We start from the raw sequence: 55,971 nt of genomic DNA on the forward strand, positions 1-55,971 counted from the left end.
CCCCCACCCCCACCCCCGCCCCGCGCGGTGATCAAGAGGTTTGCGTCAGGATTCGTGCCGAGGATGACGCAAACCTCTTGATCAACAGTGGAGTGGCATGCTGGGGGAACCCCTAAGCACTGCTTTCGTCACAGTGAGGTGACCCCTTATGGCGGACCTGCCGAGTTTCGTCTCGATCCGTGAGGTCGGGCCACGGGACGGGTTGCAGAACGAGGACCCGATCCCGACCGACGCCAAGGTGCGGCTGCTCGACGCCCTCTCCGGCACCGGTGTACGCCGGATCGAGGCGGTGTCGTTCGTGCACCCCAAGGCGATCCCGCAGATGGCGGACGCCGACGAGGTGTGGCGGCGGGCGGTGAAGGCCGACGGGGTGCGCTACTCGGCGCTGGTGCCGAACACCCGGGGCGCGCAGCGGGCCCTCGCCGCCGGGTTCACCGAGATCGAGGTGGTGGTCTCGGCCAGTGACACGCACAACCGGCGCAACGTCAACAGGTCCACCGACGAGTCGCTGGACGACATCGCCGAGCTGATCGACCTGCTGCACGGTGCCTCGGCGCGGGTCGAGGTGATCGTGGCGACCAGCTTCGGCTGCCCGTACGAGGGGGACATCGACCCGCAGCGGGTGGCCGGGATCGTGGACCGGGTGGTCCGCGACGGCGCGGACCGGGTCGCGTTCGGCGACACCACCGGCATGGGCACCCCACGCCGGGTCCGCGAGCTGCTGACCGCGGTACGCGACCGCAACGCGCACGTGCCGGTCCTGCTGCACTTCCACAACACCCGGGGTACGGCGCTGGCCAACCTGTTGACCGCGTTGGAGCTGGGGGTGACCGAGTTCGACGCCAGCGTCGGTGGCCTCGGTGGCTGCCCGTACGCGCCGGGGGCGAGCGGCAACCTGGCCACCGAGGAGGCCGTGCACATGCTGCACGACATGGGCGTCGACACCGGCATCGACCTGCCGGCGCTGATCGAGGTGGCGGAGTTGGCCGAGGAGCTGCTCGGCAAGAAGCTGCCGTCCGGTGTGCTGCGGGCCGGCCCGCGTACCCGGCTGACGCCGCTGCCGAACTGAGGACGCGACGAAGGGGCCGGCGCGGTCGCCGGCCCCTTCCAGGTGCCTGGTCGCTCAGCTCACCGGGGTGAGCGTGCTCGGCCAGCTGTCGCGGAAGATGTCCGCGCTGCGGTCGGTGGCGCTGAACGTGCCGGCGAAGAGGCTGCTGACCCGGCTCGCCTCGGCGCTGCTCGGGTACGGGTTGGTGCAGCTGGTGCCGGCGCTGCCGCCGGACATCAGCAGCGAGCAGTTCCCGTTGTAGTTGTCCGGCAGGCCGAGGATGTGCCCGATCTCGTGGGTCATGATCCGCAGCACGCTGTACTGGGCGGCCTGCTGGGTGTCGATGTAGACCCGGCCGTTGCCGAGGCTGGTCCGCACGGCGTACGAGCCGCCGCCGGTGATCCGGTAGATCCGCAGGTTCGAGCCGCAGTTCGCCGTGAGCGTCAGGTTGACGGTGGCGTTGTTCCAGATCGTGGCGGCCTGGTTGGCGACGCTGGCGTAGCTGCCCGCCTGGCTGGTGTTGTAGCAGATGGTCATGGCGGCGGACGCGGGCGCGGGGTTGGCGACCGTGAGGCCGAGGGTGGTGAGTGCCGTCGCGAGCAACGCGACAGCGAGCCGATTGAGTCGTGAGGTCATCGCTGACTCCAATCCGGGAGGAGGGGTGTCAGGAGCCTAGCGACACTCATTCATGTTATTCAATGTCTTGCTCTCGGCTCGACTGTCTGATTCGCTCGTAGGTCGCCGACAGTCGTGCTCATGCGCTAGCCTAACGATCGTTCAGGTCGTTATGGCGGAGGAGTCGGCGTGACGCTCGACGGTGAGGCACTGGAGCAGCTGCGCAAGCGCGCCCGGTCCGGCGGCGCGGACAAGTACCACGCCGCCAACGCGGCCAAGGGCAAGCTCTTCGCCCGTGAACGGGTCGCGCTCCTGGTCGACGAGGGGTCGTTCGTCGAGGACGGCCTCTACGCCAACGCGCTCGCCGACGGGCTGCCCGCCGACGGCGTGGTGACCGGCACCGCCACGATCGACGGCCGACAGGTCTGCCTGATGGCCAACGACTCCACAGTCAAGGCCGGCAGCTGGGGCGCCCGCACCGTCGAGAAGATCATCCGCATCATCGAGCGCGCGTACGGCGCCGGTGTGCCGATGGTCTACCTGGTCGACTCGGCCGGCGCCCGGATCACCGACCAGGTCGACCTCTTTCCCGGCCGGCGGGGCGCCGGCAAGATCTTCTGGAACCAGGTCCGCGCCTCGGGCTCGATCCCGCAGGTCTGCGCGCTGTTCGGTCCGAGCGCAGCCGGTGGGGCGTACATCCCGGCGTTCTGCGACGTGGTGGCGCTCGTCGACGGCAACGCCAGCATGTATCTCGGCTCCGACCGGATGGTCGAGATGGTCACCGGCGAGAAGACCACCCTGGAGGCGATGGGCGGGGCGAAGGTGCACACCGCCGAATCCGGAGTGGGGCACTTCCTCTGCAAGACCGAGGCCGACGCGCTCGACGTCGTGAAGACCTACCTGTCGTACCTGCCGGCGAACTGGACCCAGCAACCGCCGGCCGCGCCGGCGGTCGCCGCGCCCGCGAAGGCCGACCTGGCCGCGCTGGTGCCGGCCAGTGAGCGGCAGGCGTTCGACATGCGGCGGTACGTCAAGGGTCTGCTCGACGAGGGCTCGTTCTTCGAGATCCAGGCGCTCTGGGCCAAGGAGTTGACCATCGGCTTCGGTCGACTCGACGGCCAGGTCGTCGGCGTGGTCGGCAACAACTCGATGTTCAAGGGCGGCGTGCTCTTCGTCGACTCGGCCGACAAGGCCACCCGGTTCGTGCAGCTCTGCGACGCGTTCAACGTGCCGCTGCTCTTCCTCAGCGACGTACCGGGCTTCATGGTCGGCAGCGCTGTGGAGAAGCAGGGCATCATCCGGCACGGCGCCAAGATGATCACGGCGATCTCCGAGGCGACGGTGCCGAAGATCTGCGTGGTGGTCCGCAAGGCGTACGGCGCCGGCCTCTACGCGATGGCCGGCCCCGGCTTCGAGCCGGACGCGACCATCGCCCTGCCCACCGCGAAGATCGCGGTGATGGGCGCCGAAGCCGCCGTGAACGCGGTCTACGCCAACAAGATCGCCGCCATTGCGGACGAGGACGAGCGGGCCGCGTTCGTCGCCACCAAGCGCGCCGAGTACGAGCAGGACATCGACGTCGTCCGGCTCGCCAGCGAACTGGTGGTGGACGCCATCGTCGAGCCGCACGACCTGCGCACCGAGCTGGTCCGCCGGTTCGCTGCGGCACGCACCAAGGACCGGCACTTCTCCCGCCGTCGGCACGGCGTCACCCCGGTCTGATCATCGACTCGGGCCCGCACAGCGACCCGCCCTCGGCGTCACGAGCGCCGAGGCGGACCGTCCTTACAGGAGGATGAGATGGACTTCCGGCTCACCGACGAACAAGAGGCGCTGCGCGAGAGCGTGCGGGAATTCGCCCGCGAGGTGGTCGCCCCGGTCATCGCCGAGCACTACGAGCAGCACACCTTTCCGTACGAGGTGATCCGGCAGATGGGCAAGATGGGCCTGTTCGGCCTGCCCTTCGACGAGCAGCACGGCGGCATGGGCGGCGACTACTTCGCGCTCTGCCTGGCGCTGGAGGAGTTGGCCCGGGTCGACTCGAGTGTGGCCATCACGCTGGAGGCGGCGGTCTCGTTGGGCGCGATGCCGATCTACCGCTTCGGCACCGAGGAGCAGAAGGCGACCTGGTTGCCCCGGCTGCTCAGCGGTGAGGCGCTGGCCGGCTTCGGTCTCACCGAGCCGGGCACCGGCTCGGACGCCGCCGGCACGCAGACGCGGGCGGTGCTGGACGGCGACGAGTGGGTGATCAACGGGTCGAAGGCGTTCATCACGAACTCCGGGACCGACATCACGGCCATGGTCACTGTCACCGCGGTGACCGGCACGAACCCGGACGGTTCCAAGGAACTGTCGACGATCATCGTGCCGACCGGGACGCCCGGGTTCACCGTGGCCCCCGGCTACTCCAAGGTGGGGTGGACCGCCTCGGACACCCACGAGCTGACCTTCGACGACTGTCGGGTGCCGGCCGCCAACCTGCTCGGCGCTCGGGGTCGGGGGTTCGCGCAGTTCCTGCGGATCCTCGACGAGGGCCGGATCGCCATCGCCGCGCTGGCCGTCGGTCTCGCGCAGGGCTGCGTCGACGAGTCCATCAGGTACGCGAAGGAACGGCACGCCTTCGGTCAGCCGATCGGCGCCAACCAGGCCATCCAGTTCAAGATCGCCGACATGGAGTTGAAGGCGCACACCGCCCGGTTGGCCTACTACGACGCCGCCGCGCGGATGCTGGCCGGCGAGCCGTTCAAGCGGCAGGCCGCCATCGCGAAACTGCACGCCAGCACGATCGCCGTGGACAACGCCCGGGAGGCCACCCAGATCCACGGCGGGTACGGCTTCATGAACGAGTACCCGGTTGCCCGGTTCTGGCGGGACTCCAAGATCCTGGAGATCGGCGAAGGCACCAGCGAGGTGCAGCGCATGATCATCGCTCGGGATCTGGGTCTCTGAGTGGTCCAGCCGAACTGATCAGCCGGTCGTTCTGGACGGGCTGTCCGTACGGCTGTCGGGTTTCGGCGAGCGGGCGTCGGTAGCCCGACGTTCGACTGCCGATGGTCGGAGTCGATCCGTACTCTTCGAGCCCATGACTCCGGATCATGACTGGTCGCGGAGCCCGGCTGGGCGGACCACACTGCCGGAGCTGCTCCGCGGGCATCGACGCGCCGCCGGCCTGACCCAGGCCGAGCTGGCGTCCCGGGCCGGGGTGGGCGTACGGACGGTGCGTGACCTGGAGCGTGGCCGGTCGATCCGGCCGCAGCGCACCACCGTCGAGCTGCTCGCCGGGGCGTTGGCGCTGACCGGCGCCAGCCGGGCGGCGTTCCTGGCCGCGGCCCGCGGCGTCGGTGCCGAGCCGGCCCCACCGGACGTCGCGTCGACGACGTTCGCGGTCAGCGGCAACGCCGCGTCGGCCGCACCCGCCGGCCCGGCGGTCGCGCTCCCGCCGCCGGTCGCGTTGATCGGCCGGGATCGCGACCTCACCGAGCTGGCCGCAATGCTGACCGCCGAGCGAGGGCCCCGGCTGGTGAGCCTCGTCGGGCTGGCCGGCGTCGGCAAGACCGCCCTGGCGACGTCGGTGGCGCACCTGGTGGCCTCCGACCACCCGGGCGGTGTCGCCGGGGTGCTGGTCGGCGAGGGATCGGACGGTCCGGACGTGCTCGCCGCCTCGATGTCAGTACTCGGTGTGGCGCGCCTGTCCGAACTCGTGGCCCGGCTCGCCGGACGGCCGGCGCTGCTGCTGATGGACGCGGTGGAGCACGCCCCGGGACCGGTGGCCGCCACCCTGCACCGGTTGATCGGCGCACTGCCCTCACTGCGGGTCCTGGTGACCGGGCGACACCCGGTCGGGTTGCCCGGTGAGCGGGTCTGGCCGGTCGCGCCGCTCGACGTGCCACCGCCGGAGGCCGAGCACGCCGGACTCGAATCGTGGCCGGCGGTCGCGTTGTTCACCGCCCGGCTCGCTCAGGTGCGCCGGGAGCCGCCCACCCCCGCTGAGCTGCCGGCGCTCGCCGCGTTGGTGCGCCGGTTGGGCGGGCTGCCGTTGGCCATCGAGCTGATGGCCGCCCGGGGTCGGCTCCTCGACCTCACCGAACTGCTCGACCGGTACGGCGACCGGGTGCTCGACCTGGCCACTCCGGTCGACGCCTCCACCCACCCGCGCTGGGACGCACCGGAGGGGCGCACCGGTCGCACGAGCGTGCCCGACAACGGTGCGGGGGGCGCGGTAGCGGTCACCCTGCGGGACGCGGTGGCGTTCAGCTACCGCCTGTTGGCGTCGGACGAGCGGGCCGCGCTGCGGCAGCTGGCCGTCTTCGGCAACCGCTGGTCCGTGGAGTTGGCCGAGGAGATGCTCGCCGACGAGGCCGACCGGGACGGCACCGTGGCGATCGACCCGGTGCCGCTGTTGGACCGCTTCGTCGAGCTGGGGCTGCTGAGCGTACGCGGAACCGGGTCGTTCCGGTTCCGGCTGCTGGACGCGGTCCGTGACTACGCCGTCGAGCAGGCGACCGGTGAGGGCGAGCTGACCTGCATCCGGCGTCGACACGCGGAGGTCATCGCGCGCCTGGTGGCACGGACCGCCAGTGACCTGGTCGGCCCACGGCTGCCCGACGCGGTGCACCGGCTGGACGAGATGAGCAGTGACATCAGCTCGTCCTTGGCCCACGCGGCCACCGACGACCCGTTGACCGCACTGCGGCTGGCGGCCTGCCTGACCCGCTGGTGGCGGTTCCGCGGACGCGATGTCGTCGGGCGGCAGTGGCTGCGGCGGCTGTTGGCGGACCCGCGGACCGGCGACGCCGACCCTCTCCTGCGGGGCTGGGCCGCTCTCGGGGCCGCCCGGCTGGCTGCCGAGCACGGGGCGGGGGCGGAGGAGCTGTCGACGGCCCGCGCGGCGCTGGACACCTTCCGGCGGGCCGGCGACGTCACCGGGGAGTTGGAGGCGCGCAACGTGCTCGGCACCCTGCTGATCTCCGTGGGGAGGCAGGAGGAGGCTCGCGAGCAGGCCGAGGCGCTGCTGCGGTTGGCTGCCCGCAACGGCCGGACCCGGGACCTGGCGGTGGCCCAGAACAGCCTCGCCTGGCACGAGATCCGCGCCGGCGACCTGGCTGCGGCCCGCCGCCGGCTCGCTGCTGTGGACCGGCTCGCCGTCGAGAGCGGGGAGCGGCGACTGCGGGTGCTGGGCTGGGCCAACCGTGCCGAGGTCGCCCGGCTGGAGGGCTGGTACGCGGACGCTGTCGACCGGGGCCAGCGGGCCATCGAGGCCCTGTCCGAGCTGGGTGACCCCGGGCGTCGCCGTCGGGTGCTGGGGACCGTCGGGCTGGCGCTCGCCCAGGACGGGCGGGTCGCGGAGGCGACCGAGGTGCTGGCCGAGTTGCGGGCCGGGGGCGTGGAGTCGTTGCCGGCGCGGCCGACAGTGCCGCGACAACGGTCGGGCGACGCGACGCTGAGGTGGGGTGGGCCGGAGGCCGGGCTGTGCGCGCTGATCGAGGGGAACCTGGCGCTGCACCGGGGTGACCGGGAGTTGGCCGCCGAGTGGTTCGCCGCCGCCAGCGACAACGCGGGGCAGGATCGCCGCGACGTGGTGGAGGCGCTGGTGGGACTGGCCGCGAGCACTGCGGACCCGACGGTGCTCGATCGACTGGACCGGGTCTGCGTGGAGACCGGCATCCGGCTGTTGCCGCAGGAGTCGGGCCTGCTCTACGCGCTGGTCGCCGACCGGGACGGGTCGACTCGCTAGGAGCGACGAACCGGGTGTCCTCGGGAGGATCGCGACGGGAGAGTGGCGCGGGCGAAGAGCCCCCTTTGGTGCTACCCCTCGCTGATCGCCCGCGCCGTCACCCCCCGGTGATCCCCGGTGCAGGAAGCCTGCCACCGATGCGATGGCAGAAAGTCGGCTTGGACCGAATCCTCCAGCTTGGCTGGGTCAGTTCTGCCGGTCTTTCTGCCGCCGTGCAATGGCGGTGACAGTGCTTCTCACTGTCGTCGGGCGGCGCTGTCGGCGTCGGCGCGCTGCTCCGGGTCGACGTCGTCACTGCCGGCGGTGGCGCACGGATGCGCGGCGTCGCGGACCCGTCGCAACCCGTCGAGGAGGGCCGCCAGCGCCTCGGGGTCGAGTTGCCCGGTGAACCACTGTTCGATTATCTGCAGGTGGCCGGGCAGCGTCTCGTTCAGGCGTTGCATCCCGGCGGCGGTGACCACCGCGTACGAGCTGCGCCGGTCGTTCGGGCAGGCCCGGCGGGTGAGCAGCCCGTCGCGCTCCATGCGGTCCACCACCCGGGTCACTCCGCTGGTCGACAGGGAGGTCTGGGCGGCGAGGTCGGTCATCCGTAGTTGGTTGCCGGGCGAGCGGGCGAGTCGGGTGATGACCTCGAACTCGACCGCGGAGAGGCCGTGCTCCTCCAGCTGGGCGGTGAACCGGGCGGACAGCCCGGCGTGTGCCTCGAAGAGCAGGCCGACGGCGGTGATCCGGGGATCGTCGAAGACGTTGGTCACCCGTTCATCATACCAGTGCTTGACACGGGGAATATTGTTGCGGTTATAGTTGCTCACGCAGTCGTTGGGCTATTAAACAATCTCCTGGAGGACAGCAGCATGACCAGCAGCATCGATGCGGTTACCCGCGACTGGGACGGCCTCACCATCCCGGCGGCCGGCACCTACGCGCTCGACGTGGCGCACAAGCGGGTCGGCTTCGTTGCCCGGCACATGATGGTGAGCAAGGTTCGCGGTGAGTTCAACGAGGCGACCGCCACCATCACCGTTGCCGAGGACCCGCTGCAGTCGTCGGTCGTCGCCACCATTCAGGCCGCCAGCGTCGACACCACCCAGGCCGACCGGGACGCGCACCTGCGCAGCGCCGAGTTCCTGGACGCCGACAAGTTCCCGACGCTCGAGTTCCGCAGCACCGGGGTCAAGTCCCGTCGCGGCAGCGAGTTCGTGCTCACCGGTGAGCTGACCATCAAGGACGTCACCCGTCCGGTCGAGCTGGAGGTGGAGTTCGAGGGTGTCGGCCGCAGCCCGTTCGGCCAGGACATCTTCGGCTTTTCCGCGAGCACCGAGATCGACCGCGAGGAGTTCGGCCTGACCTGGAACGTCGCCCTGGAGACCGGGGGCGTGCTGGTCAGCCGCAAGATCAAGATTGAGATCGAGGGCGAGGCCGTCCGTCAGGCCTGATCCCTCGGGGATCGCCGGAGGGTCAGGGGCATCCTCCCGGGTGATCCGGCACGCAGGGCCCGCGCCGTACGTCGGCGCGGGCCCTGCGTCGTCTCCGCTCGTGGTAATTGTCACGAGTTGATCGCACCGCCACCGGGTCCTGCAGGGCGACGACGGGGTACAGATGGCGCCACGAGCGCGTCCGCGCCGGTCGACGCCGGATCACCGGCGTCGGCCTCTGGCCCCGGTCAGGTGGGCGCTCTTACCGTGGATGCTTCACAAAGCGCTTCCGGGACGGCAGGATCCCGACCGCGCCGGCCGTCGGGAGGACACATGGGCAGGGACGTCTCAGAGGGCGCCTTCACCCGGGATGATCGCGTCCGGTATCGGCAGAAGGTGCGGCGGTGCCTGGACGTCTTCGCCCTGATGCTCGACGACTTCGGCTTCGACGCGGACCGGCCGATGACCGGCCTGGAGATCGAACTCAACCTGGTCGACTCGGCCGCCGAGCCCGCGATGCGCAACGAGGAGATCCTCGCCGACATCGCCGACCCCCTCTTCCAGACCGAACTGGGGCAGTTCAACCTCGAACTCAACGCCGAACCCCGACTGATCGAGGGCACCGGCTTCGCCGACTACGAGAACGACCTGCGCGGCAGCCTCTCCCGGGCCGACGAGCGCGCCGCCAGATCCGACGCGAAGATCGTCCTGGTCGGCATCCTGCCCACCCTCACCGAGGGGCACCTGGTCGAGGACAACCTCTCCACCAACGAGCGTTACCGCGTGCTCAACGACCAGATCGTCGGCGCCCGTGGCGAGGACATCGAACTGGACATTCGCGGCGTCGAGCAGTTGCGGACGCACACCGACTCGATCGCCCCCGAGGCCGCCTGCACGAGCCTCCAGTTCCACCTCCAGGTCGCCCCGGACAGCTTCGCCGACTACTGGAACGCGTCCCAGGCCATCGCCGGTGTGCAGGTGGCGGTCGGCGCGAACAGCCCCTTCCTGTACGGCCGCCAACTGTGGGCCGAAACCCGGATCGCCCTGTTCCAGCAGGCCACCGACACGCGCCCGGACGAACTGAAGGCCCAGGGCGTACGACCCCGGGTGTGGTTCGGCGAACGGTGGATCACCTCGATCTTCGACCTCTTCGAGGAGAACGTCAGGTACTTCCCGCCGCTGCTGCCGATCTGCGAGGACGAGGACCCGGTGGAGGTGCTGCACGCCGGCGGTGTGCCACAGCTCGGCGAGTTGCGGCTGCACAACGGCACTGTCTACCGGTGGAACCGGCCGGTCTACGACATCATGAACGGCCGCCCGCACCTGCGGGTGGAGAACCGGGTGCTGCCGGCTGGTCCGACGGTGGTGGACATGCTGGCCAACGCGGCCTTCTACTTCGGGCTGGTACGCGGTCTGGCGGAGGCCGACCGGCCGATCTGGAGTCAACTCACCTTCAGCTCGGCCGAGGAGAACTTCCACGCCGCCGCCCGACGTGGCCTCGACGCCGTGCTGCACTGGCCCGGGCTCGGCGACGTGCCGGTCACCAAGCTGGTCCTGGACCAGCTGCTGCCCACCGCCGCCGCCGGCCTGGACGGGTTCGGTGTCGCCGCGGCGCAGCGGGACCGTCTGCTCGGCATCATCGAGCAGCGCTGCCGTACCGGCCGCAACGGCGCCGTCTGGCAGACCGAGGCGGTCTGGGCGGCGGAACGGCACCATGGCATGGACCGGACAGCTGCCCTGCACCACATGGTCCAGCGCTACGCCGAACTCCAGCGCACCAACCAACCCGTCCACACCTGGCCAACCCCCTAACCCCCGTGCGGGTTGATCATCAAGTTATTGCCACCTCGCCCGGCGTGTCATGGCAAAAACTTCATGATCAATGGAAGGGGTCGATGGGTGGGCTTAGGTGGGGGGTTGGCGGCGGGGTGGTCGGGAGCGGCGGGGGCTGGGGGTCGGGACTGCTGCTTCGGTGCTGGGGCGGGCCGGGTCGATGTCGTCCGGGTTGGTTCGCGGGGCGGGGACCTGCGGTACGGCGGTCGCCTCGCCGGGCAGCGAGCCTGAGCCGGGCAGCGAATCCGTGCGGGGCGTCTGCGTTGAGGTGTCGGGCTTCCGGCGCCGGGCAGCGGTTCCGGCCGTCGAACCGGAGGCCGTCGACCCGGAGGCCGTCGACCCGGAGGCCGCCGACCCGGAGGCCGCCGGGCCGGGACCGGTGTCGGTGACCACTGCCGGGTCGGCCAGCGTGCCCTGAGCGACCGGGGCCGGGTCGGTGACCGTGCCCTGAGCTGCCGGAATCCGGTCGGCCCGACTCTGTTCGGCCGGGTGGCGCCGCTCGGTCGGGTGGTGTCGCTCGGCCCGCTCGCCGAGGCGGGCGGCCAGCACCGAGCCGCCGATACCGGCGATCACCGCGTACGGGGCGATCAGCTGGGTGGAGAGCTGCGCGGGGCCGAGCGTGGACCAGTGCGGCAGTGTGGTCAGGTAGGCGAGTGCGACGAGCATCGGACCGGCCGCGCCGGAGGCCGCCGCACCCACCCGGTGCCCACCCGAGCGGGCGGACCGACGGGCGGCCAGCACCCCGATCAGCAGCGCGGGCACCAGGGCCAGCAGGGCGCCCGGCCAGTAGATCTGCCCCCCGATCCAGTACCGGGCGTGGTCCGGGTCGAACTGCCAGGTGCCGAGTTGCGCGCCGGTCAGCCCTCGTCCGACGCGTACCCCGTCGATCACCGAGATCACCGCGAGCAGCCAGAGCCAGGCTGCCGTCGCTGTCACGTTGACGGCGGCGGCTCGGGAGCGCAGCGCCCAGATCGCGACGAGGACGCCGATCAGGATGCCCAGTGTTGCCTGAACGGCGGCCGTCCGTTGCGGCGCGCCGGTGTCCGCGCCGGTCGCGACCCGCGCGGGTACGGCGATCAACAGCACCGTGACCAGCCCGCCCAACCCGGCACCGAGCGCCAGGGCCACCCGCCGCAGCAGGCCCCCGCGGTCGCGCTCCGGCGACTCGGCCACCGGCGGTGGTGTGCTCGTCACCCCGGCCGGGGCGGCCCCGGCTGTCGGTGGACGCGCGTCGACCGAGGGCTCGTGTTCCGGCTCTCGGTCACCGGGCGGCGTGCCGTCGTGGCGGTCCGCATCGTCGGTAGCGGTCTGCGCAGAGATCGCGGTCTTCGCCGGAGCGGTGCGTTGGTGGAGCCGCTGCGCGCAGACCGCGCCGAGGACCGTCGAGCTGGCGGCGAGCCAGGTCGCCCAGGCGAGCCCGTCCGCCCAGGCGGTGTCGGTAGCAGCGGCATCGGTGGGCGTCCAGGTGATGACGCCGAGCCCGTAGCCGAAGCCCAGTTGTGCGGCACCCGCGCCGGCAGCGACCCCGATCGCCGTCGCGATCGACACTCCCCAGCCCTGTCTGGCCATGCCGGGCAGCGTAACGTCCCGTCGTCGGCGCGGCGAGTCGCAACGACCCGCCGGTGTGGGACGCCGGCGCGGCGGATTGGGCGGCGGGCGGTACGGTCGCCGGTGATGAGGCGGTGGGCGTTATGACGGACACGAACCCGGGTCGGCAGAATGCCGCCGGTGGCGGTGCGGGCCGGGCCAGCGTCGTGCTCGGTGGCGGGTTGGCGGCGGTGCTGCTCGCCGCGATCGGTGCGACAGGTGGCTGGTTGCTGGCCGGCGAGGACGAGACACCCTCCGGTGATCCGCTGGCCGTTGCGACCACGTCGGGTGCGCCGACCGGCCGGACCACCGCACCGCGACCGAGCAGCGGACGGCCGACACCGTCGGCGGTCCAGACCTCCGCCACCGCGACCAAGGGTGCCGGTCTGACCGTGCCCCCGGTGATCGGCGCCGACTTCGAGCAGGCCCGGGAGACGCTGCGCAAGCAGCGGTTGGGTTGGCGGTTGGTCTTCGGTGGCGGCGTCGGTCGTACGGTCGAGAGCACCACACCGGAGGTGGGCACCGAGGTCGCCCGGGGGACGACAGTGCAACTACAGGTCGCCGGGCCGGCGCCGGCCGCCGAGGTGCCGGACGTGGTCGGCGAGAGCTGCGCGGACGCCGCCGACGAGTTGGTCGACGAGGGCCTGTACCCGCGCTACGTCACCGGACGCAGCGGGAAGGTCAGTCGGCAGGAGCCCACCGAGGATGGCTCGGCCCGGTGGAACGACCAGGTCAGCATCTGGTGTGGCGCGGACTCCGTCGAGCAACCGACCACGAAACCCACGCCCTGACGCCTGGCCGGCGGGTCCCGCTTCCCGGTGGGTGCCCGCCGCTCGGCCTCGTCGACAGCCGGCGCGGCTCGGCACGCTGATCCCCGCCGATGGCGGTGTGGACGACTAGGTTGGCGGTCGAGGGCCGTGACGCCCGTCCGGGTTCGGGAAGGGACGTGCGATGAGCGACGACCGCCAGGAGCCTCCCGTCGGTGACGACGACGACTTGACCCGTCCCCTGCCCGCCGACGCTGACCGGCCGGGCCCGCCGGCCGACCAGACGGCGCCGATACCCCCGCCGTGGTCCGGGCGGGCGGAGGTGCGCTCGCCCCGACCCGATGACTCCGCCGGAGAGTGGTACGTCGAGGAGCAGGGTGGTCGGCGGTGGTGGTCGCCGATCCTCTGGGGCGTCCTGGCGCTGCTGCTCGCCGGCCTGATCGGAGGCGCGCTCTGGTTGGTGCGTTCCCCGCAGGATGACGACCGGGACGATCCGGGGTCCACCCCGTCACTGCCGCCGACCAGCGCCACCAGCGCCCCTGCGACCAGCGCGGCCCCCACCTCGGCGGCACCCACCAGCGAGTCCCCGAGCAGCCCGGCCACCACGGACGCGCCGGACGAGGTGCCGGTGCCACCGCTCACCGGCCTGCCGCAGGCCACCGCCGAAGGGCTGTTGGATCGGCTCGGCCTGGCCCACCGGGTGGTGTTCCGCCCGTCGGAGTTGCCGGCGGGGACGGTGGTGGGCACCGAGCCGGGGGCGGGCGAGTCGGTGTCGACCGACGATGAGGTGTTGTTGATCGTCTCGCAGGCCGAGCCTCCGAGCGGGACGACCCCGACCACACCCAGCCCCACTGTGACGCGTACGCCGTGACCGCTTGTCACCACATCCGGCGGCGGGTGCCGACGAGGCCGATGCCGGCCAGCGAGATGGCCAGGCCGAAGATGCCGGACCAGAACAGCGAGCGGCGGATCTCTTCGGCGTCGTGTCCGGCCGGAGCTGCTTCGGTGAGCTCCTGACGGTTGTCGGACTGGCCGCCGGCACCCAGGCCGGATACCGCCCCGGTCGGGTCGGCACCGCCGTAGTGGTCGGCCGGCGCGTGGGTGTCGATCCAGCCCGGTTCCTCGTCGACCGACTGACCGTCGTCAGTCGGCGGGTCGGAGTCGAGCACGGTGATCTCCGGTGCGGGCACCGGTGTGGTCAGCCGGGTGGACGACATCGCCGGGTCGCGGACGAGGACCAGCAGTGTCGCCATCGCCCCGAAGAGGGCGAGGAGTCCGATGGCATAGGCGATACGGGAGCGGTGGTGCCGCCGCAGGGCGGGCTGATTGACCATGACCATCCCAGGGTCAGGGTCCTGGACGAGCGGGTGGAACGGTGCCGGGGTGGGCGTACCTGATTCTATGGCGACGGCACGCCCACCGGCGGCGGATCTGCTCGGTCAGCCCACCCGGACCGGGGTGCGCGCGACCGGGCGGCGGGTCCGCACGGTGTGCGGACGGGGTTCGGGGGCGGCGTGCAGCTGCTGCAGCCCTTCCCGCTGGACGAAGATCGACCGTCGGGTGACCGCGTCACCCGCCGCGTTCAACTCGTAGCCGTCGAGCCAGAGCCAGCCGTCATAGGTCGGCCAGTCGAGCACCCGGATCACCCGGAACTTGATCGGCCTGAGGAACTGGACACTCGCCGCGCGAGTCACGTGCAGTACGTCACCGGTGCGGGGAAGCACATGGGCTCCTGGGGAGGATCGGCCGGCGGCTGCGCCGGCGGTGCCTGAACGGGGGACGTCTCGGCCGGTGACGGGGTCGTGCCTCGTGAACCGGTGGTGCGGATGGCGGTGGTCGGGCCGTACCCCGCTGGTGACGTGCCGCCACCCGACCACCACCCGGTTGCTTCCGGGAACCGCGCCCGCCGCCGCAGCTTGCCGGCTTGCAGCGGCGGGGTCATTACCCCGGAGCAGGTCTCGTTGTCGTCGGCCGGACCCGCGTCGGGCTCGGCGCCCCCGGATCGGTGGGGTCACCACTGGGAGGGACCGAACGGGGACGCTGAGTGATCCGTGCCATACGGACAGAGTGCATCAGGGACGTGCTTCATGCAAGTTGCACGTCGACTTTTGCCGATACGTGAGCGTGTCGCGCGAAAGGCCTATTGAAGCCATCCGCATCCGGGCGGCACACTGAGGGCCGGTTTCGCCCGTCGCGGCCGGCCGAGGACCGGCACCACTCCCCTCCGTCGCGAACGCTCGCCGGTCGACGATCGCGCCCCCGGCGGGTGTCACCCAGTGGCGCGTTACCGGAGGTAGCCCGAGTGGGGTCGAGCAGCCAGCGGCGGGGACCAGTGAGTCACGGGTCGCGCGATGAGTGAGCGGCGCAGTCCCACCATCAGACGGCGGCGGCTCGGGGCCGAGCTGCGCCGCCAGCGGGAGTCCGCCGGAATCACCATCGAGGTGGTCGCCGAACAGTTGGAGTGCTCGGCGTCGAAGGTCTCCCGGATCGAGACCGGGCACACCACGGCCACCCCTCGCGACGTGCGGGACATGCTGCGGATCTACGGCGTGGTCGGCGCCGAGAGCGACGAGCTGGTGCAGATCGCCCGGGAGGCCCGCCAGAAGGGTTGGTGGCACCCGTACAGCACGGTGCTCGTCGGCGCGTACGTCGGGCTGGAGGCGGCCGCGAGTTCGATCCGGGCGTACGAACAGCAGGTCGTTCCGGGCCTTCTGGAGACCGAGGAGTACGCCGGTGCCATGATCCGCGCCGCTCGTCCGGACTTCACCGCCGATCAGGTGCACCAGAGAGTGCGTGTCCGTCTGGGCCGTCAGTCGTTATTGACCCAGGACGATCCGGTCGATCTGTGGGTGGTGCTCGATGAGGCGGTGGTAAGTCGGCCGGTGGGCGGGGACGAGGTGATGCGCGGCCAACTCAGACGGTTGGTCGAGGTGGCCGAGTTGCCGAACGTGACGCTGCAGATCCTGCCCTTCGAGGTGGGTGCGCACGCCGGCATGGACGGCACGTTCACGATCCTCAGCTTCCCTGAGCCCGGTGATCCGGATGTTGTGTACGCGGAGAACGCCACGGGTGGGCTCTTCCTCGAGAAGAGCGACGAACTACAGAAGTACAGCTTCATCTTCGATCACATCCGCGCTGCGGCCATACGTCCGGAGGAGTCCGTCGCACACATCGCAAAACTGGCAGAGGAGCCGTTGTGGAAATGGCGACCAAAAGGTTCCCGGTGGACCTGACGCAGGCAGCGTGGTTCAAGAGCTCGAAGAGCGGGCCGAACTGTGACAACTGCGTGGAGGTGGCGTACGTGACGGGGGCGGTCGGAGTGCGGGACTCGAAGGACAAGGCGGGCCCCGCCCTGGTCTTCGCGCCGGGCGACTGGCACGCCTTCGTCGCCGGCACCCGCGGTGGTGTGTTCGGCGTGGTCTGACCGAGTGGTCAGTGAAGTCCCCGTCCGGTTCGCCGGACGGGGACTTCACCGTGTCCGTCCCCGGTAGGTACGGCGGACGGTCGCGGGTCCCGACGGTGGCCGGCGAGGTTCCGTCGGGATTCCCGTCGCCACAGCGCCCCCGTCTCGTTGAACCGGTCGGTACGGCGCTGGTCGACGACCCGCCGCACCGACCCGCAACCGAGCGAGTAGGCGAGACGGATGACGACGATCGGTTCAGAAAATCTCACCAACGGCCCGGCGAAGCCGGAGCGGTTCGGTGGCAAGTACCGCGGCGCTCGTCGGGACACGGTTCTGACCGAGGTGGTCTCGACCGACCAGGAGTTGACCGGGCGGGAGGGCGCCGCCGAGACGACGGATCCCCCGCTCTCGCTGCCCTCACTGGACCCGAACCCGCTGATCGAGCCGTCGTTCCCACCGAGCGGCTGGCCGGTGGAGCCGCCCCAGTCCCTGGCTGACCACCCGTTGCTGCGTGGCCTGCTGATGGAGTTGCCGCCGAAGGGCACCGTGCCCTCGCAGGACTGGCTGGATCGCTGGTTCGAGGCGACCAGGTCGATCCTGGAGTTGCTATACGTGCAGAGCGCCAGCCGCCCGCGCTGACCGTGCGACGGCCGGCCGGGCCCGCTCGGCGAGGCGGTTGTGCCGCAGCGCGTGCCGGACCCCGATGGCGATCACCGCGACCGCGCCGACGGTGATCGCCGGTCCGGTGACCCCGGGGTCGGCGCCGAGGTCGGTGCCGGCCGCCGCGACCAACGCCGGCACGGTGGCCAGGGCGGTGACCTGTAGTGGCAGCCCGACCAGCGGGTGGGCCGCCGCGGCGCGCAGCCCGTGCGGCGCGGGGGTGGCGGGGGCGCTGGCGAACGCGCCGGCACCGGCACGCAGCCGGCGGATCCGTCGTACGGAGCAGACCGTCGCCACGAGCGCCGGGCCGGCGGCGAGGGTGAGCCCGGCGGCGGCCCGGTCGACCGGCGCGGTGCCCGCGCTGAACAGGCCGCCGCCGAGCACGGCCGCGGTGAGCGTCGCGCCGGTGAGGGCGAGCACCAGCAACCATCCGGTACGCCGGCGCAGCACGCGGGTGTTGCGCAGCCGGGGCAGGCCGTCGGCAACGATGCCGGCGGCCAGCCAGACGGCGGCGACCGGGATCAGGATGGTGAGCTGACTCTCCATGCTCGAGAGTCTTTCCCGAATCTCGGCGAGGCGAATCCGGGCCGGTCCCCCGTTCGTCCCGGACGCCGGGCCCGTAGGGGGTCATCACTCGAAGGTTATGGACGTTCCGACATGTTTAATTGCCCCGCTGCTGATCTACCCTCAGCTCAATCGGCGACTGTCGATTGATGTTGGGACCGGTGGTCACGTTCCGCCGCCGGTCAGAGGGAGGTAGGAGATGGGTCTTCCACGAAGGTCCGTGCTGATCGGGGTGGCCGCGGCGACAGTGCTGGCCGTCGGCACCCCGGCCCTGGCCGCCGAACCCGTCGGTGTGGTTCGGGCCGCCGGCGGAGCCACCGCCGTGCCGGACAGCTACATCGTCGTACTCAAGGACAGCGCCGTGGCCCGGGACCGGGTCGGCGACACCGCGAAGCGGCTCTCCGGCCGCCACGGCGGCACTGTGGCCCGCACCTACGGCGCGGCGCTGCGCGGCTTCGAGGTCACTGTGAGCGCGAACGCGGCGGCGCGGATCGCGGCCGACCCGGCGGTGGCGTACGTCGAGCAGAACCACACCGTCTCGATCTCCGGCACGCAGGCCAACCCGCCCTCCTGGGGTCTGGACCGGATCGACCAGCGCAACCTGCCGTTGGACAGCTCCTACACCTACCCCAACACGGCGAGCAACGTGCACGCCTACATCATCGACACCGGCATCCGGTTCTCCCACAACGACTTCGGCGGCCGGGCCACCTCCGGCTACGACGCCGTCGACGGCGGGTCGGCCGACGACTGCAACGGGCACGGCACGCACGTCGCCGGCACCGTCGGCGGGTCCGCGTACGGGGTGGCCAAGGCCGTCCAGCTCGTCGGCGTACGGGTGCTGAACTGCTCCGGTAGTGGCACCAACGCCGGTGTGATCGCCGGCGTCGACTGGGTCACCGCGAACGCGATCAAGCCGGCCGTGGCGAACATGAGCCTCGGCGGTGGCGCGAACAGCTCCCTGGACAACGCCGTGCGCAACTCGATCGCCTCGGGCGTCACGTACGGCCTGGCGGCCGGCAACGACAGCGGCGCGAACGCCTGCAACACCTCGCCGGCGCGCACCACGGAAGCCATCACGGTGGGCTCGACGACCAGCTCGGACGCCCGGTCGTCGTTCTCCAACGTCGGCACCTGCCTGGACATCTTCGCGCCCGGCTCGTCGATCACCTCGGCCTGGTACACCAGCAACACCGCCACCAACACGATCAGCGGCACCTCGATGGCCACCCCGCACGTGGTCGGAGCGGCGGCCCTGGTGGCCAGCGCCAACCCGAGCTGGACCCCGGCTCAGGTCCGCAACCAACTGGTGGCCAACGCGACCCCGAACGTGGTGGGCAACCCCGGCTCCGGCTCGCCGAACCTGTTGCTCTACGTGGGTACCGGCAGCACCCCGCCGCCGCCCACCGGCTGCACCGGCACCAACGGCACCGACGTGTCGATCCCGGACGCCGGCTCGGCGGTGACCAGCTCGATCACCATCTCCGGCTGCGGTCGCAACGCTTCCTCGGCCTCCACGGTGGCGGTGAACATCGTGCACACCTACCGCGGTGACCTGGTCATCGACCTGCTCGCCCCGGACGGCAGCTCGTACCGGCTGAAGAACAGCAGCACCTCGGACAGCGCGGACAACGTCAACGCCACGTACACGGTCAACGTGTCCGGTGAGGCCGCCGACGGCATCTGGCGGCTCCAGGTGCGCGACACCTACTCGGCCGACACCGGCTACATCAACACCTGGACCCTGACCGTCTGACCGGTCTCCCCACGACCGAGGCCCCACCCGGCACGCCGGGTGGGGCCTCGCGTCGTAGGGCTCAGACCGAGAAGGTCGTAGGGCTCAGACCGAGAAGCTGGCCGGCCGCTCGGTGGCCGGCGCCGGCGGGCGGGCCTTCCACAGGCCGAGCTTCTGCGCGACCAGGCGGCTCAGGTAGGCCGGGTTGAGGATGATGTAGCGGCGCCAGAGCCGCTTCGGCTCCAGACCGAGGCGCCAGAACCACTCCAGGCCGGCACGCTGCATCCACGGCGGGGGCTGGCGCAACAGCCCGGCGTGGTAGTCGAAGGCCGCGCCGACCGCCATCAGCGGCATGTCGAGCAGTGGCCGCATGGCGTACGTGAAGACCTCCTGGCGCGGGCAGCCGAGGCCGACCAGGACCAGCCGGGCACCGCTGGACCGGATTCGGTCGGCGATCTCGGCGTCCTCGCCGGGCTGGACGGCACGGAACTTGGACGGCTCCACCCCGGCGATCTTCAGCGCCGGGAACATCCGCTCCAGGGCCGGGATCAACCGGGCGAGGGTCTCCTCGGTCGAGCCGTACAGGTAGACCGGCAGCCCTTCGTCCGCGAACCGCGACAGCACGTGCAGGGTCAGGGTCGGCCCGTACACCCGGTCGCTGAGCCCGGCGTGGTGCAGCAGGTTGAGCGCCCACCGCACCGGCTGCCCGTCCGGCGTGACCACGTCGAAGGAGTTGAGCCGCGCGTTGTGCGCCGGGTCGAGCACCCCGGTCATCACACCGTGCACGGCAAGCGCGGTCAGCGCGAGGGGACGCCGTTCGTGCGCCGCGGTCACCACCGCGTCGGTCGCCGTGGCGTAGTCGGTGGCGTCGACCAGGACGCCGAGCACGTTGCGCTTGGTTCGGCTGCTCACGGCTGGGCCACCCACTTGTCCACGTTGGCCTCGTAGATTTCCCGCAGGATCATCGGCACGTCGTAAGTGATCTTCCAGTCCGGATACTGCGCCTCGAACCGCGCCATGCTGCTGACGTACCACTGGTGGTCGCCGGTGCGGTTCTGCTCGACATAGTTGATCCGCGCCTCCCGGCCGGTGATCTCCTCCGCGATGCGGAACGCCTCGATGTGGGAGGTGTTGGAGTGGCGACCGCCGCCGAGGTTGTAGACCTCCGCGGAGCGGGGGGCCCGGAAGAACGCCTCGAACGCGGTCAGCACGTCGTGGGAGTGGATCGCGTCCCGGACCATCTTGCCCTTGTAACCGAACAGGTTGTACGTCCGGCCCTCCATGACGCAGCGCATCAGATAGGCCAGGAACCCGTGCAGCTCGGCCGCGGAGTGCGCCGGGCCGGTCAGGGTGCCGCCCCGGAAGCAGGCGGTCTTCATGTCGAAGTAGCGCCCGTACTCCTGGACCATCACGTCCGCGGCGACCTTGGAGGCGCCGAAGACGGAGTGCAGTGAGTGGTCGATCGACATCTCTTCGGTGATGCCCTGGTACCAGCGGTGGTCCTCGGGCAGCTCGTACCGGGTCTCCAGCTCGACCAGCGGCAGGCTGTTGGGCCGGTCGCCGTAGACCTTGTTGGTCGAGCAGTGGATGAACGGCACGTCGATCGCGTGTCGGCGGGTGTTCTCCAGCATGTTGAGCGTGCCGCCGGCGTTCACGTCGAAGTCCGTGTACGGCTCCTTGGCGGCCCAGTCGTGGCTCGGCTGCGCGGCGCTGTGGATCACCACGGCGATGTCCGAGCTGTACTTCTTGAACACCTGCTCCAGGCCGTCCCGGTCCCGGATGTCCACCGCGAAATGGGTGTAGGCGTTACCCAGGTCACGGCTGAGCCGTTCAAGGCTCCAGGAGGTGGAACCGTCCTCGCCGAAGAAGTACCGGCGCATGTCGTTGTCGATGCCCACGACATCCAGACCGAGGCCGGCGAAATGCCGGACGGCCTCGGAGCCGATCAGACCACCCGACCCTGTCACCAACGCGACACTCACACGCCACTCCTGGTCCATCGGAGGCAGAATCCATCGGAGCATAGCGTGACGTCCGGCACGCCCCGATATGACGGAAGGGCTCCGCATATGCGGAGCCCTTCGTCGGTGGTGGGGATGGGGGGAGTTGAACCCCCACGCCCTTTCGGGCACACGGACCTGAACCGTGCGCGTCTGCCATTCCGCCACATCCCCGTGGCACAACCCGGAACACCTTAGCCGCCCTGGCCCCGCTGTCGCCAACGGGCCCCGGGAATACTACGCTGTTCCCGGCGCTCGCCACGAGCGGTTACCGTTCGTGGCGGACGAAAGATTAGCACGACAGTCCCGGCCCTTCCGAACGGGTCGAGAGCAGCCGGCCGAGCGGCGTGTGAGCTGCGCGCGCGCCGGCCGGATACCATCATGTCCTCGGGACCCGAGGAGGAGCCGGTGAGCGTGCTGCAACGCTTCGAGAAGCGTCTGGAAGGCCTGGTCGAAGGGGCCTTCGCCAAGGTCTTCAAAGGGGTGGTCCACCCCGTGGAGATCCTCAACGCCATGCAGCGGGAGGCCGAGGCGCACAAGGCGATCCTGGCCGGTGGGCGCACGTTGGTGCCCAACCGCTACGTGATCGATCTCTCGCCGTTCGACCATAGTCGGCTGGCGCCGTACGCCGCCGCGCTGGCCCAGGAGTTGGCCCAGTCGCAGGCGGAGTTCATCGGCGAGCAGGCGTGGACGGTCTACGGCGACGTGATCGTCGAGATCGAGCGAGGTGAGGGCCTCGACACGGGCATGTTCCGGGTCACGGCCGAGGTCTACACCGGCGGCGAGGTCGCCCCGGTGTCGGCACCCGGCTACGACGCCGGCCCGCCCGCCTACCCCGCGTACGACCAGGGCGGTGGCTACGGTCCGCCGCCCGGGCACGGCGGCGGTCGCAACGTGCGGCTGGTCTCCGGCGACGGTCGCACCTATCCCCTCCAGATGGGGTCGACGGTGATCGGTCGTGGCGACCAGGCCAACCTGCGGCTGCCCGACGTGGGCATCTCCCGGCGACACGCCCGGCTGGATTTCGACGGGGGCCAGGTCGTGCTGACCGACCTGGGTTCGACCAACGGCACCATGGTGAACGGGCAGCGGGTCTCCGCCGTCGCGCTCAACCCCGGTGACATGGTCCAGCTCGGTACGACGACGCTGACCTTCCGCGTGGACGGCTGAGCCGCCTTGCCGGAACTGGTCATCACCGTTGCCCGGTTCGGGTTCCTGATCCTGCTGTGGATCTTCGTGTTCACGGTGGTCGGCGTGATCCGCCGGGACCTCTTCGCGGGCGCCCGGTCCGGTCGCCTGGTGGCCGCGCCACGCGCGGTGGGCGCCTCGACGGGGCAGGCGGCCAAGCCAGCGAAGGTGAAGCGGGGTAGGGCGGCGCACCAGTTGGTGGTGACAGCCGGTCAGCTGGCCGGCACCAGGATCACTCTCGGTGAAGCTCAGATCACCATCGGTCGAGCCGAGGACTCCACCCTGGTCATCACCGACGACTACGCCTCCGCGCGACACGCCCGGCTCGTGCCGCGTGACGGGCAGTGGTACGTCGAGGACCTCGGCTCGACTAACGGCACGTACCTCGATCGCGCTAAGGTCTCCGGACCAACCCCCGTCCCCCTCGGCGTGCCGATCCGGATCGGCCGCACTTCCCTCGAATTACGGCCATGACTCTGACCCTGCGCTATGCGGCCCACAGCGACCGCGGTCTGATCCGAGACGGCAATCAAGACTCCGTCTACGCCGGGCCGCGGTTACTCGCCGTTGCCGACGGCATGGGCGGTATGGCCGCCGGTGACGTCGCCAGCAACATCGTCATCGGTGCCATGGCGCCGCTCGACGAGGACGTCCCGGGGGACGCCCTCGTCGATGCGTTGCGTTCGGCCGTGGGCACCGCCAACCAACAACTCCGCGACACGGTGGACGCCAACCCGCAGTTGGAGGGGATGGGCACCACGCTGACGGCGACCCTCTTCACCGGCAGCAAGCTGGGAATGGTCCACATCGGTGACTCGCGGGCCTATCTGCTGCGCAACGGCGAGTTCGCGCAGATCACCAAGGACGACACGTACGTCCAGATGCTCGTCGACGAAGGCCGGATCAGCGCCGAGGAGGCGAGCAGCCACCCGCAGCGGTCGCTGCTCACCCGCGCCCTCGACGGTCGGGACATCGACCCGGAATACTCGGTCCGCCAGGTCATGCCCGGCGACCGGTACCTGATCTGCAGCGACGGCCTCTCGGGTGTGGTCAGCGCCGAAACCATCGGCGAGACCATGCGGGAGTACGCCGACCCGCAGCAGTGTGTCGAGCGGCTGGTGCAGCTCGCGCTGCGCGGCGGCGGGCCGGACAACATCACGGTGATCATCGCTGATGCCACCGACCAGGACATCGTCGAGGCGACCCCGATCGTCGGCGGTGCCGCCGCCCGGGACCGGGGCATGGCGACCTCCGCCGACGACTCGACCCCGGCCGCCCGAGCCTCGGCGCTCTCCGCGCCGCGCCCGGCCGCGCCCGAGGAGCCGGCGGCCGCCGACGACGAGCCGGACCGGCCGAAACGACGCCCGGTGCGGACCGCCGCCATGGCGCTGGCCGTGCTGGTGATCGTTGGCGGGGCGGCGTTCGGCGGCTGGACGTACACCCAGCGGCAGTACTACGTGGGAGCCACCGAAGAGGGGCAGGTCGCCGTCTTCCGTGGGGTCCAGGGTCAGATCGCCGGGATGGACCTGTCCAGCGTGCACCGCCGCAGCGGCACCCGGCTGGACGACCTCACTGTCGCCGCGCAGGACACCGTCAAGGTCGGCATCCGGGCCAAGAGCGAGCCGGACGCCGAGCGTCAGCTCGCCGAGCTGACCAGCGACACCCCCAGCAACCCCAACCTGAAGCCGCTCTGCCCACTCGACCCGACCGCCGCCGGGGCCAACACGCCCACGCCCACGCCGACGCCGATCGGTTTGACGCCGACCCCGAACGGCAGCCCGAGCGTCAACGCCTCGTCGACCCCCAACGGGGTTGTCAGCGCAACCCCGACCGCCGGTGCCACCACCGCTCTCGGGGGGGCCGGCGCGACCACCACACCCGACGTCACGCCCTCAGACTCGGCCACGCCGGCGCTCGACCCGGCCAGCTGCCGGTCTCCTGAGTGAGCGTCGGCTGAGATACCGAGGACTCCACCCGTGACCGTAGCGGCCACACCGGCACCCTCGCCCGCCACCGCGGGCGAGCAATCCGGCGTACGCCTGGCGCGGTCGCGCCGCAACGCCGAGCTGTCCCTGCTGCTGCTCGCGATGGTGCTGGTGGCCGCGTACGGGGCGACCGTCGAAGCGAACCTGCTGGACACGGTCACCTCGGACTTCTGGATGCCCGCCGCCGCGCTCGGCGCGGTCTTCCTCGGCCTGCACCTGGTCATCCGGTTCCTCGCCCCGTTCGCCGACCCGGCCCTGCTGCCGGCGGTGGCCCTGCTCAACGGGCTCGGGGTGGGCTTCCTGCGCCGGATCGACCTGGGCGACGCTCCGGTGGCCGAGCGCGAGAACCTGGCCGTCTTCGCCGGGCAGGGCGGGCGCCAGCTGGCCTGGACGCTCGGTGCGGTGATCCTCGCCGCCGGACTGCTCGCCATCATGCGTGACCACCGGTCGATCTCGCGGTACGCGTACACCCTGGGGTTGGCCGGTATCGTGCTGGTGATGATCCCGGCGGTGCTGCCGTCGAGCATCTCCGAGATCAACGGCGCGAAGCTGTGGATCCGGGTGGGCAGCTTCTCCATCCAGCCGGGTGAGTTCGCCAAGCTGGCGCTGCTGGTCTTCTTCGCCTACTACCTGGTGCGCAAGCGTGAGGTGCTGTCGCTGGCCAGCCGGCGCTTCCTCGGCATCGACTTCCCCCGTGGCCGTGACCTCGGCCCGGTGGTCGGCGTCTGGCTGATCAGCGTCCTGGTGCTGGTCTTCGAGAAGGACCTGGGCACCTCGCTGCTCTACTTCGGCATGTTCGTGGTGACGCTCTACATCGCCACCGAACGGGTCAGCTGGCTGCTGATCGGCCTGGTTCTCTTCTTCGGCGGCGCGTACCTCGCCTACGTCCTCGGCTCGACGGTGGGCGGGCCGTTCGCCAACTTCTACCTGCGGGCGGAGATCTGGCTGGACCCGTTCGCCGACCCGACCGACAAGGGCTACCAGCTCGTGCAGGGACTGCTCGCCCTTGGCACGGGCGGGCTCTTCGGTGCCGGTCCGGGCGGCGGTCAGCCGGAGATCCTGCCCGAGGTGCAGAACGACTTCATCTTCGCCGGCATCGGTGAGGAGATCGGCCTCTTCGGCCTCTCCGCGCTGCTGGTGGTCTACCTGCTGATCGTGGAGCGTGGGCTGCGTGCCGCGCTCGCCGTCCGGGACTCGTTCGGCAAGCTGCTCGCCGGTGGTCTGGCGTTCACCCTCGGCCTCCAGGTCTTCGTGATCGTCGGCGGGATCAGCAAGCTCATCCCGCTGACCGGTCAGACCACCCCGTTCCTGTCCGCAGGCGGGTCGTCGCTGATGGCCAACTGGCTGCTCATCGCGGTGCTGCTGCGGGTCTCCGACGGCGCCCGCCGTCCGGTGACCGGAGGAGGCGGCGGCAAGGCCGTCCGTCCCAGCGGCAGCCCGCCGGAGCAGCTGCACGGTGCTCCCACGGAGGTGATCAAGCCGTGAACGCACCCCTGCGCCGCGTCGGCGTCGTCGTCATGGTCCTGTTCGGTCTGCTCTTCGCCAACCTCAACTGGATTCAGGCCTACAAGGCGGATGAATACCGCACCAGCGACTACAACCGTCGGGTCCAGGTCGCCGAGTACGACCGCAAGCGCGGCAACATCGAGGCCGGCGGCACAGCCCTGGCCACCAGCAAGGAAACCACCGGCAACCTGAAGTTCCTGCGCACCTACCCGGGCGGCGCCAAGTACGCCCACGTGCTCGGCTACAAGCCGGTCAACCTCGCCGACCAGGGCATCGAGCGGTCGGAGAACGACTTCCTGGCCGGCACCAGCGACCAGCTGATCGGTGACCGGTTGAAGGACATGTTCACTGGGGATGACACCGGCGGCGGCAACGTGCTGCTCTCGCTCTCCAAGAAGGCCCAGGACGTGGCGTACGACCAGCTGGGTGACAACAGGGTGGGCGCGAAGCGCGGCGCGGCGATCGCCATCGACCCGCGTACCGGGGCGGTGCAGGCGCTGGTCTCCATGCCGAGCTTCGACCCGAACCCGCTGGCCAGCCACGACAGCAACGAGGCGGCCGCGGCGTTCAACAAGCTGGAGAAGGACCCGACGGAGCCGTTGAAGAACCGCGCGCTCGCCGAGACGCTGCCGCCGGGCTCCACCTTCAAGATCGTGGTCGCCGCGGCGGCTTTGGAGAACGGCGTCACGCCGACGACCCAGATCCCGGCCGGTTCCAGTTACACCGCGCCCACGTCGGGCACGCCGATCCGCAACGCCGATCCGTCGATCTGCCCGGGACGGCAGGTGAGCCTGCTGGACGCGGTCACCTACTCGTGCAACACCGGGTTCGCCCAGCTCGGCGTGCGGCTCGGCGCTGACACTGTCAAGGAGAAGGCCCGGCAGTTCGGCTTCGAGCAGGAGGACCTGACCGTCGGCCACCTGGGTGAGGGCGGCCTGCCCACGGCGGCCAGCCGGACCGGGGACATCCAGAACCCGGACGGCAGCACCGACCAGGCCGCACTGGCCCAGTCCTCGATCGGCCAGAACAACGTCCGGATGACCCCGCTCGAAGGCGCCATGATCGCTGCGTCGATCGCGAACAACGGCAGCCAGATGCGGCCGTACCTGGTCCGGCAGTGGCTCGCACCGGACCGGACCACCAGCTACTACACCGCCAAGCCGCGGGAGCTGCGCCAGCCGGTCAGTTCCCAGGTCGCCACCGACCTGCGCGAGATGATGGTCAGCGTGGTCCGGAACGGCACCGGCAAGAGTGCCGCGATCGGCGGCTACACGGTCGGCGGCAAGACCGGCACCGCCCAGTCCGCCCCGGATCGACCGGACCACGGCTGGTTCATCGGCTTCGCGATGGACAAAGACGGCAACCCGGTGTCCGCGGTCTGCGTGATGTTGGAGCAGGCCGGTCCGGGTGGTAGCGGCGAGGCCGCCCGGATCGCCGGTCAGATCATGCGGGCCGCCATCACCGACCCGGGGGGTCGCTGACATGCTCAGCCCCGGCGTGCAGCTCGGCAACCGCTACCGTCTCGACGAGCGGATCGCCAGCGGCGGCATGGGCGACGTCTGGCGCGGCACCGACCAGGTGCTCGGCCGGACGGTCGCGGTGAAGAGCCTGCTGCCCGCGCTACTCGACGACCCGGACTTCGGCGAGCGGTTCCGCGGCGAGGCCCGCACCATGGCCACCATCAACCATCCCGGCGTGGTGGACGTCTACGACTTCGGCAACGACCAGCAGATCGCCTTCCTGGTCATGGAGTACGTCGAGGGTGACGCCCTGTCGTCCACGTTGAGCCGGGTCGGCCGGCTCACTCCGGCCCGGACGATGGCCCTCGTCGCGCAGGCCGCCGACGCGTTGCACGCCGCGCACGAGAAGGGCATCGTGCACCGCGACGTGAAGCCGGGCAACCTGCTGGTCCGGCCGAACGGCACGCTGGTGCTGACCGACTTCGGCATCGCCCGCTCCGACATGGTCGGCCAGCTCACCGCCGCCGGTTCGGTGCTCGGCACCGCCTCGTACATCTCGCCGGAGCAGGCCACCGGCGGCGTGGCCACCCCCGCTTCCGACGTGTACGCCCTCGGCGTGGTCGCCTACCAGTGCCTGGCCGGTCGGCGGCCGTTCGAGGGCGACAATCCCCTCGACATCGCGATGCGGCACGTCCGGGAGACGCCCCGGCCGCTGCCGTCCGACATCCCTCCGCAGGTGCGCGCCCTGGTGGAACGGGCGTTGGCCAAGGACCCGGCCGCCCGCTGGCCGAGCGCCGCCGCCCTCGCCGGGGTCGCCCGTCAGCTCAAGGCCGCGCTGTCCCAGCAGGCCCGGGCGGCCGGTAACTCCGGGCCGGTCTCGGCCGCGCCCGCCTCGCCCGCCGCGCCCGGCCGGGCCCAGGTGCCGCAGGCGCATCAGATGCGTCCGCCGGCTGCCCGCCCGCCGGTGGGCGGGCCCAGGCCGACAGCGATCGCGCCCGCCCAACAGCCACGCCCCACCGCCGTCGCGCCGGCCGTTCAGCCAGCCCGGCCGCAGGGCGCACCGAACGGCTACCCGCGCGGTGCCGCTGCCGTGCCCGCCGGGCCACCCCGGCAGGAACACCCGCCGGCGTACGTCCGACAGGCCGGCCCGGCAGTGCCGTCACCCCAGCCGCAGCGGTCCCGCCCCGGAATGGTGCTCCTCGCCATCCTGCTCGCCGTGCTGGTCCTGCTCTGTTCGGGCGTGATTTCCTACAACCTACGGAAGCAGTCGCAGGCCGGTGCATCGGCCGGGCTGGCGCCGCACAGCGTGGCGTCCGGTGCGCTACGACTCGACGGAGGCGACGATCCGACCCGGACGTCGTACCGTCGGGAGGTACGACTCCAGCCGGGCGACGGCGGGACGACGACGAGCGAAGGACGACAGACGCGATGACAGCGCAGGCCCGCCTGCTCGGTGGCAGGTACCAGGTCGGCGAGCTGCTCGGCTATGGCGGTATGGCCGAGGTGCACCGCGGTCGCGACCTTCGGCTCGGTCGGGACGTCGCGATCAAGATGCTCCGCACCGACCTCGCCCGGGACGCGACGTTCCAGATGCGGTTCCGTCGGGAGGCGCAGAACGCCGCTTCACTCAACCACCCGGCGATCGTGGCGGTCTACGACACCGGCGAGGAGACCGCGCCGACCGGCGAGACGCTGCCGTTCATCGTCATGGAGTTCGTCAACGGGCGGACCTTGAAGGAGGTCCTCGGCGCCGAGGGCCGGCTGCAGCCGCGCCGGGCGCTGGAGATCTGCGCCGACATGTGCGCGGCGCTGGAGTTCAGCCACCGGCACGGCATCATCCACCGGGACATCAAGCCCGGCAACGTGATGCTCACCCAGACCGGCCAGGTCAAGGTGATGGACTTCGGCATCGCCCGTGCACTGGCCAGCGGCGCGACCACCATGACGCAGACCAGCGCGGTGATCGGCACGGCCCAGTACCTGTCCCCGGAGCAGGCCCGCGGCGAGGCCGTCGACGCGCGCTCCGACGTGTACGCGGCCGGCTGCGTGCTGTTCGAGCTGGTCTGCGGCCATCCCCCGTTCGTCGGGGACAGCCCGGTCAGCGTCGCCTACCAGCACGTACGGGAGACGCCGCCGACGCCCAGCGACATCAACCCGGACGTCACGCCGGCCGTCGACGCGATCGTGCTCAAGGCGTTGTCGAAGAACCCGCTCAACCGCTACCAGAGTGCCGGCGAGATGCGGGCGGACCTGCTTCGCGCCGCCGCCGGCCGGCCCGTGCTGGCCACCCCGGTGCTGCGCGAGGCGGAGACGGTGGCGATGGCCCCGGCCGGCGGTGGGGGCGGCTACCCGGCTTCCGGCCGCGGGCCGCAGACCGGGCAGATCCCCGCCCGGGTGGGAGACCCGCGTCAGCGCAAGGCGTCCTCCTGGCTGATCGCGATGTTCAGCGCGGTCGGCGTGCTGGCGGTGATCGCCCTGGTCGCCGCCCTGCTCTGGAACATGCAGCAGGGCAAGGACCTGAAGGCGGTGCCCACCCTCACCGGCAAGAGCCAGGCTGTCGCGATCGACGAGATTCGTAACGCCGGGTTCTCCCCGAAGGTGGGTGATCCGGTGCTGGCCAGCGACTGCACCAAGGGCAACGTCGTCAACCAGGATCCGGCACCGACGAGCCGGCTGGAGCAGAACGGCACTGTCACCATTCAGGTCTGTGGCGGCGTTCCCGAGGTCCGCGTTCCGGCCGGGCTCAAGGGCAGCAAGCGGGAGAGCGCCATCGACCGGCTCACCGAGGCGAAGCTCAAGTACGAGGTCAAGACGGTGGACGCCGAGGCGAGCGAGGACGAGGTTCTCGACGTCGACCCGCCCTCGGGCGAGAGCGTCCCCGAGGGCACGAAGATCAAGCTCACGGTCTCGAAGGGCAACGTCCGCGGGGTGCCGGACGTCGTCGGGTTGAGCCAGGAGGAGGCCACCCGCGTCCTCCGCAACGACGGCTTCACTGTGGTCGTGCAGAACGGGCCGGAGGTGCCCGCCGCCGAAGCGGGGAAGGTCACCGACCAGAGCCCGAACGGCAAGGAGAAGAAGCCCACCGGCACGAAGGTGACCATCAAGGTGAGTCAGCCGGAGCCGGAGACCGACCCGACACCGACGAACACGCCGACGGCCACTCCGACGACCACGCCGACCACTCCCGGCAACGGGGGCGGCATCGGTCTGCCGTTCCCACCCCCGCCGAGCCGGCCGCAGGACTGAGCCACCAGTGGGCACCGACATGACCGAGGCGGGATCGTCCCCGGTCAAGCCGGTGCGGCGGTGGCCCCGACGCCTCCGTTGGCTGGCACTCGCGGGCCTTGTCGTGCTGGTGCTCGCCAGTTCCCCGTGGCTGTGGACGACGCTCGCCGCCCGCGGCCACGTGTACGCTGCCGCCGACGCGCCGACCGCCGACGTGGTGATCGTGCTCGGTACCGAGGTGGCCGCCGACCGACAGCGGCCCGGGGACCGTCTCGCCGGTCGCCTGGACACCGCCGCCGAGCTGGTGACCAGCGGGCGGGCCACTGTCGTTCTCGTGTCGGGCGACGGCGGTGGCGCGTCAGGTGACGAGCCGGCGGTGATGACGACGTATCTCTCCGAGCGCGGTGTGGACAGGCGTCGGGTGGTGGCCGACCCGTTCGGCCTGGACACCTACGACACCTGCGCGAGAGCGCGCGAGGTGTACGGCGTCGAGAAGGCCCTGATCGTCACCCAGTCGTACCACCTGTCCCGGGCGGTGACGCTGTGCCGCCATCTCGGCCTCGACGTCGACGGGGTGACCGCCCGCTGCGACGGTTGCGGCACCGCACTGCTCGCCGAGAAGTCGGTCCGGGACTACTTCGCCAGTGGCAAGGCGGCGTGGGACGCCGTTCGGAGCCGTCCGCCCGCGGTCCGCTCGCCGGCGGATCCGGCGGTCCAGAACGCGCTGCGGAACTGACCCGGCCGGCGTGGGTGCTCCCGCCACCTGACCGGATGACGACCGGAACGGTTCGGCCTCAGGTCGTGGCGAACGCGGCGCGGCGGCGGGTGTCGACCTCGGCGGCGAGCGCGGGCGCGCGCTCCAGCGCCTCCGCGTGACCACAACTGGCCAGCCAGTTGGCCAGCATGAGGTGGCCGCCCTCGGTGAGCACCGACTCCGGGTGGAACTGGACGCCCTCGATGGGCAGCGTTCGGTGCCGCATCGCCATCACCACACCGGAGCCGGTCCAGCCGGTGACCTCAAGCTCGTCCGGGAGCGTTTCGGGCAGAACGGCGAGGGAGTGGTACCGGGTGGCGGTGAACGGGTCGGGCAGACCGGCGAGGACGCCGACCGAATGGTGTCGCACCTCGGAGGTCTTGCCGTGCAGCAGCTCGGGGGCCCGGGTGACGGTCGCCCCGAACGCCTCGCCGATCGCCTGGTGACCGAGGCAGACACCGAAGATCGGCAGCTCGCCGGCGTACGTCCGGATGACGTCCAGGCAGATGCCGGCCCGGTCGGGGCTGCCCGGCCCGGGTGAGAGCAGGACGCCGGCGGCGCCCACCCTGCCCACCTCGGCGACGTCGATCTCGTCGTTGCGGCGGACCTCGCAGTCGACGCCGAGCTGGCCCAGATACTGCACCAGGTTGAAGACGAACGAGTCGTAGTTGTCGATCACGAGGACGCGCATGGTCACCTGCTCGGGGAGGACGGCGCTGGGTTGTTCTGGTCGGTGTCGTACGGCAGCTCGTGATCTTCCCCGGCCGGGGTCTCCCCGGTCACCGGGTCGCCGCCGCCACCGGTCTCGGCGGGAACGCCGGACTCGACCTGCACGTCGTCGAAGGGCAGCAGGGGCTCGGCCCACGGGAAGGCGACATACCAGAGCAGCGCGACGGTGGCGGCCACCAGCAGCACCGAGCCGGTCAGCTTTCCGACCAGGCCGAAGGGGAGCTTGCGCCAGATGAACGCGTACATCGGGTCAGCCTCCCAGCTCCGCCGGGCGGCCCGCCGACTTGGGTTGGGTACGGTCCAGCTCGGCGTGGATGATCAGACGCTGGTAGTTGTCGAACTTCGGGTTGCACGTGGTGAGGGTCAGCATCCGCTTGGTCGCCTTCTTGTTTGGCTCGCCGGGCACCGGTGCCACCACTTCCACCTGCGTCGGCTTGACGATCCGCGACTGCGACACCCGGTAGACGTACCAGTCGGTCTTGCTCTCGACCACTATCGCGTCGCCTTCGCTGAGCTCGTCCAGCCGCCAGAAGGTGGCCCGGTTGCGGTGGCCGGCGACGGAGAAGTTGCCCACCTGGCCGGGGAGCGCGCTGGCCGGGTAGTGGCCCGGGGCGTAGCGGATGTCGGCCTGGGTGACGCCCTCGACCACCACCCAGTTCTTGTCGAGCTTGGGGATGTAGAGGCCCGCGAGCGGCTTGCCGCGTACCGGAGGTGACGGTTTCACGCTCGGGCCGGCCGCCGACGGGGCGACAGTCGGGTCGTCGGTCGGGCCCCACGCCTGGGCCAACTCGTTGTTGAGGTCGTTCTGGTGGGCGTCGACGATGGCCGACTTGCCCCACACCTCGTACCCGGCGAAGAGCAGCACCACCAGGCCGAAGGTGATCAGGACTTCGCCGGTGACGCGGATGCCGGTGCGCAGCCGGGAGCCGAACGACGGCCGGGTGAGCTCGGAGTAGACGCTCTTGTAGCCCTCGCCGGTCTGGTGCGGCCGGAGTTGGACCACCCGCTCGCCCCGACGCGGCTGGGGAGGGTCGGCGGGGTTGCCGCCGGTCGGCTCGGCGGGGACCGCGGTGCGCGGAACGGCACCCATCAGCGCGGTCGAGTCCATGGTCGGCGGCCTGGTGGCGGGTGTTGCGGGCACGGCCGGAATCAGCGCGGTGGCGGCCGGATCCGCGCCCCGGTCACCGCCAGCGCTCGGCGGGACCCGGCCGGGCCCGGTCGACGGCGCGACGCCTTCCGGCCGGGCCGCTGCCGCGCGACCAGGGGCGGCCGGTGACACAGGCATGGCCGGGCCAGCCGGGGTGGTCGGAGGGCCGGTGGGTCGTGCGGGCCGGGCGGTGACCTGCGGAATCGGCGCGGTCGGTGAGTCGGCCAGCGGCGGGGTCGAAGGGCCGGAGGAGGCCGGCCGGCTGGGCGGGCCGGAGGTCGTCGGGCGGGTCGGCATCGGCATCGCGCTGGGCGCGGCCGGTCGGGTCGGTGCGTTGCCGGGGGCAGCGGGCCGAACCGGGCCCTGGTTGCCGGTGGTCGGCCGGCCGGGAGTGGTCGCGGGGGGAGCCCCGGCGTTGCCGTGCGGGCCCAGCCCGGGAGCCGCGGTGCCCGGCCAGGGCGGTGGGGCTTCGACACCCGGTCGGCCCGGGGTCTCGTTCGGCTCAGGTCGGTCGGCGTTCGGTCGCGTCGGTTGCCCGGCTCGCGGAGGGTGCAGCACCGGCTCGGGCCAGTTGCCGGCCGGGGCCGGCCGGTCGGCTGCCGACCTGGGCCGATCCAACGGGGGCAGGAAGGCGGTCGGCTCGTCGGTCTGGTCCCGGTGTCGCCCGTCGCGACGCTCGTCCGGGGCGCTCATCTGGGCACCGTAGCCGAGCGCAGGGCGGTGGAGTCCTCGAATGCGGGGACTCGCACCGTGGAGGCTGTCTCCGTGTAGCCGAGCTGGTAGTCGTCGACCGCGTCCTTGAACAACCGGACTCCCTGAGAGCTGGCGAGGGCCTGCTGGAGGGCAGCGGGATCGCCGATTGCTACGATCTTGAACGGTGGGGAGTACACCCGGCCATGAAGTAGCAGGGTGTTACCGACGCAGCGTACCGCGCTGGTGGTGAGCACGCGGACGTTCATGATTGACATGGCCTCGGCTCCGCCGGCCCACAGCGCGTTGACCACCGCCTGTACGTCTCCCTGATGCACCACCAGGTCGTCGTTGCTGGCGTCCGACTGGGTCTGGTCGATCTGCGGCGCGTCGTTCAGCTCGACGGTGACCCCGGGGCCCGTCAGGGCGGTGAACCCGGCGTTCTGGAGGCTGCCCTGGGCGCGGTTCTGCTGCTCCTTGATCGGGGCGTCGGAGCCGGCCAGCGTGTTGGTCCGCTGCTCGACCTCGCCGCGCAGCTCGGCGGCGCGGCGCTCGCTGGCTGCCACCTGTTCGCGGCGGTCCTCGATGAGCTGATTGAGCTGGGGCCGCCGGTCCTCCCGGAGAGCGGTGCCGCCGGCGGTGGTGGCGGTGGTGGTGAACAGCAACCCGGCCGCCGCCGCGATCAGGGGCACCCCGATCGACCAGCCCGGACGGCGCTGACGCGGTCGCCGGGGCAGCAGCCCGGCAACGGCCCGTCGGAGGACCTTCTGCCAGGAGGTTGCGCCGGATGTGTACTCCACCGAGCGTTCCTTCCGCGTGTCGGGGATCGGTCCGTGCCGGCCGGGCCGGCGATGCGAACAGTCCCGCCTCTTTCGGTCACTCCGTGCACCGGCCTGACCCCATTCGTGGTCCAGGCGGCCAATCGGGACTACGCTAGCTCTCGAACATTATTGGCCATGGACCGTCGCCCCCGCGCCCGGTTGTCAGGCCGGACGAGGTCGTCACCCCTCTGGAGAGCGCCGTGCCCAAGTCTCAGGTCCGTAAGAAGAAGGTGTACACCCCGCCGACGGACGTCCGTCCGACGACGACGGCGTCGTCGCGCAAGCCTAGCCCGGTGTGGTTGCCGGTCACCGCGGTCGCCTTGATCGTCGTCGGGATCGGCTGGCTGGTGCTCTACTACCTGTCCGAGCAGGAGTACCCGGTCATGGCGTGGGGTTACTGGAACCTCGCCGTCGGCTTCGGCGCGATGGTCGCTTCGCTGGCCTTGCTCTCCCGCTGGCGTTGATCTGGCAGGCCGTCGCGTCGGCGGTCTCACGTCACCCGTCGAGCCCCTGCCCGGCAGGATCGGGCGGGGCCCCCTATGGTGTGCGCAGGCAGCGTGGCCTACTGCGAGATGACTCACGTTACCGCTGGGTAACCTTCGCGTAGGCTGCAGTGCATGACCGAGCAGAGCGAGGTCATCAGGCAGCAGACCGGGGAGGCCAACTCGATGGGCAGCGTCCAGATCGTCACCACGATCCTCGCGGCCGCCATCACCGCCGTGGCGGTGTGGCTTGCGGTACGCGCGGTCATGAAGATGACGGCCGTCATCCGGCTCGGGCAACCCGCTCCGGAGCGGTTCTCCGACAAGGGCGCCCGTACCAGGACCATGCTGGTGGAGACCGCCGGCCACACCCGAATGCTCAAGTGGGGCGTGGTCGGTGCGGCGCACTGGTTCGTGATGGTCGGCTTCATCGTGCTGTCGCTGCTGGTGCTCGAGGCGTACTTCGAGGTGGTCACCCCGACTGGCGGGCTGCCGATCATCGGGCACTGGACGATCTTCGGCCTGGCCACCGAGATCATCACCGTGCTGGGCCTGATCGGCATCCTGGTGCTGATGGTGATCCGGTTGCGCAACCGGCCGACCCGGCCGGGCGGGCGGTCCCGGTTCACCGGATCGACGATGTGGCAGGGCTACTTCGTCGAGTGGATCGTGCTGCTGGTCCTGATCTTCGGCCTGCTGATCCGCGGCTTCAAGGTCGCCACCGACCACTTCGAGTACCCGCTCTGGGCCACCCCGGTCAGCCACGCGGTCGGCGCGGTGCTGCCCGACTGGTCGGACGGGGCGAGCGTCGCCGCGCTCATCAAGATCGCCATCTCGATGACCTGGCTGATCGTCATCTCGCTGAACGTCACCATGGGTGTGGCCTGGCACCGTTTCCTGGCGTTCCCCAACATCTTCTTCAAGCGGGAGCCGGCCAAGCCGGCCGGCTCCGGTCTCGGCGCGCTGCGCCCGATGACGAGCCAGGGCAAGCCGCTCGACTTCGAGGAGGCGGACCCGGAGAAGGACCAGTTCGGCGTCGCCCACGTCGAGCAGTTCAGCTGGAAGGGCCTGCTCGACTTCAGCACCTGCACCGAGTGCGGCCGCTGCCAGTCGCAGTGCCCGGCCTGGAACACCGGCAAGCCCCTGTCGCCGAAGCTGTTGGTGCTGAGCCTCCGCGACCACGCGTACGCCAAGGCGCCCTACCTGCTGGCCGGCGGCGGCAAGGACCTGACCGGCGAGGAGAAGGCCACCCAGGCCCAGCTCGCGCACCTGGACGTGCTGGCCCTCGCCGAGGCCGACAAGCCGCTGATCGGCACCGCCGAGGAGGGCGGGGTCATCGACCCGGACGTGCTCTGGTCCTGCACCACCTGCGGTGCCTGCGTCGAGCAGTGCCCGGTGGACATCGAGCACGTGGACCACATCGTCGACATGCGCCGCTACCAGGTGCTGATCGAGTCGAGCTTCCCCTCCGAGGCCGGCGTGATGCTGCGCAACCTGGAGAACAAGGGCAACCCGTGGGGTGCGCCGCAGAACACCCGCGAGGACTGGACCAAGGGCCTGGACTTCGAGGTGCCCCGGGTCGGCGAGGTGGACGACTTCGAGTACCTGTTCTGGGTCGGCTGCGCCGGCGCGTTCGAGGACCGGGCCAAGAAGACCACGCGCGCGGTGGCCACGCTGCTCAACGAGGCGGGCGTGAAGTTCGCGATCCTGGGCGAGGGCGAGACCTGCTCCGGTGACCCGGCACGACGGATTGGCAACGAGTTCGTCTTCCAGATGCTGGCCCAGCAGAACGTGGAGACGCTGAACGAGGCGTTCGAGGGCCGGGACAAGACCAAGCGCAAGATCGTCGCGACCTGCCCGCACTGCTTCAACACCCTGGGCAACGAGTACGGGCAGCTCGGTGGCGAGTTCGAGGTGGTCCACCACACCCAGCTGCTGGCCCACCTGGTCGCCACCGGCAAGCTCACGCCGGTGCAGCCGGTCGACGGCGGGGTCACCTACCACGACCCCTGCTACCTGGGTCGGCACAACCGGATCTTCGCGGCCCCCCGCGAGGTCCTCGGCGACGCTATCGCCGGTGACCTGACCGAGATGCCGCGCAACAGTGAGCGGTCCTTCTGCTGCGGTGCCGGCGGCGCCCGGATGTGGATGGAAGAGAAGATCGGCAAGCGGATCAACGTGGACCGGGTCGAGGAGGCCATGGCCACCGGGGCGAAGACGGTCGCCGTCGGCTGCCCGTTCTGCTCGACCATGCTGAACGACGGGGTCAACGGCAAGGGCGCCGGCGAGCAGGTCGAGGTGATCGACGTGGCGAGCGTGCTGCTCCGTTCGGTCAAGCCCGAGCAGCCGCAGGGCGGCAAGGAGACCGCGCCGATCGGCGGCTGAGACGCGTACCTCCGGGTTCTGAAACATCGACGGCGGTGGCCCCTGCGGGCCGCCGCCGTCGTGCAAGAATCTCGCCGAGGTGACGCGACATCGACGGCCTACTCTTGACGACGTTGTTGCCCCTGGTCGGTTTCGTAGCGCTGACCGCGGGCAACGCGTTCTTCGTCGCGGCCGAGTTCGCCCTGGTCACCGTCGACCGGGCGGAGATCGACAGGCGGGCCGTCGCGGGCGACGAGGCCGCCCGGACGGTACGCGCGGCGCTGCGCGAACTCTCCTTCCAGCTTTCCGGGGCGCAGCTCGGCATCACCATCACCGCGCTGCTCACCGGCTACCTGGCCGAGCCGGCTCTGGCTCGCCTCTTCGCCCCGTTGCTGCGCCCGATCGCCGGCGACAACACCGGGCGGCTCACCCCGTTCCTCGCGTTGGCCCTGGCCACGCTGATCTCCATGCTCTTCGGCGAGTTGGTGCCGAAGAACGCGGCGCTGGCCCGGCCCATGCCGGCGGCGTTGGCCACGGCCGGCCCGATGCACGCGTTCTCCCGGACGTTCGGCTGGTTGATCCGAGGGTTGAACGGCTCGGCGAACCGCCTTGTCCGGGCACTCGGTGTAGAGCCGCAGGAGGAGTTGGCCAGCGCCCGCTCGCCGGAGGAGCTGGGCCTGCTGGCGGGCATCTCGGCGCGGGCCGGGGCGCTGCCCACCGACACCGCGATGCTGCTGCGTCGCACCATCCGCTTCGGTGACAAACGGGCCGCCGAGGCGATGACTCCCCGAGTGGACGTGGTAGCGCTGCGCGTCACAGCCACCGTGGCCGAGCTGCTGGAGGAGTCGCGGCGGACCGGGCGGACGCGGTTCCCCGTGTACGAGGAGACCCTGGACCTGGTGACCGGCGTGGCCGCCGTGCCCGACGCCCTGGGTGTGCCGCTGGCCGACCGGGCGTCGACGACTGTCGGCTCGGTGGCCCGCGAGCCGGTGTACGTGCCGGAGAGCCTCAACCTGGACGGTGTGCTGGCCGCGCTCAAGGCGGCCGGGGCCGACCTGGCCATCGTGGTCGACGAGTACGGCGGCACGGACGGTGTGGTGACCGTCGAGGATCTCGTCGAGGAGTTGGTCGGGGAGATCGCCGACGAGTTCGACCCGGCGAGCGTGGACGACGACGGGTCGGCCGAGCTGACAGTGCCGGGCGGGGAGCGCACCGTGCTGGTCGACGGGGTGCTCCGCTCCGACGAGTTGGCCGAGCAGACCGGCTTCCGGCTGCCCGAGGGGCCGTACGAGACGTTGGCCGGGTACCTGATGGCCCAGCTCGGGCACATCCCGCTCGCCGGTGAGACGGTCGAGGCGGACGGGTGGGAGTTCACAGTGGTGGAGGTGGAGCGGCACCGGATCGAGCAGGTCCGGGTGGTGCGCCCGGCGGATCCGGACGACGATGACTGAGCTGCTGGTGACAGTGCTGCTGCTGCTCGGCAACGGGTTCTTCGTGGGCAGCGAGTTCGCGCTCATCGCGTCCCGTCGGACGGTGATCGAACCGTTGGCCGCCGGGTCGAAACGGGCCCGCTGGGCGTTGTCGGCGATGAACCAGATTCCGTTGATGATCGCTGGCGCGCAGCTCGGCATCACGGTCTGCTCTTTGGGGCTGGGGGCGATCGCCGAACCGGCGCTGGCGCACCTGCTGGAGCCGCCGTTCCACGCGATCGGCCTGCCGGAACGGGCGGTGCACCCGGTGGCGTTCGTGCTGGCCCTGGGTGTGGTGGTCTTTCTGCACACGGTCGTCGGTGAGATGGTGCCGAAGAACATCACGCTGGCCGGTCCGGAGGTCTCCGCCCTCTGGCTGGGGCCGGCGATGCTGGCGTTCTGCGTGGCCACCAAACCGTTGCTGCTCGCGATGAAATGGGCGGCCCGGCGGGTGCTCGCATTCTGGCGGATCGAGGCGTCCGAGGCGGTGAAGACGGTGTTCACCGCCGAGGAACTGGCCGGGTTGGTCTCCCAGGCGCGGACCGAGGGGCTGCTCGACGCGGAGCAGCACGCGCGGATCACCGGCGCGCTGGCCCTGCACGACCGCACGGCGGCGGACGCGCTGCAACCGTGGTCGACGGTGGTGACGGTGGCCGAGGACGTCTCGCCGGCGTCGCTGGAGGTGCTGGCGACCCGGACCGGCCGGTCCCGGTTTCCGGTGGTGCAGCGGTCGACCCGCCGGGTGCTCGGCTTTGTGCACGTCAAGGACGTGCTCGGGTACGCGGGGCAGGGTCGCCGGTCGCCGGTACCGGCCGACGTCTACCGGCCGCTGGCCGTGGTGCCGCCGGAACGTACGCTGGCCGACCTGCTGTTGGCCATGCGTCGGGAGCGGCGGCACATGGTGCTGGTCAGCGACGGGCGACGACCTCTCGGTGTGGTCACTCTTGACGACGTATTGACCGCAATCGTTGGGTGATGGGCCAATACCCTTGGTGTGCAAGCGGTTGCACGACAGTGATGGTTACTGCGCCCGCCTTGATTACCGCTGCGCGCTTCCCTAATGTGGGGCACCGACCGCTGTGGGTCGTCTGCCTCGGCCCTTCCCTCACGCGAGGCGCCCGGCGGTCGGTTGCAAAGGAGTCGGTGCCGGTGGCAACCATGCCCCCTCATCGTCACGACCTGAATGCGTCTGCTCGCTCTGGTGGCCTGCGCCGCGCCGCCCATCGGGTGCTGGTCCTGGTCGCTGCTGCCGCGGTCGGCGCCGGTCTGCTGACCGCGCCGGCGCATGCCGCGCCCACGGTCGACGAGATCGAGGCGCAGATCGACAAGAAGTGGGAGCAGTTGGAGCCCACCATCGAGCAGTACAACAAGGTCCGGGCGCAGTTGAAGGTCAACCGGAAGAAGTCGGCGGACCTGCAGAAGAAGATCGAGCCGCTGGCGCTGCAGAGCGAACTGGCGCTCAACCGGGTCGGCGACCTCGCCTCCCGCTACTACATCTCGGGCCCGTCGCACGACATCGGCGCGCTGCTGGTCAGCGCCAAGCCGGACACGCTCACCGAGCAGCTCACCATCCTCGACCGGCTCGCCGCGCAGGAGCGCAAGGAGGTCGAGGGTGTGCTGGCCGTGCGGGCCAAGTACGACGGCGAGAAGCAGAAGCTGGACGCGCTGATCGTCACCCAGACCAAGCAGCAGAACGATCTGTCGGCCAAGAAGAAGCAGATCGACGCCGAGATCAAGCAGCTCGAGGCGTCGATGCCGAAGACCACCGTCAAGACCGCGGCCTGCCCGACCATCAACGGGGTGGTCAGCGAGGCGGCCCGTACCGCTATCAAGACCGCCTGCGGGAAGGTCGGCAAGCCGTACGTCTGGGGTGCCACCGGCCCGAACTCGTTCGACTGTTCGGGGCTGACCCAGTACGCCTACAAGGCGGCGGGGATCTACCTCACCCACCACACCGGTGACCAGTGGAACGAGGGCAAGGCCATCGCGCGGGCCGACGCCCGCCCCGGTGACCTGGTGTTCTTCTTCTCCGGCCTGAGTCATGTCGGGCTGTATCTGGGCAACAACCAGATGGTGCACGCGCCCCGCGCCGGCAAACCGGTGCAGGTGTCCAGCATCACCACCATGCCCATCGCCGGGTTCCGCAGACCCGGCTGATCCACCAGACGCGACACGACGGCCCCCGGTCACCGACCGGGGGCCGTCGTGGTTGTCAGCGGGGCGCGCCCACCGGGGACGGCAACAGCTGCACGTCGGCGAGGTCGACGTACATGATCCGGTGGCCGAACTGGATCTGCGCGTAGCGGTTCTTGCCGCGGATCACCGTCCAGTCACCGGGCGAGGAGCCGTCGAACGTGCTGGCCCGGTAGTACTCGCCGGCCAGCACCGCGCCGACGGCGTACCGCTGCCCGGCGGCCAGGGTGTACTGCAACGGCGAGATCGTCTGGTACGGCACCCCCTCCGGGTACGCCGCCTGCTCCGGGTACGCCCGTCCGTACACCGGGATGGTGGCCCGTCCGGGTTTCGGGGTGGCCACGACGCCGACGGTCCAGCTGGCGGTCGGCGCGGACGGCGGGTTGTGGAACCAGGCCCGCTGCCCGAGGTACCAGATCGCCGTCCAGTCGCCCTGCCGGCCGGCCAGCGCGTACGTCTGCCCGGCGGAGGCCCGGGCCCCGTGGTCGGACACGGCCATCGTGTTCGGGGTGCCGTCCGGGCGGAGCGCGACGTCGTTGACCAGCGGCGCGTCCGCGGACGGTGCGCTCCGGAGCACCACCGCCGAGGAGCCGCGCGGTGCGCACGGCACGCCGGCGGTGACGCAACCGGTGAACGCCGGCTGGTTGGTGGCGTAGTCGGGGTCGATGCGGACCAGCCCGGTGGCCGGGGTGCCGGTGTCCAGTCGGGGTGCGTGCAGCAGGTCGAAGTAGTGCGTCCAGTCCCAGTACGGCCCCGGATCCCAGTGCATTCCCCGCACCGTCGAGGCGACGGTACCGGGCACGTTGTCGTGGCCGATGATGTGCTGGCGGTCCAGTGGGATGCCCAGCCGCAGCGCCAGGTGCCGGACCAGCTTCGCCGAGGTCCGGTACATCGCCTCGGTGTACCAGGTCCCCTGCGCCGCGAAGCCTTCGTGTTCCAGCCCGATCGACTTCGCGTTGACGTACCAGTTGCCGGCGTGCCAACCGACGTCCTTGGTCTTCACGTGCTGGGCGATGTGCCCGTCCACCGAGCGCAGCGAGTAGTGCCAGCTGACGTAGGTCGGATCCTGGACGAGTTGCAGGGTCGTCGCCCAACTCGCCTCGGTGTCGTGGATGACGATGTATTCGATCTTCTGCCGGGCGGGCCGGTCGGAGAGGTCGTGGTTGCCGTAGTCCCCGTCGCCGAACGCCTCGTAGGGTGCCGGGATCCACTCGCACGAGATGGTGCGGGGGCACTCCACCCCGTCCGGGCGGGCCAGCCGGCGCAGGCCCAGCCGGTCCAACCAGGAACGCTCGGGCCGTACCGCGCGGGCCGGCAGGGTGATCCGCTGGCCGTCGTCGGTCACCCGGGACTGGCCCGCGCCGATGGTGGTGAAGACCTCGTCGGCGAAGGCCGCGGCGGCGTCGGCGCTGTCCGCGCCGGAGTAGCGGGCCACCGCGCCGTACCAGGCGGCCGGGTTGGTGTCGGCGCCGACCGGGGCGTCCAGCTCCCGTTGGTACGCGCTGAGCAGCGCCGCCCCACCCCGGATGTTGAGGCCCGCGTCGGTGCGCAGTGCCTCGGGGGCGACGCCGGTCAGCGTGGCGGCGGCGTCCACGGTCTGCAACGCGGCGGTGGACGGCGCGGGGGCCTCGACCGGTCGGGGCGCGGGCACCCGGGCGGGACGCGAGTCGTCGCCGCGCGGGTCCTCGGCACCGGCGTCGTGGTGACCGCGCCCGGGTAGGGCGGCCACGTGCCGGGCGTCGGTCAGGTGCATCGGGCCGTAGCCGCCACTGGTGCTCGGTGCGCCGGCGTTGGTGTCCCAGCGGGACTCCAGGTAGGAGACGGCGAGCAGCACGACTGTCGGCACCCCGTACTCGGTGGCCGCGGCGGCGTACTGCTGCTGACGGTCGGTGGTGGACGCGGCGGCGGCCGGGCCGACGGAGAGTGGCACCGTGGTGGCGGCGGCGACCACGGCGGCGGCGAGCAGTGCGCGCCAGCCCGTCGACAGGGTTGGATGGTGCATCGAACCCCCTAGATTCTCGCGGAGTGAGGTCAGGTCACCATCGCGCCGTCCGGGAGGTCAGGTCAATACCTTTCCATCTATCGAAGCGTGGGGAAAGAATTCTTCACACACGGTCGGTGACCTCGTCCAATCGGTACGGAGTGTCACGGCCGTGCGGGTTGCGGATCGGTAACAAGCGTCTCTACTCTGGTCATTCGTCGGGCCGACAGCAGCTCCGCCCAGCCCGGGCGGTAACGGACCGACACCGCCGAGTCGTTTCCGAGCGAACCGGGGACCCAGGTCCCTCGGGGTGAATCCGCAGCCACTGCGGTAGGGCGCCGACTTCCCGCCCGAACCCGTCAGCTAACCCGGTAGGCGGTCAGGAAGAAGGAGTACGGAACCCCGGTGGCACTCCATGCCCCGCGGCCGTCGTCCGAGCGGTCGGCATCAGCCGGCCCGACGTCGATCGTGCCGCGCCCACGCTGGTCCCGCTTCACCACCGCACTCGCCGCCCTGGCCGGCGTCGCCGTCGTCCTGACCGGCAGTGCCACGGCGGCCCACGCCGACCCGTCGGTCGCCGAGATCGAGCGCCAGATCGACGCCGACTGGAACAAGCTCGAACCGATCATCGAACGGCACAACGCCACCCGCGCCGACCTCGCCGCGAAGCGCAAGCAGGCCGACGCGCTGGCCGCCCGGATCACCCCGCTGGAGCGCCAGGTCGACGCCGCGATGGACAAGGTCAGCGCCCTGGCCGTACGCGCCTACAAGGGTGAGAACGTGTTGACCGTCAACGCGGTGCTGGGCAGCCGGTCGCCCAGCGAGGTGGTCGGCCAGCTCGAGATGCTCGACCGCTTCGCGCACAACCAGCAGAAGGACGTACGCGAGGTCGCCGACCTGCGCGACCAGCTGGCCGCGCAGAAGGCGCCGCTGGACGAGATGGTGGCCCAGCTGACCCGCACCGAAGCTCAGCTGGCGGCGAAGAAGAAGCAGATCAACGAAGAGATCGACCGCCTGCAGAAGCTGCGCCTCAAGGTGTACGGCAACGGTGGCGGTGGCCCACTGCGCCCGGCGCCCTGCCCGGGCAGCTACCCCGGCGGCGGCGCGGGCACCGCTGTCAAGTTCGCCTGCGCCCAGATCGGCAAGCCCTACGTCTGGGGTGCCGAGGGTCCGAACTCGTACGACTGCTCCGGGCTGATGCTGGCCGCCTGGGCGAAGGCCGGCGTGTCGCTGCCACACAACGCCGCCGCGCAGAGCCGCGTCACGAAGAACGTCAGCAGGGGCGACCTGCGCCCCGGCGACCTGGTCTTCTACTACAGCGACATCCACCACGTCGGCATGTACGTCGGCGGCGGCTGGGTGGTGCACGCCTCGCAGGCCGGTCAACCGGTCAAGATGAAGAAGGTCGACGACGGCCCGATCCACAGCTACGGCCGACCGGGCTGACCCGGGTGACGAGAGGGCCCGCCGCGATCCGTCGCGGCGGGCCCTCGTCGTCGTGGTTCAGCGGGTGGGCCAGGTGCGCCAGTGCTGCCAGGCGCGGCTCGGCGTCGGCCCCCGCTGGCCCTGGTAGCGCGAGCCGTAGACCACCGAGCCGTACGGGTGCTCGGCCGGCGAGGAGAGCCGGAAGATGCAGAGCTGCCCGATCTTCATGCCGGGCCACAGGGTGATCGGCAGGTTCGCCACGTTCGAGAGTTCCAGCGTCACGTGACCGGAGAAGCCCGGGTCGATGAAGCCGGCGGTGGAGTGGGTGAGCAGCCCGAGCCGGCCCAGGGAGCTCTTGCCCTCCAGTCGGCCGGCGAGCTGGTCACCCAGCGAGATGACCTCCAGCGTCGAGGCGAGCACGAACTCCCCGGGGTGCAGCACGAAGGGCTCACCGTCGGGGACCTCGACCGCCGAGGTCAGGTCGTCCTGCTGCATGGCGGGATCGATGTGGGTGTAGAGGTGGTTGTTGAAGACCCGGAACAGCCGGTCGAGTCGGACGTCGATGCTGGACGGTTGGACCAGGGTGGGCTCGAACGGCTCCAGGCCCAGCGTGCCGGCCTTGATCTCGGAGACCAGGTCGCGGTCGGAGAGCAGCATCGGACCACCATAGCCGCGTTGCCGAAAGTGCCCGGATTCGGTGCCGGTGACCAGCGCGTCGAGGTCGCTGCTCGTACATTTGTTCGATAGAATGCTCACATGGCTTCCTGGTCCGAATTCGCCGCCGACGAGCCCCGACTCGCCGACGGGATCCGCGTTCTCCTCCAGCAGTACGGGCCGGGCTTCGGCTATCTGGCCACGGTCCGCGCCGACGGCGGGCCCCGCGTCCATCCGGTCTCCCCGGTCATCACCGCCGAGGGGCTGTTCTGCTTCATCATCGACTCGCCCAAGCGCCGTGACCTCGAACGGGACGGCCGCTACGCGCTGCACTCGTTCCCGGCCGAGGAGAGCGACGACGAGGCATACGTGGCAGGGCGGGCCCGTCCGGTGACCGATCCGGTCCGGGTGGCGCAGCTGGCGCAGAGCGCCCGCGCCGAGCCGCAGGTCGACTGGCGGCTCTTCGAGTTCACCATCGACGTGGCGATGCTTACCCGCCGTGAGCAGCACATCGCGGGCGTTCCCGGCCTCGCGCCGGGTCGGCCGGCCGTGCGGGTCTGGCTCGACCCAAACGCCCCGTCGGCGGTGGCCACCCCGTTGGCCGTCCCGCCGACGCGCCCGACCCGCCTCAGCCGTGACGTCCAGTGCACGGCCGCCTGACCACGACTGGAAGATCATCGGTGTCGGCTCCGTCCTCACGGAGCCGACACCGGGCTGTACGTACGCCCGCCGCCGGCACCCCGCATGATCAACTCGGTTTCCGTGAAACCGCGGTATCCCGGCGCTTCGGACGCCCCGATTTTCAGCAAGCCGAGTGGATCAACCCGGGTCGGCCAGGGTTGTGCGGTATGCGGACACCCGCGGCTGGCGGGGGTACCTGGGTGCACGGGCTCGACGACTCGGGTACAGTGGTGCCGCTTGCGGGTGTAGTTCAATGGCAGAACATCAGCTTCCCAAGCTGACAGTGCGGGTTCGATTCCCGTCACCCGCTCCACGCGAAGGGCCCTGGTCAGGACGAGAGTCCCAGCCAGGGCCTTCGACGTTTCTCAGGCCACGAGCACCCGGCGGACCATCCACGGGCCGGTAGCCAGAAGGTCGAGCGGACACCGTGCCGATAGGCCCACGACGAGATCCGGGCGGCCCGGCCGCAAAGGCCGGACCGCCCCGGTGCGCCGAAACGGCGCCGAGGAATATCAGCAGGTCTGGATCCAGCGTGATCTGACGCCCGCGTCCAGCGTCACCTCGTCACCCGTAGCTACGGTGACCCAGTCGGTGTGGCCGTAGTTGGCGCCACCGGTCTCGTTCCAGTAGTAGATCAGGTCCGAGTCGATCGAGTCGATGAACTCGTGCGGGTCGTACACGTGAAACTGCACCCGGTAGGTGCCCGGGCGGACGTACGCCGTGAAGGTGCCGTCGGGGTTGATGGTGGTCAGCCCGCCGGAGCCGGACGAGCCGGGTTGCGTCGCCACCTCGATGCGGTAGATCCCTTCGTAGCCGACCGGGGCGCCCACCTCGCACGTGTCCCACACGCGGTTGTTGTTGCCGTCCACCCAGACGGTGCCGCGGACGATCGCCCCCTGCTCGACCGTGACGGTATGCCGCGCCGTGTTGTTCTCCAGGGTCGTCTCCGGCAACGTCGTCGCCGCGGTCGCCTCCATCGTCACGACGTCGCCGACGGTGGTGGAGGTGAGGATCCCGCCGTAGTACAGCTGCTCGCTCGTCTCGCCCGGCCACAGCGGGCTGTGGATGCAGCGCCAGCCAGTCCGGCCGTCGGCGACGCCGTCGCCGAACGCGCAGTCCCACCCCTCGCTCGACATCTCTGAGCCCTGCATTCCGGTCGGCACCGGGATGGTGACGGTCACCTCGCCCGAGGGGGAGTTCCCGGAGTTCCGGAGAGACGTGGAAACATTGACATACTCGTTCGGGAGGAGCTGCTGGCTGGTTGCGGCGGGCACGAACTCGAGGTCCATCGTGCTGGGGATGTAACGCACGCTCGCCTGGCCGATGTTGTTGGCGGTCGACGACTCCGTACCGGTCTTCGCCGTGGCGGTGACGGTCACCGCGTCTCCAGCTGTGCCGGGCGGGAGCCCGAACGGCAGGTTCAGCGTGTCGGCGATCTCGCCCGCGGCCAGAGGGGCGTGTACGCAGGTCGCGGTGCCCTGCAGGTCACAGCTCCAGCTCGGCGGGATCACGAACCCGTCGGAGGAGAACCAGGCGCCCGCCGGCAGCGTGAACGCCACTGTCACATCCTGGCTGGCCTTCGTGCCGGAGTTGCGTACGTCGAGGGTCAGGGTCGACCAGCCACCGCTGGCCGGCACCTCGACGGTGTCGACGGAGGCGGCGACCACGAGGTCCGCCCGGGAGGGGGCGGCGCCCGCCGGGCCGGTGGGCAGCAGGCCGGTGGCGAGCCCGGCCAGCGCGCCGACCAGGAGACTGCTACGGAGCAGGTGCTGGCGGTTGGAGCGGAATTGAACGGACATCAGGTCCTAACGTCGGAGGGGATCGACCGGGCCAGCAGCCCGGTCCTCGGGATCGTCGGCGTCCATCCGATAGAGCGCCAAGATCATGACCATCGTTACGTCGGCGCGGGCGGGCTCCCGAATAGCCATGGGCCATCCACGGGCCACAAGGTCGTGCAACCAGGGGTCAAACCAGGCCACCCGCCTGCGATGTTGTTGCGGTCAGCAACGCCAGCAACCCCCGGCGGCGCTACAAGACCGCGAAGACCTCGCCCTTCCCGCGTTAACCTCGCTGGTCTCCCAGAGCGTTCAGGTGGTGGGAGGGACACACACCATGCAACGACCCCGGGAACTGGCACCGCCGGAGGGCTTCGCCGAGTTCGTCGCGGCGCGCTCCGATGCGCTGCTGCGTTCGGCCTGGCTACTCACCGGTGATGCCGGGCGGGCCGAGGACCTGTTGCAGACGGTCCTGGCGGATGTCTGGCGGCGCTGGGCCACGATCAACAGCGCCGGGCATCCCGAGGCGTACCTGCGCAGAGCGTTGTTCACCACCTACGTCTCCTGGTGGCGACGGCGCTGGCGCAGTGAGGTGCCGAGCCAGCCGCCGGACCAGCCCTCACGTGGCGACATGGCCGGGGAGTCCGCCGACCGGGACGCCGTACGCCGCGCACTGGCCCGGCTGAGCCGGCAGCAGCGGGCGATCGTGGTGCTCCGCTACGTCGAGGACCTGACGGTGCAGCGGACAGCGGAAGTGCTCGGCTGCTCGCACAACACCGTAAAGGTGCAGGCTTTCCGCGCTTTACGGATTCTGCGTACCGATCCGGATCTTGAATTGTTCGCCGCCTGGAGGTCGCGAAGTGACGCATGAAGATGAGGACATCAGGCTTCTGCTGACCAGCGCCGTTCCGCCACTGACACCGCCACCGGACCGGGTCGTCGAAGTGGCCAGGCGGGTCCGCCGGCGCCGGCAGCGCCTGATCGGAAGCGCAGCGCTCGCCGTGGCAGTGGTCGTTGGCCTGGGCGTCGGAGGGGCGCAGATATTCAACGGCGTACCTTCACCGCACACGGCTGCCGATTCCGCCGGTCAGGGGCGGTGGACATCGTGCGTGGAGGCCGCACCGGAAATGGTCACGCGCGGCTTCCGTGTCCCGACCAGCGAAGCAGCCGCCCTGCCCCGTCTCGGCGATGACTTCATCCCCACCACGGTCGTCGTCTGCAGGGTGGAGCGTCCTCCTGTCCGGCCCGACTGGCTTTTGACGGAGCGGCGTAGCGATGACGCCACCGCCCTCGCCGCCCTCGTCGCCGCCCTCCGCCGGCCCGACGCGCCGGATAATCCCGGCTTTGCCTGCAGAGCGGTCCTGCAGGAGGCACCCTGGCTCGCGCTCGTTGACGCGGACGGCCGGTGGATGCGGCCCGGCATACCACTCGATTCCTGCCACGACAATCTGCCGGACGATTTCCGGGCAGCGTTCGATGCTCTACCGCTGACCATCGTGGCGACCCGTCCGGTCGCCGAGAGCGATTCGGCCAGAGCGGGTTGCAGCCAGCGCGAGGTCAACATGACATCCTTGGTGGCCGACCGTGAAGCCCGTGCCCTGCCAGAGCCGTTCCCCGCTGGGCAGCAGGTCCGCCTCTGCGTCTACTACGTGCCGAAGAGTAGGCAGGGGAACGGCGAGCCACTCGGCGAGTTCGCGCACGGAACGGTGCTGCCGGAGGACCAACGAGCGGCGATCGAGGGTGCGCTGCGGGCGTCTCGACCGGCGAACCCGTGCAGCACCCGTGCGAGCCGGTTCGCTGTGCTGATCCCACTGACCACCAGCGAGCCCCGCACCTACGTCGAACTCGACGGCTGCCGCCGAATCACCGTGCGAGTCGCTCCCGACCAACGGACCATCGGACAGGGCGACGCCGCGCTGATCGAGCTGATCGACAAGCCGTGACCTGTCGGGCGAGGCATCCGGGGATGTCCGGGCCGCGCCTCGACGTCAGGCCGAGACCGCCTGGAGACCCGTACCAGTTGCCGCTGGGGGTGGGCCCAACGGGAACTCACCGACGGTGCGCCACGGGCTGACGTCCGGTGTGCCGGCGATCAGCCGGACCCCGTCGACGGCCGCGTTGATCGGCAGGTACGCGGCGACGGTTTCCGCCGCGTGGGTCAGCACGGGCTTGTCGGCGTCGTGACCGATGGTCAGGTGCGGCACCACATCGCTGTGCGCCCCGCCGTACGGGGGTGCCTCAGGAAACCGTCGCCACACTGCCCCGGTGAGGTCGCGGAAGGGCCGATGTGGCTGCGGAGCAAGCCAGAGGACCGTGTCACCGAACCAGTCGACGTGCGTCAGTGCGACGTCGAACCGAGGTATCCCGGCGATGGTGTCACGCAGCGCGGCCAAGGCCCGCTCGTCGATCTGCTGCGGTGGCAGGAACGGGTAGAGGACTGTCACGTGCGCCGGCACACCCCACGAGGCGGCCCGGTCGAGTGATGCCCGGAACCTGCCCACCGCCTCCTCGGCCTCGGGGATCGGCACGATGAGCGCCGTCTGTGTCGGCTCCATACCCTGCGACTCCCTATCGGTAGTCGGCGAAGATTCGCCGTTGCACGCCATCGACGGTGACCGGGCCGCCGTGGGGAAGGATCCACTGTGGTCTGGTGTGGCCGAACGGGACGCCGACACAGACGACCGCCTCGGGGTTGTAGCGGGTCACCACGTCGACGACCGTGTCCCGCTGCTGCTCACGAAGCCGTGCCCGATCCTCGGCCGCGGGTCGACGGCTGTGGTCGGAGACCGGCGGACGGGCGACCACTACCGCGTCAACGGCGCTGAGAAGACCGCGCTCACCGAGTGATCGGACGATCCAACCGACCTCGCGGGCGGGAAGGAGCTCTTCCGACGTCTCAATGAGCAGCACCCCGCCCTGTAGGGCCTCGGGAGGAAACGGGAAGCGTCCCGCCGTCAGGATCCACTGGATGACCTCCAGGCAGCCACCCCAGGTGCGGCCGGTGACCGAGCGCGACGGCCCGTACCAACTCCACGGCTGCGTCGGTTCGCGCTCGCCGAAGGACTTCAACGCCTGCGGATCTGCCCAGTCGATGCCGATGTCCTCGGACTCACCCGGATCGGTGATCTCCAGCCGTTCCCCGGTGAGCAGTGCCGCTCGCAGCGACCGGACGTGGACGTCGTCAACGGCAGGCCCGGGGCCGAGGTGCACCTGGGACGACCCGCCGTAGAAGCTGGCGATGCCGAGGCCCCAGAGCCAGTGGTGCAGGTTGGTGTTGTCGCTGGTGCCGAGGAACGGCTTCGGGTCGGCTCGGGCCAGGTCGGCGTCCAGGTGAGGGATGACGGTGATCTGGTCGTCGCCTCCGATGACGGCGAGAATGCCGCGTACCTGGGGGTCTGCGAAGGCGGCGTTGATGTCCGCCGCCCGCGCTGCCGCGCTCGCGCCCACCTGGCGGGTGGTGGGGTATTCGACCGGTACGAGACCGGTCAGGTCGGCGAGCCGTCGCATTGCCTGTTCGTGGATCGCCGGATAGGCGCCGGCCGCGGCGAAGGACGGCGAGAGGACCGCGAGGTGGTCCCCGGGGCGGGCTTTTCGAGGACGAACGAGCTCATGCACCATGTCGAGATCCAACAGTTCTGCCCGCCGCTCCGCACCTCATTTCGGGTCGGGCCCGCGGGCCCGACGGACCCGCCGGTCGTCGAGCCAGAGTGCCAGCCCACGGCGGTTGCGGTAGACGACGACGCCGGCGACCACCACGGTGATCAGGATCGTCCAGAACCAGAATCGGCCACCCAACCCACCGGCCGGGTCCGCGGCGCGTGTGCGACCGGCGCTGATCACAGTGTCGGCGACGTCGACGGCGAGGATCTGCTCCGGGGCGGTCATCACTGTTCGTGGCGCGCTGGCGTCGGGCGTCAACGCCAACACCCGTACGCCGCGCACGTTGGGGTAGGCGGTGCGTTGGTCCAGCTCCAGCGGCTGGTCGAACCGGTCCGGGCTGAGGGGCTCGGGCTGGTAGGCGACCACCAGCGCGGACCCGTCCGGGCCCCAGCCGAGCAGCCGGATGGCGGTCACGCCGGTGACGCCGGGCACTGGCAGCGGTGCGGTGTTCCGGCCGGTGGCGCTGTCGACCCGGCGCAGGCTCCAGTCGGTGCTGCCGGCCTTCCGGCTGATCAGCGTCAACGCCCCGTCCGTCGTCCACGCCCCCTTGCCGGCCAGCCAGCTCTCGGCGGGCAGTTCGAAGGTGGACACCGTCCGGCCGTCCGGGTCGGCGACCGTGACGGTCCGACCGATCTGGTACGCGAGCCGTCCACCTCCGGGGGCGAAGGCCACCGACGAGCCGAAGATCGGCTGTTGAGCGGCGTCAGCCAGCTGGGTCCAGCGTTCACCGTCGAGCGTGACGATGCTCAGCACCCGCCGGTAGCCGCTGCGCGTCGGGTCGGTCGGCACGGTGTCGTCGACCACCAGTTGCCTGCCGTCCGGGGACCAGGCCCTGGGGCTCGTCCCCACACTGTTGGTGACCTTGCTGTGCAGTCGCCGGGTACGACCGGTGACGAGGTCGATGAGATCGACCCGGCCGTCCTCGGAGAGGCCGGCGGGCCGGGCCACGTACCGGCCGTCCGGCGAGAGGATGACCTGCTCGCCGACGGGTGCCTCGTAACCCATCGAGAAGATCCGGTAGCGGTCGGAGTCGGCGCTGACCACGCCGACGATGCCGTCCTCGTCCCAGCCCTGGAGACGTCGCGCCTGCCCGCTGAAGATGACCGACGCGGGCCCGAGCCGGGGTCGGTCGGTGGCGTGCAGCGCACCGAGCGGGGGCAGCGCGATCCGGTCGGGTAGTGCGGCGTCCGCGCCGGCCGCCGGATCCACGACAGGGGTACGCGTCAGCGGGAGCACCGCCCCGGTCAGCGTGGCGAGCACGAGCACCACGACAGCCGCGACGACGGCGCGGCGGCGGGAGCGGCGGGCGGTGGCGAGCGCTCGTTCGTAGACCGGATAGGCGGGGACGTCGGCCGCGGCGGCGTGCAGCGTCTCGCGGAGTCGGTCGGTCACTGATGGCTCCTCTCCACCGTCGGGTCGATCAGGTCGAGGGCGGTCGCCCGCAGCCGGCGGATGGCGTCGTGGCCGTGCCGCTTGACGGTGCCGACCGAGCAGCCGAGCACCTCGGCAGCCTGGGCTTCGGTCAGGTCCTCGTAGAAGCGCAGCACGATCACGGCGCGCTGGCGAGGGGTGAGCCCGCGCAGCGCGTGCAGCAGACTCAGCCGCAGGGCTGTCGTCTCGGAGTGGTCGTCGCCGGGCCGGTCGGTGGGTTGTGCCTCCAGGCGTTCGGTCAGCCGGCGCCGCCGCCACCAGGAGACCTGCTGGTGGTACATCACCCGCCGCACGTACGCCTCGGGGTCGGTGTCGCGGATCCGCCGCCAGTGCCGGTACGTCCGGGCCAGGGCGCTCTGCAACAGGTCCTCGGCGAGTTGATGGTCGCCGGTGAGCAGGTAGGCCGTCCGGGACAGCGCCGGCGTGCGGTGCACCACGAACTCGTGGAACGTCTCGGTCATCCCCACCCCCTCGCCAGGTAGAACGCCACCTGTCCCGGAAATGGTTGAGGCCGGGGTGAGTCTGGCCGGCAGATGATGACACCTGCCGGGATCGACGGCGGTGGTTCCGGCTGGGCCACGGCAGCGGCTAGGGTCCGGCGTGGAGGTGGTCCGTGTTCACCGAAGCCTTTCCGATCGTGACGACACCTGACCTGCCACGACTGATCGCGTTCTACCGGGACGTGGTCGGTTTCGAGCTGACCTACCGGTTCCCGGACGAGGGCGTGCCGGAGTTCGTCGCGCTGCGACTGGGCAGCAGCGAGCTCGGCCTGGCCGCCAACCCGGAGGCTGGCGAGCCGGCCGAGTCGCACCGCTGGGAGTTGTGCGTCTACGCCGACGACTGTGACGCGGCAGTGGGTGCGCTGCGCACTGGTGGAGCGACGGTCACCGAGGAGCCGGTCGACCAGCCCTGGGGTGAGCGCTCCGCCCGGGTCACCGACCCCGACGGCAACCGGTTGCTGGTGCTGGCCCGGCTGTAGCCGACAGTGCCGGCCAGGAGCGCTGTCATCGTTTCCAGAACAGGAGGTGGGTGACTCCGCTGGGGCTGGGCACCGACTCGAGGTGGAAGCGGTCGAGCAGTTCGTCGGGGCTGTCCCACAACCGTTCGCCCCGGTGCAGGTCGACGGGTGCGACGGCGATGTGCATCGTGTCGACCAGGTCGGCCTCGAGGAACTCACGGATCGTCGCCACCCCGCCACCGAGGCGGACGTCCCGACCGGCGGCTGCCTGCTTCGCCCGTGTCAGCGCTTCGGTCGGGCTGGCGTTGAGGAAATGGAACGTGGTGTCGGCCAGTGTGAACGACGGGCGTTCGTAATGGGTGAGCACGAAGACCGGTGTGTGGAACGGCGGGTTGTCCCCCCACCATCCCGTCCACTCGTGGTCCTTCCAGGGGCCACGTTGCGGGCCGAACTTGTTGCGACCCATGATCTCCGCGCCGATGTTGCACTCGGCGTCGCGGGTCAGGTAGTCGTCCAGGCCGCGACTGCCGCCTGGCTCGGTGCGGTACACGAAGCTGGCGGTGGCGGCACGCCAGGAGAACAGTGGGGTGGGGTCCGCGTGACCGAAGGGGCGTTCCAGGCTCTGCCCCTCTCCGGTGCCGAACCCGTCGCGTGAAACGTTGAAGCACTGCACCCGCAACAGCTGTGACATGGTGTTTCCTCCTTTCCGGTCGGCAGTGGTTCAGTTCGCGGTTGCCGTCGGGCCGCCGCCACGGCCCCGGTCGTCGAGCACGAGCGGGGCGCGACCGCGCACCGCGTACCGGATGTGGGTCACCTGCGGGGTGGTCAGGACGCGGGTGGGCGTCAGTTCGATGCCCTCCCGGTCGCCCAGGTCGAGGTCCGCGTCGAAGACCCGCAGGCCGGTGCCGAGCACCACCGGCACGACGTGCAGCTCCAACTCGTCGAGCAGGCCGGCCTTGAGTACCTGACGCACCAGGCTGCCGCCACCGGCCACCGCGACGTCCTTGCCACCGGCCACGGCGCGCGCCTGTTCGACGGCGCTGGCCACACCATCGGTGACGTAGGTGAAGCTGGTGCCTCCCCCCTTCACCAGCCGTTGGCGGGGGCGGTGGGTGACGACGAAGACCGGTGCGCGGAACGGCGGCTCCTCACCCCAGGGGATCTCACCCCCGTCGGCCATCCGGCGGCCCATCACGTACGCGCCGGCCGCGCCGAACGACTCGGCGATCACCTCGGAGTTGGTGTCCTGCTCCCCGCCGCTGAAGCCCTGCCGTTCGCGCCAGGCCGCCGCGTCGGTCGCCCACCGGGTGACCCGGAAGAACTTCGCGCTCTCCGTCGAGCCCATCCAGTCGCCGTTGCCGTCGAACTGCGGGCCGGCGTAGAAGCCGTCCACCGACACCGACAGTTGTGCGGTCACCTTCGTCATCGCGCCTGGTCCTCTCTCGGTCGACACCCCGTCCGGGTGCCGCTCGCCGAGAGGTCGGAGCCGAACGCGATGTCCCTACGAGGAGCCAGTGTGACCCGTGTCACTCGTCGGATTGCTCAACAGCCACGTTCCGGCGTGTTCCGGGTCGCGTGACCAGCGCATCCGGGGCCTCTCCTCCGGTCGGGGCCGCCAGTCCCGGTAGGGCGCGAGGGCCACTCGCCAGGCGATCACCGCGAAGACGTAGAGGCCGGGGCCGATCAGCCAGAGCAGGGCGTCGCGGCGGCGGTAGGAGGCGTACGGCGCGAGCCAGGCGGTCGCCGCCATCGGCACCGCGACAGCGCTGACGTCGGCCAGCGGCCCACTGCCGAACCGGAACTCGACCAGCTCGCGGAGGACGAGGGACGGAACGACCACCCCGACCAGCATCGCCACGGTGCGGATCACGCGGATCCGGCGATCCGGGGATTCGCGGGCAGCAGCCGCCTCGGTGGCCATCCCCCGAGGGTACGGACTGGTGGCGGCGGTGGACCTAGGACTTCCGGTCGCCGATCGCCGCCTCGATCCGCAGACCGAGACCGGTCAGGATGAGGAAAGCGGCCAGGATCT

53 protein-coding genes, 2 tRNA genes and 1 riboswitch (1 of these 56 only partly in view) are annotated in these 55,971 nt (G+C 70.8%); of the genes, 31 read left to right on the forward strand and 24 right to left on the reverse strand.

Annotated elements, in window-relative coordinates:
- The first annotated feature begins 148 nt into the window (after window positions 1–148).
- Window positions 149–1,069, forward strand: a complete 921-nt coding sequence (locus tag KBX26_RS22255; RefSeq protein ID WP_210866350.1) for a hydroxymethylglutaryl-CoA lyase — start codon at window positions 149–151, stop codon at window positions 1,067–1,069.
- Window positions 1,070–1,123: 54 nt separating this feature from the next.
- Here KBX26_RS22255 and KBX26_RS22260 read toward each other — a convergent pair whose 3' ends face one another.
- Window positions 1,124–1,684, reverse strand: a complete 561-nt coding sequence (locus tag KBX26_RS22260; RefSeq protein WP_210866351.1) for a snapalysin family zinc-dependent metalloprotease — start codon at window positions 1,682–1,684, stop codon at window positions 1,124–1,126.
- Window positions 1,685–1,852: 168 nt separating this feature from the next.
- Between KBX26_RS22260 and KBX26_RS22265 the strand changes: the two genes are divergently transcribed.
- From KBX26_RS22265 to KBX26_RS22275, 3 genes are all read left to right on the forward strand, one after another.
- Window positions 1,853–3,385 carry an acyl-CoA carboxylase subunit beta gene (locus KBX26_RS22265; RefSeq protein WP_210866352.1) on the forward strand — a complete coding sequence of 511 codons (1,533 nt, stop codon included), beginning with the start codon at window positions 1,853–1,855 and terminating at the stop codon, window positions 3,383–3,385.
- Window positions 3,386–3,463: 78 nt separating this feature from the next.
- Window positions 3,464–4,612, forward strand: coding sequence for an acyl-CoA dehydrogenase family protein (locus tag KBX26_RS22270; RefSeq protein ID WP_030331942.1), 1,149 nt, complete (start codon window positions 3,464–3,466; stop codon window positions 4,610–4,612).
- Window positions 4,613–4,745: 133 nt separating this feature from the next.
- Window positions 4,746–7,397: a helix-turn-helix domain-containing protein gene (locus KBX26_RS22275; protein ID WP_210859684.1), complete on the forward strand. Its 2,652-nt coding sequence runs from the start codon at window positions 4,746–4,748 to the stop codon at window positions 7,395–7,397.
- A gap of 236 nt (window positions 7,398–7,633) precedes the next feature.
- On the opposite strand, the gene KBX26_RS22280 is transcribed toward KBX26_RS22275, so the two are convergent.
- Window positions 7,634–8,152, reverse strand: coding sequence for a MarR family winged helix-turn-helix transcriptional regulator (locus KBX26_RS22280; protein ID WP_030331945.1), 519 nt, complete (start codon window positions 8,150–8,152; stop codon window positions 7,634–7,636).
- Window positions 8,153–8,251: 99 nt separating this feature from the next.
- Here KBX26_RS22280 and KBX26_RS22285 point away from each other — a divergent pair, with 99 nt between their 5' ends.
- Together KBX26_RS22285 and KBX26_RS22290 are read left to right on the forward strand one after the other, a co-directional pair.
- The gene (locus tag KBX26_RS22285; RefSeq protein ID WP_210859682.1) at window positions 8,252–8,833 is read left to right on the forward strand and encodes a YceI family protein; all 582 of its coding nucleotides are present in this window, start codon (window positions 8,252–8,254) and stop codon (window positions 8,831–8,833) included.
- A 312-nt stretch (window positions 8,834–9,145) separates the two neighbouring features.
- A complete protein-coding gene (locus tag KBX26_RS22290; protein WP_210859680.1) occupies window positions 9,146–10,624 on the forward strand; it encodes a glutamate--cysteine ligase in 1,479 nt (492 codons plus the stop codon).
- Window positions 10,625–10,717: 93 nt separating this feature from the next.
- Here the strand turns inward: KBX26_RS22290 and KBX26_RS22295 are convergent, their stop codons facing one another.
- The gene (locus KBX26_RS22295) at window positions 10,718–12,214 is read right to left on the reverse strand and encodes a hypothetical protein (RefSeq protein WP_210866353.1); all 1,497 of its coding nucleotides are present in this window, start codon (window positions 12,212–12,214) and stop codon (window positions 10,718–10,720) included.
- 122 nt (window positions 12,215–12,336) lie between these two features.
- On the opposite strand from KBX26_RS22295, the gene KBX26_RS22300 reads away from it, so the two are divergent.
- Window positions 12,337–13,023 (forward strand): PASTA domain-containing protein, encoded by a 687-nt coding sequence (locus tag KBX26_RS22300; RefSeq protein WP_210866354.1) that lies wholly within the window; start codon window positions 12,337–12,339, stop codon window positions 13,021–13,023.
- 160 nt (window positions 13,024–13,183) lie between these two features.
- Window positions 13,184–13,870: a PASTA domain-containing protein gene (locus KBX26_RS22305; RefSeq protein ID WP_210866355.1), complete on the forward strand. Its 687-nt coding sequence runs from the start codon at window positions 13,184–13,186 to the stop codon at window positions 13,868–13,870.
- A gap of 7 nt (window positions 13,871–13,877) precedes the next feature.
- Here KBX26_RS22305 and KBX26_RS22310 read toward each other — a convergent pair whose 3' ends face one another.
- Window positions 13,878–14,339, reverse strand: coding sequence for a hypothetical protein (locus KBX26_RS22310; protein WP_030331956.1), 462 nt, complete (start codon window positions 14,337–14,339; stop codon window positions 13,878–13,880).
- Window positions 14,340–14,438: 99 nt separating this feature from the next.
- Window positions 14,439–14,723 carry a hypothetical protein gene (locus KBX26_RS22315; RefSeq protein ID WP_030331959.1) on the reverse strand — a complete coding sequence of 95 codons (285 nt, stop codon included), beginning with the start codon at window positions 14,721–14,723 and terminating at the stop codon, window positions 14,439–14,441.
- Between the two features lie 627 nt (window positions 14,724–15,350).
- Here KBX26_RS22315 and KBX26_RS22320 point away from each other — a divergent pair.
- From KBX26_RS22320 to KBX26_RS22330, 3 genes are all read left to right on the forward strand, one after another.
- On the forward strand, window positions 15,351–16,232 hold the full coding sequence (locus KBX26_RS22320) for a helix-turn-helix transcriptional regulator (protein ID WP_030331961.1): 882 nt from the start codon (window positions 15,351–15,353) through the stop codon (window positions 16,230–16,232).
- Window positions 16,202–16,423, forward strand: coding sequence for a DUF397 domain-containing protein (locus KBX26_RS22325; RefSeq protein ID WP_030331962.1), 222 nt, complete (start codon window positions 16,202–16,204; stop codon window positions 16,421–16,423). Before KBX26_RS22320 ends, KBX26_RS22325 begins: the two co-directional genes overlap by 31 nt.
- 219 nt (window positions 16,424–16,642) lie before the next feature.
- Complete coding sequence (locus KBX26_RS22330) at window positions 16,643–17,041, forward strand: hypothetical protein (RefSeq protein ID WP_030331964.1); 399 nt, start codon at window positions 16,643–16,645, stop codon at window positions 17,039–17,041.
- Here KBX26_RS22330 and KBX26_RS22335 read toward each other — a convergent pair.
- Window positions 17,009–17,608 (reverse strand): hypothetical protein, encoded by a 600-nt coding sequence (locus tag KBX26_RS22335; RefSeq protein ID WP_210866356.1) that lies wholly within the window; start codon window positions 17,606–17,608, stop codon window positions 17,009–17,011. The two genes, KBX26_RS22330 and KBX26_RS22335, sit on opposite strands and share 33 nt — an antisense overlap.
- 217 nt (window positions 17,609–17,825) lie before the next feature.
- On the opposite strand from KBX26_RS22335, the gene KBX26_RS22340 reads away from it, so the two are divergent.
- Window positions 17,826–19,382, forward strand: a complete 1,557-nt coding sequence (locus KBX26_RS22340; RefSeq protein WP_030331969.1) for a S8 family serine peptidase — start codon at window positions 17,826–17,828, stop codon at window positions 19,380–19,382.
- 84 nt (window positions 19,383–19,466) lie between these two features.
- Here KBX26_RS22340 and KBX26_RS22345 read toward each other — a convergent pair whose 3' ends face one another.
- From KBX26_RS22345 to KBX26_RS22355, 3 genes are all read right to left on the reverse strand, one after another.
- The gene (locus KBX26_RS22345; protein WP_030331970.1) at window positions 19,467–20,273 is read right to left on the reverse strand and encodes a WecB/TagA/CpsF family glycosyltransferase; all 807 of its coding nucleotides are present in this window, start codon (window positions 20,271–20,273) and stop codon (window positions 19,467–19,469) included.
- A complete protein-coding gene (locus tag KBX26_RS22350) occupies window positions 20,270–21,385 on the reverse strand; it encodes an NAD-dependent epimerase/dehydratase family protein (RefSeq protein WP_030331972.1) in 1,116 nt (371 codons plus the stop codon). The genes KBX26_RS22345 and KBX26_RS22350 overlap by 4 nt, the downstream gene beginning before the upstream one ends.
- A gap of 64 nt (window positions 21,386–21,449) precedes the next feature.
- Window positions 21,450–21,535: transfer RNA gene (locus KBX26_RS22355), tRNA-Leu, on the reverse strand.
- Window positions 21,536–21,742: 207 nt separating this feature from the next.
- On the opposite strand from KBX26_RS22355, the gene KBX26_RS22360 reads away from it, so the two are divergent.
- Genes KBX26_RS22360 through KBX26_RS22395 form a run of 8 tightly spaced genes read left to right on the forward strand, consistent with a single transcriptional unit; the run spans window position 21,743 to window position 31,461 of the window.
- Entirely contained in the window at window positions 21,743–22,531 is a 789-nt protein-coding gene (locus KBX26_RS22360; RefSeq protein WP_007454122.1) for a DUF3662 and FHA domain-containing protein, read from the forward strand.
- A 6-nt stretch (window positions 22,532–22,537) separates the two neighbouring features.
- Window positions 22,538–23,023, forward strand: coding sequence for an FHA domain-containing protein (locus KBX26_RS22365; RefSeq protein ID WP_030331975.1), 486 nt, complete (start codon window positions 22,538–22,540; stop codon window positions 23,021–23,023).
- Entirely contained in the window at window positions 23,020–24,495 is a 1,476-nt protein-coding gene (locus tag KBX26_RS22370; protein WP_210857863.1) for a PP2C family serine/threonine-protein phosphatase, read from the forward strand. The genes KBX26_RS22365 and KBX26_RS22370 overlap by 4 nt, the downstream gene beginning before the upstream one ends.
- A 30-nt stretch (window positions 24,496–24,525) precedes the next feature.
- Window positions 24,526–26,019, forward strand: coding sequence for an FtsW/RodA/SpoVE family cell cycle protein (locus KBX26_RS22375; RefSeq protein WP_030331978.1), 1,494 nt, complete (start codon window positions 24,526–24,528; stop codon window positions 26,017–26,019).
- Complete coding sequence (locus tag KBX26_RS22380; protein ID WP_210866357.1) at window positions 26,016–27,521, forward strand: penicillin-binding protein 2; 1,506 nt, start codon at window positions 26,016–26,018, stop codon at window positions 27,519–27,521. Before KBX26_RS22375 ends, KBX26_RS22380 begins: the two co-directional genes overlap by 4 nt.
- 1 nt (window position 27,522) lies before the next feature.
- Complete coding sequence (locus KBX26_RS22385; RefSeq protein WP_210866358.1) at window positions 27,523–28,932, forward strand: serine/threonine-protein kinase; 1,410 nt, start codon at window positions 27,523–27,525, stop codon at window positions 28,930–28,932.
- Window positions 28,929–30,746 (forward strand): Stk1 family PASTA domain-containing Ser/Thr kinase, encoded by a 1,818-nt coding sequence (gene pknB, locus KBX26_RS22390; protein WP_030331985.1) that lies wholly within the window; start codon window positions 28,929–28,931, stop codon window positions 30,744–30,746. The genes KBX26_RS22385 and pknB overlap by 4 nt, the downstream gene beginning before the upstream one ends.
- A gap of 19 nt (window positions 30,747–30,765) precedes the next feature.
- Entirely contained in the window at window positions 30,766–31,461 is a 696-nt protein-coding gene (locus tag KBX26_RS22395; protein WP_030331987.1) for a vancomycin high temperature exclusion protein, read from the forward strand.
- 58 nt (window positions 31,462–31,519) lie between these two features.
- Here the strand turns inward: KBX26_RS22395 and KBX26_RS22400 are convergent, their stop codons facing one another.
- Genes KBX26_RS22400 through KBX26_RS22415 form a run of 4 tightly spaced genes read right to left on the reverse strand, consistent with a single transcriptional unit; the run spans window position 31,520 to window position 34,845 of the window.
- Window positions 31,520–32,170 carry an aminodeoxychorismate/anthranilate synthase component II gene (locus tag KBX26_RS22400; protein WP_030331989.1) on the reverse strand — a complete coding sequence of 217 codons (651 nt, stop codon included), beginning with the start codon at window positions 32,168–32,170 and terminating at the stop codon, window positions 31,520–31,522.
- Between the two features lie 2 nt (window positions 32,171–32,172).
- A complete protein-coding gene (locus KBX26_RS22405) occupies window positions 32,173–32,454 on the reverse strand; it encodes a hypothetical protein (protein WP_030331991.1) in 282 nt (93 codons plus the stop codon).
- A 4-nt stretch (window positions 32,455–32,458) separates the two neighbouring features.
- Complete coding sequence (locus KBX26_RS22410; RefSeq protein WP_210866359.1) at window positions 32,459–34,048, reverse strand: class E sortase; 1,590 nt, start codon at window positions 34,046–34,048, stop codon at window positions 32,459–32,461.
- The gene (locus tag KBX26_RS22415) at window positions 34,045–34,845 is read right to left on the reverse strand and encodes a DUF881 domain-containing protein (protein ID WP_030331995.1); all 801 of its coding nucleotides are present in this window, start codon (window positions 34,843–34,845) and stop codon (window positions 34,045–34,047) included. Before KBX26_RS22415 ends, KBX26_RS22410 begins: the two co-directional genes overlap by 4 nt.
- Window positions 34,846–35,066: 221 nt before the next feature.
- On the opposite strand from KBX26_RS22415, the gene KBX26_RS22420 reads away from it, so the two are divergent.
- The 5 genes from KBX26_RS22420 (at window position 35,067) to KBX26_RS22440 (ending at window position 41,338) form a co-directional block, all read left to right on the forward strand.
- Window positions 35,067–35,330, forward strand: coding sequence for a cell division protein CrgA (locus KBX26_RS22420; protein WP_030331997.1), 264 nt, complete (start codon window positions 35,067–35,069; stop codon window positions 35,328–35,330).
- A 204-nt stretch (window positions 35,331–35,534) separates the two neighbouring features.
- A complete protein-coding gene (locus tag KBX26_RS22425; RefSeq protein WP_030331998.1) occupies window positions 35,535–37,733 on the forward strand; it encodes a (Fe-S)-binding protein in 2,199 nt (732 codons plus the stop codon).
- 104 nt (window positions 37,734–37,837) lie between these two features.
- Window positions 37,838–39,163 (forward strand): hemolysin family protein, encoded by a 1,326-nt coding sequence (locus KBX26_RS22430; protein ID WP_247680960.1) that lies wholly within the window; start codon window positions 37,838–37,840, stop codon window positions 39,161–39,163.
- Entirely contained in the window at window positions 39,156–40,157 is a 1,002-nt protein-coding gene (locus tag KBX26_RS22435) for a hemolysin family protein (RefSeq protein ID WP_030332002.1), read from the forward strand. The genes KBX26_RS22430 and KBX26_RS22435 overlap by 8 nt, the downstream gene beginning before the upstream one ends.
- A 167-nt stretch (window positions 40,158–40,324) precedes the next feature.
- Window positions 40,325–41,338, forward strand: coding sequence for a C40 family peptidase (locus tag KBX26_RS22440; protein WP_245233623.1), 1,014 nt, complete (start codon window positions 40,325–40,327; stop codon window positions 41,336–41,338).
- Between the two features lie 55 nt (window positions 41,339–41,393).
- Here KBX26_RS22440 and KBX26_RS22445 read toward each other — a convergent pair whose 3' ends face one another.
- On the reverse strand, window positions 41,394–43,376 hold the full coding sequence (locus tag KBX26_RS22445; protein ID WP_210866360.1) for an N-acetylmuramoyl-L-alanine amidase: 1,983 nt from the start codon (window positions 43,374–43,376) through the stop codon (window positions 41,394–41,396).
- Between the two features lie 235 nt (window positions 43,377–43,611).
- A riboswitch (cyclic di-AMP (ydaO/yuaA leader) is annotated at window positions 43,612–43,747 on the forward strand.
- Window positions 43,748–43,760: 13 nt separating this feature from the next.
- Here KBX26_RS22445 and KBX26_RS33070 point away from each other — a divergent pair.
- Window positions 43,761–44,801 (forward strand): NlpC/P60 family protein, encoded by a 1,041-nt coding sequence (locus KBX26_RS33070; RefSeq protein ID WP_030332007.1) that lies wholly within the window; start codon window positions 43,761–43,763, stop codon window positions 44,799–44,801.
- Between the two features lie 57 nt (window positions 44,802–44,858).
- On the opposite strand, the gene dcd is transcribed toward KBX26_RS33070, so the two are convergent.
- Window positions 44,859–45,437 (reverse strand): dCTP deaminase, encoded by a 579-nt coding sequence (gene dcd, locus KBX26_RS22455; RefSeq protein ID WP_030332009.1) that lies wholly within the window; start codon window positions 45,435–45,437, stop codon window positions 44,859–44,861.
- Between the two features lie 99 nt (window positions 45,438–45,536).
- On the opposite strand from dcd, the gene KBX26_RS22460 reads away from it, so the two are divergent.
- The gene (locus KBX26_RS22460) at window positions 45,537–46,094 is read left to right on the forward strand and encodes a pyridoxamine 5'-phosphate oxidase family protein (protein ID WP_030332010.1); all 558 of its coding nucleotides are present in this window, start codon (window positions 45,537–45,539) and stop codon (window positions 46,092–46,094) included.
- A 260-nt stretch (window positions 46,095–46,354) separates the two neighbouring features.
- Window positions 46,355–46,428: transfer RNA gene (locus KBX26_RS22465), tRNA-Gly, on the forward strand.
- Between the two features lie 199 nt (window positions 46,429–46,627).
- Here KBX26_RS22465 and KBX26_RS22470 read toward each other — a convergent pair.
- Entirely contained in the window at window positions 46,628–47,914 is a 1,287-nt protein-coding gene (locus KBX26_RS22470) for a DUF11 domain-containing protein (RefSeq protein ID WP_210866361.1), read from the reverse strand.
- Window positions 47,915–48,227: 313 nt separating this feature from the next.
- Between KBX26_RS22470 and KBX26_RS22475 the strand changes: the two genes are divergently transcribed.
- Both KBX26_RS22475 and KBX26_RS22480 read left to right on the forward strand, forming a co-directional pair.
- Window positions 48,228–48,761 (forward strand): SigE family RNA polymerase sigma factor, encoded by a 534-nt coding sequence (locus KBX26_RS22475; protein ID WP_051708459.1) that lies wholly within the window; start codon window positions 48,228–48,230, stop codon window positions 48,759–48,761.
- Entirely contained in the window at window positions 48,751–49,833 is a 1,083-nt protein-coding gene (locus tag KBX26_RS22480) for a hypothetical protein (RefSeq protein ID WP_210866362.1), read from the forward strand. The genes KBX26_RS22475 and KBX26_RS22480 overlap by 11 nt, the downstream gene beginning before the upstream one ends.
- Window positions 49,834–49,878: 45 nt before the next feature.
- On the opposite strand, the gene KBX26_RS22485 is transcribed toward KBX26_RS22480, so the two are convergent.
- The 4 genes from KBX26_RS22485 to KBX26_RS22500 all read right to left on the reverse strand — a co-directional run bounded on the left by KBX26_RS22485 (window position 49,879) and on the right by KBX26_RS22500 (window position 53,442).
- On the reverse strand, window positions 49,879–50,445 hold the full coding sequence (locus tag KBX26_RS22485) for a 2'-5' RNA ligase family protein (RefSeq protein WP_210866363.1): 567 nt from the start codon (window positions 50,443–50,445) through the stop codon (window positions 49,879–49,881).
- 13 nt (window positions 50,446–50,458) lie between these two features.
- A complete protein-coding gene (locus KBX26_RS22490; RefSeq protein ID WP_247680964.1) occupies window positions 50,459–51,397 on the reverse strand; it encodes an LD-carboxypeptidase in 939 nt (312 codons plus the stop codon).
- A 147-nt stretch (window positions 51,398–51,544) separates the two neighbouring features.
- Entirely contained in the window at window positions 51,545–52,942 is a 1,398-nt protein-coding gene (locus KBX26_RS22495) for a WD40 repeat domain-containing protein (protein ID WP_210866365.1), read from the reverse strand.
- Window positions 52,939–53,442 carry a SigE family RNA polymerase sigma factor gene (locus KBX26_RS22500; protein WP_210857705.1) on the reverse strand — a complete coding sequence of 168 codons (504 nt, stop codon included), beginning with the start codon at window positions 53,440–53,442 and terminating at the stop codon, window positions 52,939–52,941. Before KBX26_RS22500 ends, KBX26_RS22495 begins: the two co-directional genes overlap by 4 nt.
- A 176-nt stretch (window positions 53,443–53,618) precedes the next feature.
- On the opposite strand from KBX26_RS22500, the gene KBX26_RS22505 reads away from it, so the two are divergent.
- Window positions 53,619–53,960 (forward strand): glyoxalase/bleomycin resistance/extradiol dioxygenase family protein, encoded by a 342-nt coding sequence (locus KBX26_RS22505; protein WP_245233624.1) that lies wholly within the window; start codon window positions 53,619–53,621, stop codon window positions 53,958–53,960.
- Window positions 53,961–53,985: 25 nt separating this feature from the next.
- Here the strand turns inward: KBX26_RS22505 and KBX26_RS22510 are convergent, their stop codons facing one another.
- The 4 genes from KBX26_RS22510 to KBX26_RS22525 form a co-directional block, all read right to left on the reverse strand.
- Window positions 53,986–54,630 carry a dihydrofolate reductase family protein gene (locus KBX26_RS22510; RefSeq protein WP_210866366.1) on the reverse strand — a complete coding sequence of 215 codons (645 nt, stop codon included), beginning with the start codon at window positions 54,628–54,630 and terminating at the stop codon, window positions 53,986–53,988.
- A 30-nt stretch (window positions 54,631–54,660) separates the two neighbouring features.
- Window positions 54,661–55,365, reverse strand: a complete 705-nt coding sequence (locus KBX26_RS22515; protein ID WP_030332037.1) for a dihydrofolate reductase family protein — start codon at window positions 55,363–55,365, stop codon at window positions 54,661–54,663.
- 75 nt (window positions 55,366–55,440) lie between these two features.
- Window positions 55,441–55,860, reverse strand: coding sequence for a hypothetical protein (locus tag KBX26_RS22520; RefSeq protein WP_210866367.1), 420 nt, complete (start codon window positions 55,858–55,860; stop codon window positions 55,441–55,443).
- Between the two features lie 34 nt (window positions 55,861–55,894).
- Window positions 55,895–55,971: the 3' portion of a hypothetical protein gene (locus tag KBX26_RS22525; protein WP_210866391.1), read on the reverse strand. The gene runs 118 nt beyond the window's last position; only the last 77 of its 195 coding nucleotides appear in the window; the start codon falls outside the window, past its right edge; it ends in the stop codon at window positions 55,895–55,897.

The sequence above is a fragment of the Micromonospora sp. C97 genome (assembly GCF_018070385.1).
In the GTDB taxonomy this organism is placed as follows: domain Bacteria; phylum Actinomycetota; class Actinomycetes; order Mycobacteriales; family Micromonosporaceae; genus Micromonospora; species Micromonospora parva.

Coding starts and splice junctions, on each gene's coding strand:
- KBX26_RS22255 (WP_210866350.1), top strand. CDS start 149: ATGGCGGACCTGCCGAGTTTCGTCTCGATCCGTGAGGTCGGGCCACGG.
- KBX26_RS22260 (WP_210866351.1), bottom strand. CDS start 1,684: ATGACCTCACGACTCAATCGGCTCGCTGTCGCGTTGCTCGCGACGGCA.
- KBX26_RS22270 (WP_030331942.1), top strand. CDS start 3,464: ATGGACTTCCGGCTCACCGACGAACAAGAGGCGCTGCGCGAGAGCGTG.
- KBX26_RS22275 (WP_210859684.1), top strand. CDS start 4,746: ATGACTCCGGATCATGACTGGTCGCGGAGCCCGGCTGGGCGGACCACA.
- KBX26_RS22285 (WP_210859682.1), top strand. CDS start 8,252: ATGACCAGCAGCATCGATGCGGTTACCCGCGACTGGGACGGCCTCACC.
- KBX26_RS22290 (WP_210859680.1), top strand. CDS start 9,146: ATGGGCAGGGACGTCTCAGAGGGCGCCTTCACCCGGGATGATCGCGTC.
- KBX26_RS22295 (WP_210866353.1), bottom strand. CDS start 12,214: ATGGCCAGACAGGGCTGGGGAGTGTCGATCGCGACGGCGATCGGGGTC.
- KBX26_RS22300 (WP_210866354.1), top strand. CDS start 12,337: ATGACGGACACGAACCCGGGTCGGCAGAATGCCGCCGGTGGCGGTGCG.
- KBX26_RS22305 (WP_210866355.1), top strand. CDS start 13,184: ATGAGCGACGACCGCCAGGAGCCTCCCGTCGGTGACGACGACGACTTG.
- KBX26_RS22310 (WP_030331956.1), bottom strand. CDS start 14,339: ATGGTCATGGTCAATCAGCCCGCCCTGCGGCGGCACCACCGCTCCCGT.
- KBX26_RS22320 (WP_030331961.1), top strand. CDS start 15,351: ATGAGTGAGCGGCGCAGTCCCACCATCAGACGGCGGCGGCTCGGGGCC.
- KBX26_RS22325 (WP_030331962.1), top strand. CDS start 16,202: ATGGCGACCAAAAGGTTCCCGGTGGACCTGACGCAGGCAGCGTGGTTC.
- KBX26_RS22330 (WP_030331964.1), top strand. CDS start 16,643: ATGACGACGATCGGTTCAGAAAATCTCACCAACGGCCCGGCGAAGCCG.
- KBX26_RS22335 (WP_210866356.1), bottom strand. CDS start 17,608: ATGGAGAGTCAGCTCACCATCCTGATCCCGGTCGCCGCCGTCTGGCTG.
- KBX26_RS22340 (WP_030331969.1), top strand. CDS start 17,826: ATGGGTCTTCCACGAAGGTCCGTGCTGATCGGGGTGGCCGCGGCGACA.
- KBX26_RS22350 (WP_030331972.1), bottom strand. CDS start 21,385: ATGCTCCGATGGATTCTGCCTCCGATGGACCAGGAGTGGCGTGTGAGT.
- KBX26_RS22360 (WP_007454122.1), top strand. CDS start 21,743: ATGTCCTCGGGACCCGAGGAGGAGCCGGTGAGCGTGCTGCAACGCTTC.
- KBX26_RS22370 (WP_210857863.1), top strand. CDS start 23,020: ATGACTCTGACCCTGCGCTATGCGGCCCACAGCGACCGCGGTCTGATC.
- KBX26_RS22385 (WP_210866358.1), top strand. CDS start 27,523: ATGCTCAGCCCCGGCGTGCAGCTCGGCAACCGCTACCGTCTCGACGAG.
- pknB (WP_030331985.1), top strand. CDS start 28,929: ATGACAGCGCAGGCCCGCCTGCTCGGTGGCAGGTACCAGGTCGGCGAG.
- KBX26_RS22395 (WP_030331987.1), top strand. CDS start 30,766: ATGACCGAGGCGGGATCGTCCCCGGTCAAGCCGGTGCGGCGGTGGCCC.
- KBX26_RS22400 (WP_030331989.1), bottom strand. CDS start 32,170: ATGCGCGTCCTCGTGATCGACAACTACGACTCGTTCGTCTTCAACCTG.
- KBX26_RS22405 (WP_030331991.1), bottom strand. CDS start 32,454: ATGTACGCGTTCATCTGGCGCAAGCTCCCCTTCGGCCTGGTCGGAAAG.
- KBX26_RS22410 (WP_210866359.1), bottom strand. CDS start 34,048: ATGAGCGCCCCGGACGAGCGTCGCGACGGGCGACACCGGGACCAGACC.
- KBX26_RS22425 (WP_030331998.1), top strand. CDS start 35,535: ATGGGCAGCGTCCAGATCGTCACCACGATCCTCGCGGCCGCCATCACC.
- KBX26_RS22435 (WP_030332002.1), top strand. CDS start 39,156: ATGACTGAGCTGCTGGTGACAGTGCTGCTGCTGCTCGGCAACGGGTTC.
- KBX26_RS22445 (WP_210866360.1), bottom strand. CDS start 43,376: ATGCACCATCCAACCCTGTCGACGGGCTGGCGCGCACTGCTCGCCGCC.
- dcd (WP_030332009.1), bottom strand. CDS start 45,437: ATGCTGCTCTCCGACCGCGACCTGGTCTCCGAGATCAAGGCCGGCACG.
- KBX26_RS22460 (WP_030332010.1), top strand. CDS start 45,537: ATGGCTTCCTGGTCCGAATTCGCCGCCGACGAGCCCCGACTCGCCGAC.
- KBX26_RS22470 (WP_210866361.1), bottom strand. CDS start 47,914: ATGTCCGTTCAATTCCGCTCCAACCGCCAGCACCTGCTCCGTAGCAGT.
- KBX26_RS22475 (WP_051708459.1), top strand. CDS start 48,228: ATGCAACGACCCCGGGAACTGGCACCGCCGGAGGGCTTCGCCGAGTTC.
- KBX26_RS22485 (WP_210866363.1), bottom strand. CDS start 50,445: ATGGAGCCGACACAGACGGCGCTCATCGTGCCGATCCCCGAGGCCGAG.
- KBX26_RS22490 (WP_247680964.1), bottom strand. CDS start 51,397: ATGCGACGGCTCGCCGACCTGACCGGTCTCGTACCGGTCGAATACCCC.
- KBX26_RS22500 (WP_210857705.1), bottom strand. CDS start 53,442: ATGACCGAGACGTTCCACGAGTTCGTGGTGCACCGCACGCCGGCGCTG.
- KBX26_RS22510 (WP_210866366.1), bottom strand. CDS start 54,630: ATGTCACAGCTGTTGCGGGTGCAGTGCTTCAACGTTTCACGCGACGGG.
- KBX26_RS22515 (WP_030332037.1), bottom strand. CDS start 55,365: ATGACGAAGGTGACCGCACAACTGTCGGTGTCGGTGGACGGCTTCTAC.
- KBX26_RS22520 (WP_210866367.1), bottom strand. CDS start 55,860: ATGGCCACCGAGGCGGCTGCTGCCCGCGAATCCCCGGATCGCCGGATC.